Origin of the sequence: Chitinophaga sp. HK235 (assembly GCF_018255755.1) — a bacterium.
Taxonomy (GTDB): Bacteria; Bacteroidota; Bacteroidia; order Chitinophagales; family Chitinophagaceae; genus Chitinophaga.
In genome coordinates, this window is record NZ_CP073766.1 from 6,019,631 (window position 1) to 6,077,301 (window position 57,671).

A 57,671-nucleotide genomic window follows, 5' to 3' on the forward strand; every position below is an offset into this window, starting at 1 on the left:
TTCTCAAACAGATGCAGCTGCCGGTATGGCATCCGCTCCTGGAAAAGCAGGATGGCGAACCATCTCCCGTCATCGCAGGCCTGGAAGAATTCCGCGAACACCTGGGTGGACAGCTGACCATCTCCCTGCTGAAAGCCATCGGTAAAGGCGCAGAAGTACATCACATTGATCTGGACCTGCTGTACAAAGCAGCAGACATCTGCAAAAACTTACAGTAATGCAAACAGCATACGGACACCTGACTTATTGCACCAATATTCATCCCGGTGAAAAATGGGAAGACCATTTCGCCCAACTCAAAAAATATATTCCTCAAGTCAAACAACAGGTAGCTCCCGGCCAACCCTTTGGTATAGGGCTGCGACTGGCCAACACGGCCAGCCTGGAACTGGCAAAAGAGGAAAACCTGAATGCCTTTAAAGCCTGGCTGCAACAGGAAAACTGTTACGTATTCACCATGAACGGTTTCCCCTACGGCGGCTTTCACGATGTAGTGGTGAAAGATCAGGTACATGCACCCGACTGGACACAGGCCGACCGTGTAGCCTACACCATCAGGCTGTTTCGCCTGCTGGCAGCTCTTTTGCCGGAAGGAATGGAAGGCGGCATCTCCACCTCACCGCTCTCTTATAAATTCTGGTGCAACCGCTGCGAGGAAGAAAAAAATTCCTTCACCGAAAGTGCCACACTGAATATGTTGCTCGTGGTGGAACAGCTGGCCCGTATTCACCGTGGCGGTGGACCACTCATGCACCTCGATGTGGAGCCGGAGCCCGACGGACTACTGGAGAACACCCGCGAGTATATCAACTGGTATACAACATCGCTGCTGCCTGCTGGTATCTGTTTTATCAAAGATAAACTGGGCGTCGACGAAGAGGAGGCAGCTGATATCATCAGAAGGCATGTACAGCTCTGTTATGATGTATGCCATTTTGCGCTGGAATACGAAGAGCCGGAGCACGTGTTGAAACAGCTGCAGGCCAATGGCCTCCGTGTAGGGAAGATACAGATCAGTGCTGCCCTGAAAGCAGACCTGCCAACGGAAACGGACCAACGTAATACGGTCATCAATGCCTTCCGCCAGTTCAACGAACCGGTATATCTGCATCAGGTGATCGGAAGAAAAAAAGATGGCAGCCTGATACATTACCCGGATCTGCCGCAGGCGCTGGAAGACGCCGCCAACACAGCTGTTGCCGAGTGGCGTTCCCACTTTCATGTGCCTATCTTCATCGATCGTTTTGAAGTGTTGCAATCCACCCGCGAAGAGATTGTCAAAGTACTGGCATTACAGCGGCAACAACCATTTACTGCCCATCTGGAAGTAGAAACCTATACCTGGGATGTACTGCCGGCGGGACTTAAGGAAGAAATGGCGGTGTCTGTGTCAAGGGAACTGAACTGGGTTCGTAGCCAGTTATGAATTACAAATTCATCATCCGGAATTTGTAATTCGTAATTGAAATGTATAGTTTTATATCGGAAAATGAAACGTTGATCATATCTATGAGAAAGACAGTTGTATTGGATGTTGTTGGGCTATCCGCTGCTTTGCTGGAGCATATGCCATTTCTGAAAGGTTATGCGCAGCAGCGGCATATGGCAACCGTATCACCGATGTTGCCGGCAGTAACCACTGCGGTACAGAGCACCTACCTGACAGGCGAATGGCCAAGTGAACACGGTATTGTAGGTAACGGCTGGTACGACCGTACCGATTGTGAAATCAAATTCTGGAAACAATCCAACAAACTGGTGGAAGGCCAGAAAATCTGGGATAAAGCCCGGCACCTGGATCCTTCCTTTACCTGTGCTCAGATGTGCTGGTGGTACAATATGTACGCCAACGTGGACTACTCCCTGACACCCCGTCCCAATTACCTTTCAGACGGCCGCAAAATACCGGACTGCTATACTACGCCCGATACACTGCGGGACTATCTTACCAAAGAACTGGGACCATTCCCGCTATTTAACTATTGGGGCCCTACTGCCAATATCAAATCGTCGCAGTGGATTGCTGACGCTTCTATATTGACAGACAAACTATACGATCCTACTTTAACACTGATATACCTCCCGCATCTCGATTACTGCCTGCAGAAATTCGGGCAGGATCCTGCCGGTATTGCCAAAGAGCTGCAGGAAATTGACGCAGTATGCCAGCAGCTGATTACCTGGTATCAGCAGAAAGGCTGTGACCCGATCGTATTGTCGGAATACAGTATTACCAATGTCAGCAATCCGGTACATATCAACCGTATCCTGCGCCAGGAAGGCCTGCTGTCGATACGTGCGGAAAGAGGTCTCGAGCTGCTGGATCCCGGTGCGTCCAAAGTATTTGCGGTATCAGACCACCAGCTGGCACATATCTATTTCAACGATCCTTCCTGCTTCAGAAGAGTAAGGGAGCTGCTCGAAAAAGTACCCGGTGTACAAATGGTGCTCGACCGGGAAGGAAAAAGAGAACACCACCTGCACCATGAACGCAGCGGTGATCTCGTACTGGTAGCCGATGCCAACAGCTGGTTTACCTACTACTACTGGCTGGATGATAACAAAGCTCCCGATTTTGCCCGCATTGTGGATATCCACCGTAAGCCGGGATATGATCCGGTGGAAATGTTTATGAACCCTGCAGATCCGCTGATCAAGCTGAAAGCTGCAGCCAAACTGCTGAAGAAAAAACTGGGCTTCCGTTACCTCATGAATGTAATTCCGCTGGATGCTACGCTCATCAAGGGTTCGCACGGCCGTCTGGAAGAAAACCCTGCCAATCATGCGGTGGTAATCAGCAAAACGCCACTGGCGCAAAAACAGTTGCAGGCCATCGACGTATATGACGTGATATGGAACCAGCTGACTGGTAAATAAGCCGTCCCAAATGTATAAATATGCTCGCGCCCTGATCTGCCTGTTGTTACTCTCCGGAGGGCTGGCAGCGCAGGAATCGTTTTTTCCTGCCAGCATTTTTGCAGAATATTAAAATCCGGTTAATTCGTCGTTATTGAGCGGTTTCAGGCTGTTTTTTTCTCCGCTTAATTCGTTATTTTTATAAAGCAGTTTCAATCACTATTTACAGCAAACGCATATTCCACATATGTAGCATATTTCAATATGTTTGTTTGTGGTAGATTTCTTTGAGGTAACCCGTTCAGAGACGGTAATGTAAACGATGTTTAAACTTGCTGCTATGTTTGACAATACCCTTGATTTTTGCCGGTCTTTACCGGCTGTGACCACAGAAAAGAAGTGGGATAATGAACTGCGTTTTTTTGTGGGTGAGAAATTATTCTGCATGCTCTCTCTTGACCCGCCCCATCGCGTATCCTTCAAATGTACGCCCAGTCAGTACCATCAACTGATAGCCAAACCGGGTATTGTGCCGGCACCGCATCTGGCGCGTTATCATTGGGTACAGGTGAAGCAGGAAGATCTGATGCCTTCAGTTGAACTGGAGCATTTCCTGCACAATGCCTACGACCTGATCCTTGAAAGCCTGCCTCCCTATGAGCAGGAAGCGATTCAGAAACAGCGGAGGGTGGACGCCTAACTACTAAACCCACAGGGTATAGACAATATCGTACAATCCGAAAAGCACCAGTGTGAGTGCAAAGATTTTTTCCAGCAGCGGTGTTTTCATTTTTACTGCCGTTTTAGCACCGAGATAAGAAGCCGGAAAGGCTGTTAAAGACAACAGCAGGGCGATGTTCCAGTCAATATGCCCGAGGTACCAGTGTGTAATAGCACCTGGCACCGACAATATCGCTGAGAGTATAACTGCGCAGGCAAGTGCCTGTTTGATGGGCATCTTCAGGCGCCGGATAAAAAAGGTGCTGAAGAGGATACCGCCTGCATTGGCCAGCAAACCTGCTAAAAAGCCGATACACAAAGCAGCACCCATCACCTGGGAAGCCTGTATATCCTTACTGTTCAACGGTGTTTCCACAGAAGTACCTTTGTTGCGCAGATAGGAGTACAACAGAGAAGAGCCTAAAGACATAATAAACAAGGCCGTCAGTATCATCAATGTTTTTCCGGCCAGGAAGCTGCTCATCCAGGAACCCACGACGGTGGCGGGTACACCAAATAGAGCCCCCAGCAATACCACTCTTTTATTAAACAGCTTTTCTTTGGTATATACCGCTGTGGCAGAGAGCGTGCTGGAAATAGATGCCGGCAGAGGAGAAGCCAGCGCAAAAAAAGGATTGACGCCAGCAAAAATCTGCAGCGCAGGTGTACTGATAGCACTGCCGCCTTTGCCCAGCAGGCCCGATAAATAGCCGACAACTATACCTATCACCAGTATTGACAGGTAGTTGGATTGTTGTAAATATTCCATTCATTTTATCCCTCCGGGAAACGTGCAACTAATGGTTGGTGTGGTTGGTTTATCTCAATTACAGGTGGTCCAAAAATAGGGGCAGGAAATTAATAATGGTGATAACTATAAGTTATGGGAGATAACAATATATTATATTTATTGCTAGTCTATAAAGCTAATGAAGTGAATATTCGTTATTTTCATATCGCTAACGAATAGCAGTTAAATTGTCATATGATAAAGAAAGTGGATTTTCCCAATGCTGATTATACCTTACAATGGCTGTACCGGGACCATAACCAGCATATCTACGAAGATTACAATACCATAGGCGTTCCGAGTGAACAGGTTTTTGAGGATATCCACCGTATACTGGAAGTGTTGCACGGGGCGCAGTTATTGATTCCCACCAATCTGAACAAGTCAAAGAAGTTCGAGTTTTCGAGTATGGACATTGATCATATTGTGTCTGAGATCCGGCAGTGGGTGCGGTCGAGGGTGATCAAACAGAAGCTGGGCATATACGGTTATGGAATCGTAAAGTTGCCGAATGGTGAAGATGTGATTCAAAAAGACCTGGTACAGGTAGCAGAGCTGCGCCTGACAGATAGGAGTTTTAAGATATCTACTGCTAAAACCATCTGGGTGCCGGTAGTGCAGGATGAATCGGAGCATTACAACTGGCAGATAGGGTTGGCAGAATTGAATGCTCCCCGGCTGGAAAACTGTCTGGCAGCCGTATTTCATAAGTTGAAGCTGGAAGTGGTGCCTGGCCTGGAAGAGGAAGACCGGTCCAAACCGATCTGGCAGAAGGGTTTTAAGCTATACCCTTCCCGGGAAGCGATTGAAAGCGCCTATATTGAAGATCCGCCTCCGCCCAGTTTCGATATTGCAAAATACCTGCTTCCCAAAACGGAGGCGAATCACTAATTATATTTTAGGCGCCCAGCCTTTTTCATATTCTCTTTCCCACAGTTTCATGGCTTCCTTGTCGTTGAGGATGTGGCCATTGGCGGGATCGGTATGCAGTATGCGGCCGGTACGCTGAGCGATATTGCCGAGCAGGCACAGCAGTGTGCTGCGGTAACCGATATTGATTTCTGAATTAAGGGTTGCTTTTCCGCGGATGCTTTCCAGGAAGTTATTGATATGCACGGCATCATAAAATTCTCCTGCCGGGCTTACGGTGTTGGTCACGCTCTGGTCGGGGTTGGCGGCCTGCTTTACCTCTTTCACCACTTTGTTTTTATTGTCTACTATTTTATAGCTGTCGCCGCCGGAGTTGTAAAGGCTACCGTTTTCACCGAAGATGGCGAATCCGCGGCCACTGCCTTCCAGGTTAAAAGGATCACAGCTACGGCCTTCCCAGGTGATGGCTTTGTTGCCTTCAAATTCGAAGTTGAGGGTTTGTGTGTCTGGTGTTTCCCAGTCATCTTTAGGGTGGGCATAACGGCCACCGGCGGAAGTAACTTTGGTCGGGAATTCCAGGTCCATAAACCAGCGGAGGCAGTCCAGTTCATGGGTGGCGTTGTTGCAGGTTTCGGAGGTGCCCCAATGCCAGCGCCAGTGCCAGTTGTAGTGTACGATATTGTCCAGGTAGTCTCTGCGGGGTGCAGGACCTTGCCAGAGGTCCCAGTTGAGCGTGCCAGGCACAGGAATTTTTTTACCGATACCGATCGGCTGGCGATCGTTGACATACCAACCGCGCCCGTAATGCACTTTACCAATGATACCCTGTTCCTTCACTTCTTTGATGGCTTGCTGCAGGTTGGGCCAGGAACGGCGCTGGTTGCCCATTTGCACGAGTCGGTTGTATTTTTTAGCAGCTGCAACCAGCAGTTCACCTTCATGCGGATTATGGGCACATGGTTTTTCCACATACACATGTTTGCCGGCAGCGGTGGCCATAATAGCAGCGGGGGCATGCCAGTGGTCAGGTGCAGCCACGATGAGCGCATCAAAATCTTTCTGCTCCAGCAGTTTGCGGATATCCTTTATAACGGTCGGTTTCCGGTCCTGGGCGCCGGTAACGGCTTTCAGCCCTTTTTGAATGGCGCCGTCTTCTACATCACAGATATAACCTATTTCAGCGCCCGGCAGTTTGGCTGCCACCTGTGCCAGCCAGTTCCCACGGGAATTAACCCCCATGACGCCCAGCACCAGCTTGTTGCTGGGTGCGTTTTTCCCAAATACCGGGAAATTGAGAATAGTCAGCCCCGCTCCTATACCAGCCAGGGAACCGGTTTTTATAAAGTCTCTTCTTTTCATAACGGATCTCTCCAGTTGAATAAAATGTTTTTAGCAATCGGTTGCAGAGGGAAAAATAACAAGAAAATTTTATGGTTTGTGTAAAATTTTGATGAAGGGAGAATCAGGAAGCAAAATGTGGATAAAAATGCTTGCTGAAGAAAATACGGTTGATCATGCTGTATATAAATACTAAGGTGATGAAACTACCTGTTAACGGCCAACAGTAGGAAGCCCGGGAAGTTAATCCTGAATAATGCCGCAAACCGGGCAATAAAAAAAACCGGGCAGCGCTACGCTGCCCGGTTTCAATCAGTTTTTCAGCGGCCAGCCGCCATTAAAACATTTTATTTAGATCCGTAAAATCTCACCATTTTTTCTTCAAGCACAGACAAGGGTATACAACCATCTTTCAACAGCTCGTCGTGGAAAGCAGGCAGACTGAATTTATCACCGAGGGCTTTGGTGTATTTCTCCCGCAGCTCTCTGATTTTAAGCTCACCGATTTTATAGGACAGGGCTTGTCCGGGGATGGCCATGTAGCGTTCTATTTCGGCGGTGGCTTCGTGTTCAGATACTGGTTCGTTATCCATCATGTATTTGATAGCTTGCTCACGGGTCCAGCCTTTACGGTGCATACCTACGTCAACAACTAAACGAATAGCGCGGTGTATTTCGTCGGTAAGGCGTCCGAAGTACATATAAGGATCCGTGTACAGGCCCAGTTCTTTACCGAGGCTTTCGCAGTAGAGGGCGTAACCTTCGCCGAAAGCGCCCACCCAGGCGAAGCGGCGGAACTGAGGCAGGGAATCATTTTCCTGTTGCAGGGAGAACTGGAAATGGTGTCCTGGAATGGCTTCATGCAGGAAGAGGCATTCCATGCCCGAATAAGAGAAATCGGCCGCATTGAGGATAGGCACATAAAAAGTACCCGGACGGGAACCATCAGGGCTGCCAGGCTGATATTCTGCAGAGGCTGAAGCAGCGCGGTAGGCCTCTGTTTGTTTGATTTCAAATTTGGATTTGGGAAGATGACCATACATTTTTCTGACACCAGGCATGATTTTGTTTTCGATTGCTTTGAAAGAATCGAGTACAGCAGCGGGTGTTTTGAAGATGCGCAGCTTTTTGTCGTTGCGTACAAAAGTGAAAAATGCAGACAGGTCCCCTTTGAAGCCGGTGCTGTTTTTTATTGCTTCCATCTCTCCGCGGATGCGGGCCACTTCACTTTCGCCCAGCGCATAGATCTCTTCAGGTGTTTTGTTGGTGGAAGTCCAGGACCTTACAAGATAGTCGTAATATTTTTTACCATCAGGAATACCATCGATACCGCTCGTTTTGCGGGCTTTAGGAAGATATTCTTCCTGCATGAATTTGTACAGTCTGCTGTAAGCCGGCAGGATAAATTTTTCGATGGCTGCATTGTATTCGCTGGCAAGCTGTTGTTTGGCGGTTGCATCCAGTGAATCAGGCAGTGTTTTGAGTGGTGCAAAGAAAACGTTGGTGCTGTCTTTTTTAGACAGGTCTTTCAGTTGGGGAAGGGTTTTAATCACCAGCTTTTCCGGTAATACATAACCGGTAGCAATACCCTGGCGCATATTGGCGATAGCGGTATCTGCCCATGCAGAAAAACCTTCCATGCGGTGCATGAAGTTCTCATAATCCTTTTTGTTTTTGAAAGGCTGGGCGGAAGCACCGGAACCTAACTGGGCCAAGGTGATGGGCAGGCAGGTGAACTGCTGTACCGGCATCAGGTATTCATGATAAGTAAGCACTTCCCGGTTGAGCGACAGTTCGCGCTGCAACATGGCATAGGTGATACGATCATTATTGGATAAGCTGGAGGTGTCTATCTTTTTAAGAGCCTCCTGGTAGGCGGCATAAAAAGAGTCAGCCCGGTGACGGTAGGGCTGGCCGATATCTACCGGCAGCTGGTCATTATACTTGTTTTCACCGTTGAAAGTAGCCTGTACCGGCTGGAGTGCCATATTACCCTCATAGTAACGGGCCACAAGCTGATGGAGAGAATCCCGCGAGGCCTGTTGACCGCTGTGGCTGGTGCGCTGCTGGCAGGAGGCAGCCAACAGGCTTCCTATCAACACTAAAGAAGCGTATTTCATGTAATTCTGATTGTTTGATGATAGATTGGTAACAAATTACTCAAATCCTTATAACAAAAAAGCATTCCGAAGAATCGGAATGCTTATTTAGAACAGTGAACAATGAAAAAAAAGATAAAAAATATTTTATTTCAATACTTTAATTCGAATGTTTTTAAAGGAAACCTCATTACCATGATCCTGTAAAAGGATGTGTCCTACCGGCCAGAGACCAAAATTTTTCCAGTTTTTGTATTTGCTGATCGCCACCAGATCTTTGAAGGCTTGGGAGCCCCGCTCATATTCCAATACTTTAAAACCGTTCAGCCAGTGCTCCACGTGGTTATTTGGATACACAATAATACGACCTTTGTTCCAATCTCCAATAGGTAGAAGGGCACGTTTTTCCTGTTTTCTTGTCATGAGATCATAGAGAGAAGCAAGAGTTCGGTTACCATCGCGGCCCAGCTTGGCATCCGGGTGCTTTTCGTCGTCCAGTACCTGGTACTCCAGTCCGATGGCAGATTTACCACCCGTCTCATACGATTCATTCACGAAGTATTTTACGCCGCTATTGGCTCCTGATGAGAGTTTGAACATAAATTCCAGTTCAAAGGCACCATATTCCTTTTCCGTGACAATGTCACCACCACTGCCTTCTTCGTCACCATTGGAATGTGCAATGGTCAGTATGCCGTCTTTCATTTGCCAGCCGGTGGCCGGGAAATCTTTTCTATAAGCCCCTCTCCAGCCTTTGCTGGTTTTCCCATCCCACAGCAACTGAAAACCGTTCTTTTTCTGCTGGGTGGAGATGGTATTGTCAACATTGTTGACTACATAGATGTTGTCATAAGGAGAATACTGGGCAGCGGCTGGTTTGTCGATGATACGGATATTCTTCCAGTAGATATGTTTGTTTTCATCCGCGGCGTTTTTGCCGATACCATGTACCTGCAGGGCGATGAAACCTTTTGGTAACGCAGTGTCCACCAGGTGGGCGGTAGGTACGCCATTTACCCAGGTACGCATTTCATTGCCGCGGCATTCGATACGGTATTTATTCCAGCCCTCGTTTTTGAAGGCCTGTTGTCCGGCGGGGTTGAGTTCCAGCGGATACTGCCAACCTCTTCTGCCTTCTTCATAAATACCTCCGCTCCATTTGCGGTCAGAAGGGTCGATCTCCATCTGGTAGCCAAATACCCGGCCACTCTGATAATCCTCCCTGCTCTGGCTGCGGAACTGGATGCCGGAGTTAAAAGGCGCTCCCAGCTTAAATTCAAGCTCCAGGATAAAGTCACCGTACTCCTTGTCGGTGGCCAGGAAGGAATTAGGCGTACCCGTTACCGTAGTACCTACTATCTGACCGTCCTCAACGTTATAGACGGCCTTGCCTCCCAGCTGTTTCCAGCCTTTCAGGTCTTTACCATTAAACAGTGGCTGCCACTGGCTTTTCTGCGCGAATAGGCTGCCGTAGATACAAAGCAGGCTGCCGCATAATAAAATCGTTCTTTTCATAACTAAACCGGAAATGAAGGTGTCAAATTAAACAATGAAAATGATTTTTACAACCGATTGCAAAAAGAAATTATCCTCGCTCATCAGAAGCATCAGCAGCATCATAATACATCACCGTTACGGTATAAAGCTAATACGGCTTTCATGATAGTATTAATTTTCTTCATGGGCAGGTCTTTTTCGGGGTCGAGCAAGAGGATCTTCATCCGGGCCCTTTTTTCCGTCAGCAGATCGGGATGATCTATACTATGCCCTTCTACGATGCCCAGGTAAGGCTGTCCGTATTTTTTATGTACCCAGAGGTAACAACACATCTTTCCTTTATAGCAATAAAAGGGCATTCCGTATTTCCAGTCTTCTTTCAGGTTGGGGTCTGCTTTGAGCAGGTAAGCGCGCATAAATTCCAGACAGCTTTTCAGTGGTTCCGGTTGTTTCAGAAAATAGTTGTCAATAGGTCTTAACATACTACAGATTTTAATAGGTGCCCTGCTAAATTACAGCATTCGGCAAAAAGGTACGCTTGATTAGGAATACTGCTGAATGATCGCAGTATAATGTTCATCTCCTGAAAAGTAATACAAACAAACATCCCCTGCTGGAAAGGGTTTGAAGAGGATCATCGTTACCGGTCCGAACAAATATGCAACATGTTAAATGCAATCGTTTGCATATATCAGAATAATTATTATTTTGAGCGGGATAAGTTACCCAATTGCCACATTTTTGAAAAACTGATAACGTTATGAATAGGATTTCACGTTTATGCCTGGCAGCGTTATGCCTACTACTATGCCATCAGCTTGCCCAGGCGCAATCAACCACCCAACAGGTCGAAGGGAACGTACTGTCGACAGATAAATCCCCGCTGGTAGGGGTAACGGTAGCCGTCAAAGGCGGTACCTCCGGTACGCAGACCGATATGAACGGGCATTACAAACTACAGCTTGCCAATGCCTCCAATGTAGTACTGATCTTTTCCTTTATTGGTTACTCCCGGCGTGAAGAGCCTGTCAACGGGCGCCACGTCATCAGCATCACCCTGGAGGAGGACCGGAAAAAACTGGAAGAAATTGTTGTGGTTGGTTACGGCCAGCAAAAGAAAAAAGATGTCACCGGCTCTATTGCTTCCGTAGGCACCAAAGCCATTCAGGAAGTTCCGGTAACCAACGCCCAGCAAGCCTTGCAGGGCCGTACACCAGGGGTGGATGTTGTCAGCAACAGCGCCAAACCCGGTGATGAGCCCACCGTACGTATCCGCGGCACCCGCTCCCTCTCCGCCGGCAACGACCCACTCTACGTGGTGGACGGCATCCCCTACTCCGGCAGCCTCAACGACATCGGCCCCGGTACCATCCAGTCAATGGATATCCTGAAAGATGCCTCCGCCACCGCTATCTACGGCTCCAGAGGGGCCAACGGCGTAGTGTTGATCACCACCACCCGCGGTAAAGTGAGTAAACCAATCGTCTCTTATTCCGGCTCCTACGGTATCGTAAAAAACCTCGGACAAACAGACCTCATGAATGGGGAACAGTTTGCTGAAATGAGACGGGAAGCCAACCGCACCGTCGGTAAATACAAAGACAGCAACCGCGACTCTTCCGACAGAGTGATCTTTACCCCCACCGAATATGCCGGCATCCGGAAAGGAACCAATACCGACTGGCAGAAACTGATCCTCTCTACCGGCTACCAGACCAACCACGCCATCAGCGTGGCCGGCGGTACGGAAAAAACAAAATATGCCATCGGCCTCGGTTACTACAAAGATCAGGGCGTCCTCAAACTGCAAAGCTATGAACGCTATAATATCAACATCGCACTCGATCAGATGATCGGCTCCCGCGTGAAAGTAGGAGCGTCACTGTTAGGCTCCTACAGTAACCGCAGAGGCGAAACCTACAACGGTATCAACAACACCCTGCGTATGCTTCCTATTTCCGCGCCTTACGATGATAACGGTAAACTGATCATCTTCCCCAATGGCGACAGCAACCTCCCTAATCCATTGCTGGACTATGTAGACGGTAACCGTGTGGAAAACCGCAAACGTTTCCGCCTTTTTACCAGTTTGTATGGAGAAGTGGAAATCATCGACGGACTTAAATACAGATTGAACGTCGGCCCAGATATCTCACAATACAACTATGGCCTGTTTCAGGGACGCAACAACGTAAACCTGCTGGTAGGCGGGGGGGATGCCACCGCTACCAAAAGAAGTGGCGAAACGATTGCATATACAGTTGAAAATGTCCTCACCTACAACAAAACTTTTAACCGCAAACACAATATCGGCTTTACCGGCTTGTACAGCGTACAAAGACAAAGGGGCGACAGTTCCACCGCAGATGTACGCGGCGTACTGGTGGAATCACAGGAATATTACAACCTGGGCGAAGCCATGAACGTAACCGGCGTAGGCAGCAGCCTCGGCTCCTGGACTATCCTGTCCTACATGGGCCGCCTCAACTACGGCTACGATGACCGCTATCTGCTTACCCTCACCATGCGCGCAGATGGATCTTCCCGCTTTGCCCCCGGCAAAAAATGGGGTTACTTCCCCTCAGTAGCCGCAGCATGGAATATTTCCAATGAACAGTTTTTGAAAGGACACAGCAACATCAACAACCTGAAACTGCGTGTCAGCTACGGCCGTATAGGGAATACCGGTATCGACCCCTACGCCACTCAGGGACAGCTCTCCCGCATTCCCTATTCATTCGGAAGCAAAGGCGTGATCGGCTATACACCACAAATGTTGCGTAATCCTAACCTCACCTGGGAAACCACCACCTCCTTTGACGTCGGCCTGGACTTCGGCTTCTTCAATAATCGTTTAACCGGTACCGTAGACTACTACAAACAGAAAACCACCGACCTGCTCATGCCTTTCCTGTTGCCTTACAGCAACGGCTTCAACAGTGTATTGCAGAATGTGGGCGCTACCAGTAATACCGGTCTGGAAGTGGGTTTGTCCGGCATCGTGATAGACAACCCCAAAGGATTCAACTGGAGCATGGATGTCAACTTCTCCCTGAACAGGTCTAAAATCCTGGAACTCATGGATGGCAAACAAGCAGACATCGGCAATGGCTGGTTTGTAGGACAACCTACCTATGTGTACTACGACTATAATAAAATCGGCATCTGGCAAACCAGTGATAAAACTGACGGCCTGGGCTACAAACCGGTACCAGGGACCATCAAAGTGGAAGATACCAACGGTGACAAAAAGATAGATGCTAGCGATCGTAAAATACTGGGCACTCCGCAACCCGACTGGACAGCCGGTACCACACAACGTTTCAGCTACAAAAACTTTGAGTTGTCTGTAGTAGCCTTTGCCCGTATTGGCGGTATGATCAGAAGTGATTTCTATCAGAATACCAATACACTCTTCGGTCGGTTCAATAACCTGAACATCAACTACTGGACACCTACCAATCCCACCAACGATTTCCCCCGGCCCAATGCCAACCAGGAGCGGCCGGTCAACTACCAGTCCCTCGCTTATTTTGACGCCAGCTTCCTGAAAATAAGAAGCATTTCGCTGTCGTATGCCTTGCCCGAAGCTGCTGTAAAACGTATGCAGATGCAGGACCTTCGCTTTAATGTAAGCGTAAAACAACCACTCATACTAGCGCCATATCGCCAGCAATACAAAGGCGTAGACCCGGAAGATGTAAATGTGATAGGTATCGATGCACCCGCTACCTGGATGCTGCAATTTGGCGTGAATGCACGGTTTTAATTTTCTCAATCAAAAACATTCGTCATGAAAAATATATTGTGGGCAATAGCATTACTGGCAATCACTGGCACCGGATGCAACAAAATGCTGGATGAAGTTGTGGTAACCAATACCACCGATGATTTCTATAATACCCGGAATGGTTTCAAAACAGCTGTCAATGCCAGTTATGCCGGTATGCGCATCTTCTACAGCACAGAAAGAGGGATGACACTGACCGTAGTAGGAACAGATACCTATACCAACGGTTCTGATGGTAACTTCAAATTTGCCAATCAATACACTTCCCAGCTGGATGCACGCTATGATCACGTAAGAGAGTTATGGAACGGATTGTATCAGTCCATCAACAACAGTAACGTAGTGATAGACCGTGCCGATCAGGTAAAGGACCTGGACTCTGCCAGCAAAAGCCTGGGAGTGGGGGAAGCACTGTTCTGCAGGGCACATTATCACTTCATTTTATTGCAAACGTTTGGTAACATACCCTTACGGCTACACGAAAACAAGGAAATTAATACCGCTGCTACACGGGATACAGCCAGCAAAGTATATGATGCTATTATCAGTGACCTGAAGATGGCTGCACAGTATCTTCCGGCGGTACAGAACGAATGGGGCCGTGCCACCAGACCGGCAGCAGAACACCTGCTGGCAAGGGTATACCTCACCCGCGCTTCTTCCCCGCAGGCACAACCCGATGATTATGCCAATGCCGACAAATATGCAGAAGGTGTTATCAAAAACTACAGCTTTAAATTGCTGGATGATCCCGGAAAAGTATGGGCACAAGGCAATGAAAACAATGTAGAAACCATCTTTGCCGCACAATATACTACTGATCCGCTCTATGCTTCACCAGACAACAACGCCTGCCGTTTTTTCCTGATGCAGTACGATGTGCTCAATGGCATGCAGCGCGACCTGGCCAATGGTACGCCCTGGAAACGTTTCCGGCCCACTGCCTTCCTGCTGGATACCCTGTATAAAGACCGCGTGCATGATGTACGGTACGAGAAGTTTTTTACAACCGTATGGTTCGTTAACAAACCCACTACCACCCCCTGGGTGATGAAGCTGGGCGATACAGCAGTATACATGCCTGGCCGCCCGGTAACGGATGCGGAGATAAAAAGCAAAAATTACCTGCTGGTATCTTCCGATAAATATACCGAACGTTTATATCCGTCCCTGAATAAGTTTAATGATGCGTTGCGCCCTGATAACCAGGCTTCCGGCGTAAGGCCCTTCATTGCTTTCCGCCTGGCAGAAACCTATCTGATCGCTGCGGAAGCCCTGTACAAACTAGGCAATGCCCAGGGCGCTGCTGATATGGTAAACGCCGTGAGGATGAGGGCCGCCCGCCAGGGCAGCACGCCGGCAGAAACGCAGGTCAATCAGGAGGCGATGAAAATAAAAGCCACCGATGTGGATATCGATTTCCTCCTTGATGAAAGGGGACGTGAGTTGATTGGTGAACAACTGGCCTGGTTCGACCTTAAACGTACCGGCAAACTGATCGAAAGGGTGAAGAAACACAACCCGGATGCCGGTGCGGTAGAGGCTAAATATCTGCTGCGGCCTATCCCGCAGGACCAGATTGACCGTTCCTCCACACCATTCCCCCAAAACCCGGGATACTAAAACGAAAAAGTCGCTATAGCAATTATAGCCCAGGACTTTAGTCCTGGGTTTTTTTAGTATCTTAAAGACACAAAAAAATAATAACCATATATGGGACAGAAGAAGATTTTATTACTGACAGGAGATTATGCAGAAGATTATGAAACCATGGTACCTTTTCAGATGCTGCAGATGATCGGACATGAGGTCCATGCTGTATGTCCGGACAAAGCTGCTGGTGAAAAGATAAAAACAGCCATTCATGATTTTGAGGGCGACCAGACCTACAGTGAAAAGCCAGGGCATGGGTTTGTGCTCAATGCCACTTTTGCGGATGTGTCCGGGGCGGACTATGATGCGTTGGTGATTGCCGGAGGAAGGGCGCCGGAGTATCTTCGTCTGAATAAGAATGTGCTGGAGCTGACCCGGCATTTCTTTACTGAAAACAAGCCGGTAGCGGCTGTTTGTCATGGCATCCAGATTCTTACTGCAGCCGATGTGGTGCGGGGCAAAAAACTGACAGCCTATCCGGCGGTAGGGCCTGAAGTGACAGCTGCCGGTGGTACTTATGTCTCTGTAAATGTATATGAGGCGGTGGTTGACGGCAAGCTGGTAACAGCGCCGGCATGGCCTGCTCATCCGCAATGGATCGCTGCCTTTCTTCAGGTACTGGGCACTTCCATAACATTGTAATATTTATTATTCGTAATATATTGAATGACAATCTTTAAAAGAAAGATTGAATTATCTTTTTTGCGGATTTTCAAATTATACTGTCATTGCTTACCTTTGCAGCCAAATTCAGGAATTAAACCCCTGAATGGGTCACAAGTATTAGTCATTCGTAATTGATTAAAATATATGTCCGGACAGCTTAAGGAAGTTCGAAACCGAATCAAATCTATTCAATCTGGTCAGCAGATCACAAAAGCCATGAAAATGGTGAGTGCTGCGAAATTAAGACGTGCCCAGGATGCCATTTTGCTGATGCGTCCTTACGCCTTAAAGCTCCAGGAAATGTTGCAGAATATTGTTTCCAACAGTGAAGGCAATATCGACACACCTCTGGCAGCACAACGTGCGGTTGAAAAAGTACTGATCGTGGTAATCACTTCAGACAGAGGCTTGTGCGGTGCATTTAACTCCAATCTGATCAAAACTGCCAAACGTGTTATCCGCGAAAAATACCACGAGCAGTATGAGCAGGGCAAAGTAGAGATACTGCCTATCGGTAAAAAAGGATATGAGCACTTTGCACAGAACGGTTACAGAGTGAACGATAAGTTCTGGCACATGTTCAGCAACCTGACTTTTGATCATGTGAAAGAAGCTGCTGCTATAGCGCTGAATGGCTTTATCGACGGTACCTATGATGCAGTGGAAATCATTTACAGTGAATTCAAAAACGCTGCTACCCAGACATTTGTGTCTGAGCAGTTCCTGCCCATTGCTAAGGTGGAAAACAATGAAAACAACAAATTAAAGGCTGATTACATCTTCGAACCGCAGAAAGACGTGCTGATTGCAGAGTTAATGCCTAAAATTCTGAATACCCAGTTCTTCAAAGCTATTCTGGACACACATGCTTCTGAGCATGGTGCCCGTATGACCGCGATGGATAAAGCAACAGAAAACGCTCAGGAACTGTTGCGCTCCCTGAAGATCTCTTACAACCGCGCCCGTCAGGCTGCCATCACTACCGAGCTGACCGAGATCGTAAGTGGTGCTGCTGCGCTGGCTGGTTGATAAAAGATGATTCACACTACGTCAACACTGAATATTTAAATATTTTCAGATTAGGGTCAAAGACTGTATTTTCGGTCTTTGACCTTTTTTTGTAAGCCATACTTCTGTTATCGACATGGAAATATCACAGCTCATCCCGCATGTGGAAGCACTTATCTTTGCGGCCGACAGGCCTTTACCGCTGCTGGAAATAATGGATTTACTTAACAATGCACTGGCCTTTCTGGAAGACCGCGCTACGTTAGACCAGGTAGAAGCAGCTATGGAAGCCATAAAGGAAAAATACAGCTCCGAATTTTATGCCTTTGAAGTAAGAAACAGCGGTGGTGGATACCAGTTCATGACTAAAAAAGAATATTATCAGACCGTTGCCCAGCTGAACGGGGATAAATTCCTGAAACGCTTGTCCACCGCGGCCCTGGAAACACTTGCCATTATCGCCTACCGCCAGCCTGTCTCCAAAGGTGAAATTGAATATATCCGCGGTGTCAGCACCGACTATTCCATTCAGAAACTGCTGGAAAAAGAACTGATCGTGATCTCCGGCCGTAGTGAAGAACTGCCCGGAAAGCCATTGCTCTACGCCGTGTCCCGCTCATTTATGGACTATTTCGGTATCAACTCTGCCGCCGACCTGCCTAAACTCAGGGAGCTCTTCGATGAAGAAATGGTACAGCCCACCCTGATCAACGACGACACCGCCACTATCGGTCGCGGCGAAGTAACTAATGAAGGAAATGATGAAGTGCAGGTACATTCCATGATGGTGTCTGAAAGCGGAGAGCTGCTGGATCCCGACCATGAGCTGGATAACCTGGAGGAGTCCGGAGAAACACCAGAAATACTGCCTGCAGCCGAAGATCAAGATGCTGAACCAGATGACGAAATCATTCCTTTCGATACCTATCTTTCAACCGGAGAAGAAGATACCACCGCAGCCGCTCCCACCCCGGAAGATGCCATTACTCCGGAAGAGGAAAACGAAGACAAGGACCCCGATGGTATGATAGAAGAAGCCATGGGCCTTCCTACAGAAGATGATGAGCCTGCGGGAGAACATGAAGATGAGGATGATGAGGATGATGAGGATGATGAAACCAGCAAAGATACAGATCAAACAAAATAATGCTATAAAGCCTGCTATGATGCAGGCTTTTTTTATGCCCTGGAATTAATTCCCTTTCCGCGCTATTGCGTAAAAAAGTGGTGGAAAGAAACGCTTAAACCAGAGCAGTATCCGTTCTGCGCGGGCAATCAGCACTAGCTTTTTTCGTTTACGCATGGCCGTGAGTATACGCCGGGCACATTGTTCTACCGGGATACCATGTTCCTGGCCCGGGTCCATCTTTCCGAACGGAGACCCGTCAGCAGTGATGGCTGCATAGGTGATAGGAGTATGAATACGGCCGGGACATACCAGGGTAGTGTATAGTTGAGGTATAGGCTGCTCTGTCTGCAATGTCTCGAAATACCCTTGCAGGGCGTGTTTGGCGGCATTATAGCCGGAACGCCAGGGATAGCCCATCAGACCAGCCATGCTGCTGATAACGATGATCTGGCCACGTTGCTGTATTTTAAAATAGGGCAGTAAGGCTTTGGTAAGCATCACAGGCCCGAAGAAGTTGACTTCCATCAGTTGCCGGATGGCAGACACCTGCGTATCTATCAGTTTGGAACGTTGGGTGACACCTGCATTATTGATCAGCACATCAATTTTCCCGAACAGTTGCCAGGCATGTTGAGCGCCTGCATTAACCTGTTCTTCATTAGTGATGTCCATCACCAGTATTTCACAATGTGAGGTATATTGGAGGCATTCCTGTTTTACAGCCTCCAGTGTATCGTGGTGGCGGGCAGCCAGAATTAGCCAGGCTTTTTCCTGCGCCAATAAAAGCGCCAGTTGCCGGCCTATACCGGAACTGGCGCCTGTTATAAAGATTACCTGGTCTTTGTAATGCATTTTGGGATTTTTTGATTTAGAAATTTGAAATGTAAAGATAACCGTGTAAGTCTTCGCTGCACTTCAAATTTCAAAATCCTAAAATGTTGTTATCCTTTCAGCGGAACCAGTTTAATATTTTTCCATCTTACCTTGATGCCTCCACCGGAGTGAATCTGGAGGGCAATCTGACCGTCGGCTGCGCCGATTTTTTCGTCTTTCAGGGTGATCATCTCATAGCCATTGAGCCAGGTGGTTACCTGATCGCCGGATACCCGGATTTTCATGGTATTCCATTCACCCATTTTCAGGTATTGTTCTCTTTCCTTTTCAGGTTTGATCAGCCATCCGCGGCCATAGGATTCGTAGATACCGCCGGTGTGCATGTTGGGTGGCGCTACTTCTGCCTGCCAGCCGGAAATTTTGGTGCCTTCCAGGGAAGAGTGGAAAAACACGCCGCTGTTGCCGTCTGCTTCCTGTTTGAACTGTACGGTCAACTCAAAGTTTTTGTATTGTTTGTCGGTAGCCAGATAGCCGTATTCTTTATCCGGGCCGCTTTCACATATCAGTTCTCCTTTGTCTACATACCATTTTTCAGTACCGTGTATTTTCCAGCCATCCAGGTTTTTACCGTTGAACAATGATTGTGCTTTCTGAGCAAAAGCGCTGCTGGTACATAATACGAGGGCAGCCCCCCATACAAATTTTAAAAAAGACCGCTTCATATAGATTATTGGATTTTTGAATGAAATATAACGTGGTAATCCGTCGTTCGCATATAAAAAAAGTCCCCCGGTTTTGCCGGAGGACTCCAATATAATATCAAAATTCCAGATATCTAAATCAGAATGATTAGCGTGCAATGTTCACCGCGCGTTTTTCACGGATTACGGTTACCTTGATCTGACCGGGGTATTGCATTTCGGTCTGAATTTTATTGGCGATCTCGAAAGACAGGCGGTCTGCATCGTTGTCGGATACTTTATCACTCTCTACGATGATACGTAATTCCCTGCCGGCCTGGATAGCATAGGCTTTCTCTACACCTTCGTGAGACAAGGCCAGGTTTTCCAGGTCTTTGATACGTTGCAGGTAGCTCTGCATGATCTCGCGGCGGGCGCCGGGACGGGCACCACTGATGGCGTCGCAGGCCTGAACGATCGGGGAGATCACGTATTGCATTTCCATTTCATCGTGGTGGGCGCCGATGGCGTTTACCACTGCGGCATGTTCACCGTATTTTTCAGCCAGTTTGGCACCCAGAAGGGCGTGGCTCAGTTCAGTTTCTTCGTCAGGCACTTTACCAATATCGTGCAGGAGGCCGGCACGTTTGGCCAGTTTAGGGTTGAGGCCCAGCTCAGCAGCCATTACCGCACAGAGGTTAGCAGTTTCTTTGGAGTGCATGAGCAGGTTCTGACCGTAGGAAGAGCGGAAACGCATCTTACCTACCAGGCGTACCAGTTCTTTATGCAGGCCATGGATACCCAGCTCAATCACCGTTCTTTCTCCGATGTCCATCACCTGTTCTTCCAGTTGTTTCTTGGTTTTTTCCACTACTTCCTCGATACGGGCAGGGTGGATACGGCCATCCTGTACCAGGCGCTGGAGCGACAGACGTGCAATTTCACGGCGCAGCGGGTCGAAGGAAGACAGTACGATCGCTTCAGGGGTATCGTCTACGATGAGGTCTACACCGGTAGCGGCTTCGATGGCACGGATATTACGTCCTTCACGGCCGATGATCTGGCCTTTGATTTCATCACTTTCCAGGGTGAACACGGTGATGGTGTTCTCAATGGTCTGCTCTGCAGCAGTACGCTGGATAGACTGTATGATGATTTTTTTAGCTTCCTTGTTGGCTTTTAATTTGGCATCTTCGATGATTTCCTGGATATGGGACAGCGCCTGTGAACGGGCTTCCTCTTTCAGGCTTTCCACCAGCTGATGTTTAGCTTCTTCGGCAGTGAGGCCTGCCACTTTTTCCAGGCGGCGGATATGCTCTTCCTGGTGTTTTTCGAGCTCGCTACGCTTAACGGTAACCAGTTCCATCTGGCGGTTCAGCGTTTCTTTAATAGCATCGTTTTCGTTTATTTGTTTCTGAAGTTGCTCGTTTTTCTGATTGAGCGATTGCTCTTTCTGTTTAATACGGTTTTCAGATTCAGATATTTTCTGGTTGCGCTGCATGACTTCTTTTTCATGCTCACTTTTTAATTGCAGGTATTTTTCCTTCGCTTCGAGTAACCTGTCTTTTTTGAGGTTTTCAGCGCTCACTTGTGCATCTGAGATGATTTTTTTAGCCTGTTGTTCAGCGTCGTCTATTTTTTGCTGTGTGTTTTTGGCAAATATCACCTTACCTAGCACTATTCCTATGATCAATGCCACTACTGCAGCTATTGTCGTATAAAGTGTAACATCCATATGAATTATTTATACTTGATTTATGTTGCATCCTCATACCCATGTCACTGCTAAAACGCGACAGGGGCGAGAACTGACCCGCGAAAATACAAAAAAATAGCAGTAAAGCGTGTTTAATACGTGATAATTAGCGAATTAGCTAAGTCATTGTTTAGCAGCGGGTAATGCGCTTATCCCAGTGCCTGGTTGATGATTTCTTCCAGCTTTTCAAGTTTTTCCTGCAGAAAGGGAGCAGTAACAGCCTGCGCCTTACCTCCGCTGGTAACAGGGTGGGTGGCATACATGATGAGGGCCATAGCAACGTAGTCCTGCTGGTCTTTCCCAGCATAAGAGGTCTTAAAGTCAACAATTTTTTCATTCACTTCCTTCATAATACGACGTACCTCTTCCTCCTCTTCCGGCCGTATTTTGATCCGGTAAGAGCGGTCAGATACCACGATATTGATAGGAATGAGTTGTTCCATATGTTGAAATTATTTTTATCAGCCGTTTAACAAGGCTATACACCGGTCAATTTCCCTGATATAGTCATTGATTTTGCTCCGGATCTCCTTTTTAAAGGCTGCGTCATCTGTTGCTACGGTGGCACCTCCCTGGGCGGTAGCTGCAATCCTGGCGAGGTGCAGTTTATCTTCCAGTGCCTGTATGGCCAGCTGCTGCTGTTGCAGCGTTTGTTGCTGGTGGTTGATTTCTTCTTTCAGCGATGCATTCTCCGACTGCAGCTGGTGTAAACGTTTTACCAGCTGCTGTAGCTTTTCTTCTACCCGTTGAATGTATTGCTCTAATACCATTTTAAACAAATTATGTCATTCCTGATGTTGACATGCAGGCCTGCACGCCAACATCAGAAAAACGAAATCTATCGGCGTATTTCCGCTTGTAACTGCGTTTCGAAAGCCTTTACCAGCTTGTCCATTACCCCATCAATCTCCTTGTCTGTCAGGGTTTTCTGGGTGTCCAGGAAGGTAAAACTTACGGCGTACGATTTTTTATTGGCTCCCAGCTTCTCACTTTCGAAAACGTCGAAGAGGTTGATATCCTGGAGCAGAGAGGACTTCACAGTGCGTGCAGCGGCTTCCACAGCTGCAAATCTCACCTGTTTATCCAGTACCAGTGCCAGGTCCCTCCTTACGGCAGGGAAGCGGGGTATTTCCTTGTAAAAGTTATCACTTTTTTGCAACAGTCCGAGTATTTTATTCCAATTAAATGTTGCAAACCATACCGGCTGCCGGATATCGAACTGCTTCAGTTTCTGTGCTGTAACACCACCGAGGGTTACCACCACCTGGTTTTTTACCTTTATTTCCCAGGCTGGCTGCAGATCGGCAGCATTGCTTTCAACCCATTGCAACTGACTGTATCCCAGTTGTCTTAATACGTTGATTACAAAACCTTTCAGGTCGTAGAAGTCGGCCGGGCTGGATTTGTGCATCCATGTTTCCGGTGTTTTTTTACCAGTCAGGTACAGCACAAGGTGGTTGGTTTCCCCATAACCTTTTTCCAGTACCTGGTAGGTTTTACCGAACTCAAAGAAGAAGAGGTCTTCATTCTTGCGGTTCAGGTTGTGGGAGATGCTTTCCAGGCCGGTTTCCAGCATGGAAGGGCGCATCACATCGAGCTCCACGGTGAGGCTGTTCATCATTTTCACGGTATGTTCCAGCACTTCCGGCGTAAAGTATTTGCTGTTGGTGATGGAGTTGGTGAAAATTTCGTTGAAACCATTGCCCGCCAGGTAGTTGGCTACTTTTTCCCTTACACCTTCTTCATCCGGGTGGGACGACAAAGCCGGGGAAATAGTGACATGGCTTGGGATTTCGATATTGTCGAGACCGTCAATACGCATCACTTCTTCCACCAGGTCAGCCGGCAGGCTGATGTCGGGTTTGCTGAAAGGTACGGCTACCCGCAGTCCTTCTGCCGTTTCAGACAGCACATCAAAACCCAGGCTGCGCAGGATATTCTTCACTTTGTCGGGAGAATACTTGCTGCCGCTGAGTTTGTGGATATAAGCGTAGGTGGTTTCCACCTGTGTTTTCTGTTTGGGCATAGGGTATACGTCTACAATGCCGGAAGCCGCTTTGCCACCTGCCAGTTCGCAGATGAGAGCTGCCGCGCGTTGCAGGGCAAATACCACATTGGAGATATCCACGCCTTTTTCAAAGCGGGAAGCGGCATCGGTACGGAGGCCGTGCCGGAAAGAAGTCGTACGGATACCGCCGGGAGAGAAGAACGCACTTTCCAGGAAGATATCCCGGGTGGTATCAGAAACACCGGAATGCAGTCCGCCGAATACGCCGGCAATACACATGCCTTCGCCGGCACCGTTGCAGATCATCAGATCGGTGGCGTCGAGTTTTCTTTCTTTTTCGTCCAGGGTCACGAAGAGGGTATCCTGCGGGAGGTTTTTCACTACCACAGCATTACCTTTTACGGCAGTTGCGTCGAAAGCGTGCAGGGGCTGGCCGGTTTCGTGGAGAACGAAGTTGGTGATGTCTACTATATTATTGATAGGACGTACACCGATGGCCTGCAGATGGTTTTTGAGCCATTCCGGGGAAGGTGCTACGGTAACGCCGGTGATGCTGATACCGCTATAGCGGGGGCAGGCATCGGTATTGTCGATGGTCACGCTGATCGGGAGGGGAGCATCTGCCTGTGGCAGGGCTTTTATTTCCGGCAGCTGTACCAGGTATTTATGGGTGTGTTCCAGGTTATTGAGAAAAGCGCATACGTCTTTGGCTACGCCTACATGGCTCATCGCATCCATACGGTTGGGGGTGAGGCCTATTTCGTAGATCCAGTCCTGTGCAGGGCGGAAGACTTCGCTGGCGGGAGTGCCTGGTTCAAGGGAGGCGTCCAGTACCATGATACCGGCATGGCTGTTGCCCAGGCCGATTTCATCTTCAGCACAGATCATACCCTGACTTTCTTCGCCACGGATCTTTGCTTTTTTCATGGTGAGGGGCTCACCGCCCAGGGGGTAAATGGTGGTGCCGATAGGGGCTACCACTACTTTCTGTCCTACGGCCACATTGGGTGCACCGCAAACGATCCGCAGCGGCTCACCGTTGCCGGTGTTGACAGTGGTCAGTTTCAGTTTGTCCGCATTGGGGTGTTGCTCGGCTGTCAGTACTTCTCCGATCACCAAGCCGGCCAGGCTGCCTTTTACTGCCTCAAATTTTTCGAGGCTTTCTACTTCCAGGCCTATACGTGTCAAGATGGTGGATAACTCCTCCGGTGTAGGTTTTACCGGTAAATACTCACAAAGCCAGTTGTATGAAATCGTCATTGTCTGCTTGGTTTATAAAGAAGCGTAAAGTTAAAGAATTACGCATTACAAAGGGCGGATTTACAGGGAGATTTGGGTGATAGGGCCGTTCCGGTTGCCTGTTTGCCTGTTTTTGCAGGGAAAAGAATGTTTTTTCCGGCGTAAACCTGTTCCCCTGCGGGATCCTGAACAGTCAGTGGCTGATGTGGAAAACCTTTTTTGCACAATGTGTGTGAATAATCAGACCTTTGCTCGTGGTTTTTCCGGTTTTTTGTGGGTAACTATATTGTTGCTTGTGGATAACTGCCGGAATGACGGTGGATAACCTGTGCGTGAGGCTTAATAAATTTAGTCGTCAAATAAAAAGGGTTAATTAAAAAAATGCCTTTACCTTAGTTTGTGCGGCTCGAGAAAATTTACAATTCCTTAAAGCGGAAATTGCTGCAGCATAACAGAGAATAATGCAAAATAATTGTAAACACTACCGGAAAGGCCCATTGACAGTAACCTTTTATTAACTTTTATTAATACTCTAACCATAAATGGATCTCAATCTTAAGAAGGACCGCAATGTTCGTAGAAAACCGGCCATTGAAGTGTCGTCCTTGGTGTATGGCAAGATACCACCACAGGCTAAAGAATTGGAAGAAGCTGTTTTGGGAGCCATAATGCTGGAGAAAGGTGCTTTTGATATTGTTGTAGAAATATTAAAAGGAGAATGTTTTTATGTAGAAGCACACCAGCAGATCTTTTCCGCCATGACCCGACTGGCGTCCAAGTCTATGCCGGTAGATATTCTCACCGTTACAGAAGAGCTGAAGTCAATGGGTACGCTCGAAGCTGTCGGTGGCCCCTTTACCGTGATGAAACTCACCAATGCGGTAGTGTCTTCCGCCAACATCGAAGCACATGCCCGCATCATCCTGCAGAAATTCATCCAGCGGGAACTGATCCGCATCTCCGGCGAAATCCTCACAGAATCCTATGAGGACACTGCCGACGTATTCGACCTGCTCGACAGCGCCGAATCCAAACTCTTTGAAATCACCAATAACCACCTCCGTAAAAACTACGACTCTATCGACCGTGTACTGGTGAACACCATGAAACGAATCGAAGATCTTCGTAATAAAGGAGATGATATCACCGGTGTGCCTTCCGGTTTCCCTTCACTTGATAAGGTGACTTACGGCTGGCAGTCAACGGATCTTATCATCATCGCGGCCCGTCCGTCTGTGGGTAAAACCGCTTTCGCCCTTAACCTGGCCCGTAACGCTGCACTGCATCCCCGTTTCCCTAAAGGCGCAGCGGTATTCTCCCTGGAGATGTCCTCCGGCCAGATCGTACAACGTATTCTCTCGGCCGAGTCAGAAATAAAACTGGAAAAGATCTCCCGTGGTAAACTGGAAGAATATGAGATGAAGAAGCTGATGACCCACGGTATTGAACGTCTGGCCAAAGCGCCTATCTTTATCGATGATACACCGGCACTCAATATCTTTGAGTTGAGGGCCAAGTGCAGAAGGCTGGTACATAACCACGGCGTAGGCGTTATCATCATCGACTACCTCCAGCTGATGAGCGGTAGCGGTGATGGCAGAGGGTCCAACCGTGAACAGGAAATCAGTAAGATCTCCCGTGACCTGAAAGGGCTCGCAAAAGAGTTGCAGGTGCCCGTGATCGCCCTCTCCCAGTTGAGCCGTGACGTGGAAAAACGTAAAGACGGTAATAAAATGCCTCAGCTGAGTGACCTCCGTGAATCCGGAGCGATCGAACAGGATGCCGACATGGTAATGTTCCTGTACCGTCCTGAATACTACGAGATCAACGCCAATGAAATGGGTGAGTCCAACAAAGGTGAAACCCACGTTCGTATAGCCAAACACCGTAACGGTCAGCTGGACACCATCAAATTAAGAGCGGTACTGGAATTCCAGCGCTTTGAAGATGATGGCAGCCTGGAAAATCCTGGCGGCGGCAGCCCATTCGCAGGTATCTCCCGTCCACAGCAAGGCGGTGGCGGCAATGATGAAGCGAAACTGTATATACAGAAGGGTTCCAAGATGAACGACATGAACTTTGATGAAGGGTTTGAAGATGCTCCGTTTTAGCGCATAAAATATTTGCAATAAAAGGCCGGCATCACCTGATCGCCGGCCTTTTTTGTTTACATACCTGAAGTTTTTAACCTGACAATAATTTAATCGACGAATCAATGAAACAGCTCTATCTAAAATACCGGATTTATTACAAAGACAATTTTCATTTAGCCTATCCTGTTGTTATTTCCCAGCTGGGGCATACCCTTGTAGCCCTGTCAGACAGTATCATCATCGGTCATACTGGTAAAGTGCCGCTGGCAGCAGTATCATTGGGCAACAGCCTGTTCAGTATTTTTATGGTCACCGGCATCGGCATGTCGTATGGCCTTACACCACTTATCGCTCAGGAAAACGGGCGTGGTAACAAAAGCGCGATCGGCCATCTGTTAAGCCACAGTCTTATCATCAACATGGTGGTAGGCGTATTATTATCGGCCGTGATCTATTTCGGCAGCAGCCACCTGGAACTGCTCAGGCAAGAGGCCGACGTAGCCGAACAGGCCAGACCCTTCCTGCGTTACCTCGGCTTTTCCTTCATCCCCCTGATGCTGTTTCTTTCTTTCAAACAGTTTGCAGAAGGACTGGGCTTTACGCGCCAGGCCATGAATATCAGTATTATCGGTAACGTGATCAATATCCTGATCGGTATCACACTGGTATACGGCCTTTTCGGATTTCCCCGTATGGGCGTAGTAGGCGTAGGTATCGCCACTTTTACGGACAGGCTGATCATGGGCGTCACCATGGCTTTTTATGTGCTTCGCTCTCCTCGTTTTAAACCTTACCTGCAATCGTTTGGGTTTAAGCAGTTGCAGATGGCTTCCATCAAAAAAATCCTGGGCATTGGCACACCGGTGGCCCTGCAGTATATTTTTGAAATCAGCGCTTTCAGCGGAGCGGCGGTGATGGTAGGCTGGATCGGCGCAGCCGAACTGGCAGCCCACCAGATCGCTCTCAGCCTGGCTGCCATGACTTACATGATGGCCAGCGGTATTTCCGCGGCAGCTGGTATCAAGAGTGGCAACAACTTCGGTAAAAAAGACTATCATTCCCTTCGTCATTCGGCTATCGCCAGTTATCATATGGTGCTGGTACTGATGGGGACTACCGCACTGATGTTTATGTTATTTAAAAACTTGTTGCCAGCCATGTATATCAATGATCCGCAGGTGATACATATTGCAGCCGGTCTGCTCGTGATAGCCGCTTTCTTCCAGTTGTTCGACGGTACTCAGGTGGTCGGATTGGGAGTACTCCGTGGTCTCGGCGATGTACGGATGCCTACATTTATTACACTGCTGGCTTACTGGGGTATCGGTATCCCGCTGGGCTATGTGCTGGGCATCAAACTGGAGCTGGGCGTGGAAGGCATATGGTGGGCGCTGTTGTTAGGTCTGCTGGTGGCCTCTGTGCTGTTGTTTGTGCGGTTCCATATTAAAAGCCGCAAACTGCTGGCGGAAGCTTAATCAAAAAGTTATCTTTGCGCCCATGGACCTGCCTATCTTTTATGCGCCCGATATAGTGGAAGGCGCTACTGCTTATACGATGAATGAGGATACTTCCAAATACTGTATCCAGGTGCTGCGGCATGAAAACGGTGATACCGTGTTGCTGGCGGATGGCCGTGGTCATCGTTACAGCACAGTGATCACAGACGACAACCGCAAACGTTGCAGTGTAAAGATCACCCATACGGAAACACTGCCAGCCCCTGCTCCGGCACTTCGTATAGCCATTGCCTTTACTAAAAACACCTCACGGATAGAGTGGTTTCTGGAGAAAGCTACTGAGATAGGCATCCAGACCATCATCCCCCTGGTAAGCCAGCGGACGGAAAAGGAAAAAGTGAAGGCAGAAAGACTGCAAAACATACTGGTGTCGGCTATGCTGCAATCACAGCAGTTTTACCTGCCACAGTTACAGGAGCCGCAACCTTTTGATAAGGTAGTTAAAAATGCTGCTGATCCGCAGAAACTGATCGCACACTGTTTACCGGAACAAAAAAAGGAGTTGCAACACCATATGCAGCCAGGAAAAGACACCTTGCTGCTGATAGGGCCGGAAGGGGATTTTACACCGGAAGAGATCCAGCTGGCACTGGAACAGGGTTTTGAGCCAGTGTCTCTGGGAAAAAACAGACTGCGCACCGAAACAGCCGGCATCGTTGCCGTGACATTGATGAACGCCGCGCAAAATTTTTGATCCCAGGGCTGAAGCCCTGGGCTATATTGGTTTTAAATTAGCCCGGGGTGTTAAAATAGAAAATATCCTGGGACTGAAGCATTGGGCTATATTGGTTTTAAATTAGCCCGGGGTGTTAAAATAGAAAATATCCTGGGACTGAAGCATTGGGCTATATTGGTTTTTAAATTAGCCTGGGGTGTTAAGATAGAAAATATTCCGGGACTGAAGCCCTGGGCTATATTGGTTTTAAATTAGCCCGGGGTGTTAAAATAGAAAATATTCTGGGACTGAAGCATTGGGCTATATTGGTTTTAAATTAGCCCGGGGTGTTAAAATAGAAAATATTCTGGGGCTGAAGCATTGGGCTATATTGGTTTTAAATTAGCCTGGAGTATTAAAATAGAAAATCGCCAAGGACTTTAGCCTTGGAAATAATGATATACAAAAATGAGCAGGGCCCGGGATGTGTTTCCCGGGCCCTGCTCATTTTTATCCAGCCCTAAGCCTCTGGGCTATTATTGTATCGGGCTACCAGCTTAGCCCATCTATTAAAATCGAAAATAGCCCAGGGCTTCAGCCCTGGGATTATAATTTAGGCTCTTTTAGTTCCACGGGAGTGCCATGTTTTTTGCGTACTCTCATATTCAGCATTTCTACGCCGAAGGAGAAAGCCATTGCGAAATAAACATAGTTTTTCAGGTGGAGATCATGGGCTTTGTCCGCGTCCCAGCCTTCTACGATGAGGATAGCGCCTACCATTACAAGGAAGGATAGTGCCAGCATTTTGAGGGTGGGATGTTTGTGGATAAAGTCGCTGATACGGGGTGCAAACAGGAACATGACGATCATGGCGATTATAACGGCGATGATCATGATGGGCACTTGTTTGGCGAGACCAACGGCAGTGATGATACTATCGAAGGAGAAGACCGTATCGATGAGGATGATCTGACCTACCACGTTGATCATGGAGGTGGTAGACTTGCTACTGTTGATGGATTGGGCTGTTTCTTCCTCCCCTTCCAGTTTGTGGTGGATTTCGAGCGTGGTTTTGATCAGCAGAAACAGGCCGCCTCCCAGCATGATCAGGTCGCGCAGGCTGAAGCCGTGGCTGCCGATGTGGAACAGCGGGTTGACAGCCCTGACAATGTATCCGATACAGAGCAGGAGGATAATACGTACAGCGATGCCGGTAAACATCCAGATGCGTCGTGCAGCGGGGCGTTTTTCGGCGGGGAGCCGGTTCATGACGATGGATACGAAGATAACGTTGTCGATGCCCAGCACGACTTCCATGAGCACCAGCGTAAAGAGGCTGATGAGCGATTCAGCAGTCAGAAATTGTTCCATATAGGTTGTAATTGAGATGCGGTATTATTTACGCAGCCCTGCACAGATCTTCTTTACGATGGTAGGTCCTTCGTAAATGAAGCCGGTATATACCTGTACCAGTGAAGCGCCGGCATCCAGTTTTTCCTGTGCATCGGCGGCGGTGAAGATGCCACCGGCGGCGATGATAGGAATGTTGCCTTTACTACGGGTATGGATATATTTTATCACGGCCGTGGATTTTTCTTTTACAGGGAGACCACTTAGTCCGCCTGCACCAATTTCCGTAACCGTGGCTGCCGGTGTGGCGAGGCCTTCCCGGCTGATGGTGGTATTGGTAGCCACGATACCTGCGAGTTTGGTTTCCTGTACGATTTCGATGATATCGTCCAGTTGCTCGTTGGTCAGGTCGGGAGCTATCTTCAACAGAATAGGTTTGGGTTTGAGTTTCTGTGCGTTGAGCAGTTGCAGATGATGAAGCAGCTGCTTGAGGGGTTCCTTCTCCTGCAGGGCCCGCAGGTTGGGTGTATTGGGAGAGCTGACATTTACGACAAAATAGTCTGCCACGTCATAAAGGGCGTGAAAACACTTTTCGTAGTCGCTGACAGCTTCTTCGTTGGGAGTATTTTTGTTTTTACCGATGTTGCCGCCAACGATAATATTAGATTTTTTACGTTGCAGTCTCTTAGCTGCGGCGGGGGCTCCTTCATTGTTGAAGCCCATCCGGTTGATCAGGGCCTTATCTGCCGGGAGGCGGAAAAGGCGCGGCTGGTCGTTGCCTGGCTGAGCCAGCGGGGTAACAGTCCCGATTTCAACAAACCCGAATCCGAGACAGGACAGTTCATCAATGTATTTGGCGTCTTTATCGAAACCTGCAGCCAGCCCTACCGGGTTGGAAAAATGCAGGCCGAATAATTCCCGTTCCAGTCCGCTGGTTTTAACATCACAGCAGGCTCTCAGTACATTTTTGCCAAACGGGAGCGCATAAATTGTTTTCATCCCACGCATTACAAGGTGGTGGATCTTTTCCGGCTGAATGCGGAATAACAGTTTTTTAATCAGTTGGTACATTGCGCGACAAAGATAACTATGATTTAAATGATTTTTAACTGTGATGTATATGATTTCAATGATTCTCTCTATGTGCGAAGAGGTAACGGTGATTTACCTGATTTTTCTGATTCTCCTGATGAGGAAAGAGGGGTGTTTGAGAATATTTTTATGTTTTGGAAGGAAAAAATATAAAAACATTCATTCGTCATTTATCTGAATAAGTATAACAAAAAATTAGCATAAAACGGTCTTTGGACGTCAGGAGAATCAGGAAAATCAGATAAATCATAGTTATATTTGTGCCTCATCATGTTGGAACTCCATTCATTCGAATTATTGTTCCGGGAAAATCATGCTCAATGCATAGCCTTTGCCACTCACTACATGGGAGATCCCCACGGGGCGGAGGAAGTAGTTCAGCAAGTGTTTCTGCGGCTATGGGAAAAGCGGGATAGTATAACTATTACCGGCCCGGTAAAGGCATACCTGTTTTCGGCTATCCGGAATACGGCCATCAGTCAGTGGCGTAAGGAAAATGTCAGGTCTGACCGGGAAACCTATTACAGTAATATCAGGGATACGGCCACTGAGGCCACAGACCAGGCCAGGGAACTGGAACGACTGTATCAGCAGGCGCTGGAGCGACTGCCGGAACGGTGTAGGGAAGTTTTCGTCCTGAGCCGGCAACAGCAGATGAAATATGCTGAGATTGCAGCCACCCTCGACATTTCGGTAAAAACTGTTGAGAATCATATGGGGAAGGCACTTCGTATCCTGCATGAGGAACTGAAAGAATACCTGCCCCTGTTGCTTATAATTTTATTTTCAAAAAAATAGAGGACGCATAGGGGAAGTACATTTTCCCATGCGTCTATTTATTTAGACCCCCTGCCGGTGGCAGGAACAACAAAAACTTACAACTACGCATGACATCAACCTTTTCTGATGAGGCACTGTATACCTTGCTCTGCAAGTATCTGCTGGGAGAAGCGGACAAGGAGGAGCATGCCTGGGTAGAATCCTGGTTACAGGAAGATGCAGGCAATCCCGAATTGCTGGCGTCACTTCATAAAGTGCTGCGCACCGCCACTGAACAGGCGGTGGACGTAAAAGTAGATACGGACCGCTCCTGGCAGCAGCTGTATGAAAAAATGGACGTGGCTCCCAAAGAAACACAGCCCGGGCCGGTCATGACAGCCGTGCCGGGTGGCAGAAAAGGAGGTCTTTATACCTGGCTCAAAGTAGCCGCAGTATTGCTGATAGTCCTGGGAGCAGGATGGTGGTTTATAGCAGGTAAAAAGCCAGCTGCCATTTATGCGGGGCCAATGATGGCCCACCTGGAGGATGGCAGTAGTGTACAGTTGGAGGAAGCCGCCAGGCTGGAACTGGCCAGAGGCTTCAATACCAGCAACAGAAAAGTGAGCCTGCAGGGTGTGGCTACCTTTGATGTAGCCGGCAATGCAGCACAACCCTTTATTGTGATGCTCGGACGTACAGAAGTGAAAGTGCTGGGTACCCGTTTTACGGTACGTTATGAACCCGACAAACAGGCCCTCTCCGTTCATGTTGCCAGTGGTAAGGTGATGGTGATCGATCATGAGAAAGCCGACAGCGTAGTGCTTACACCAGGCATGTTGCTGCAGCACGACAGTGTTCGTCCGGTTTTCCGTATCGCCGCACATGTGGAGGACATACAGAAAAAGTCACTTGCTTTCAGGGATACACCGCTGGAAGAAGTATTACATACGATTACAGAAGTGTATGATGTGAAAGTGGAGCTGGAAGATACTTCCCTGCTGAAGCTGACGGTCAGCACCACCTTTAATGGTGAAAGCATTGATGAGGTTATCAGTGCGCTGGCCATGACGCTTAATGCATCATGGGAGAAGACAGGTGACAGACAGTATAAATTGAAATAGACATTACCTATAACATTATGGCGAACTTGCGGGGAGATCATACCGCTGATCTCCCCGCAAGTTCGCTATTCATCGTTTGTTGCAGGTACTGTGGTAGTATATATCCCAATAACAAGTCATTCATTAAATTATGTCGTTAGCCGGAAAACTGGTGACGGGTACCATATGTATAATATTATGTTTCCCGTTAAAAGTTTCAGGGTGGGATTGGCAAACAAGAGTCACAGTGGTAGTAAGGGACCAGCCCCTAAGGGTGGTGTGTGAAATACTGGAGAAAGAATACGGCATCCATTTTTCATATAGCAGGGAACTTGTAGACTTATCCCGTAAAATTACCGTCACAGCTCATCAACAGCGGCTCAGAAGCCTGCTGGAGCAGTTGTTTGCGCCCGATGATATCCGGTTTACCCGGGTAGGAGACCAGCTGGTACTACAACAGGAAAGGCGTATCAACCGTACCATCAGCGGATATGTACAGGATGCAGTAAGTGGCGAAAAACTACCCGGAGCCACTATCTATGCCCCTTCCCTTAAACAGGGAACTACTACTAATCAGTATGGATTCTTCAGTTTAACGACTGTTAAAGATACCAACAGCCTGGTAGTGTCCTATGTAGGATACGAGTCTGCACTGTTGCCGGTAGAAGGCCAGGCCAACAGGATATTGCTGGTACCGCTGCAGCCCCTGCCCAGCCTGCAGGAAGTGGTGATCAGTGGTACAGATAAAACAAAACTGCAGGACCAGACGCAGATGAGCAAGGTAAACCTGCCACTGGCAGCTGTAAAGTCAATGCCTAAACTGTTAGGAGAAGCTGATGTGATGCGCACCCTGCAGTCTATGCCCGGCGTTGGCGGTGGTATGGACGGCGCTGGAGGTCTCCATGTACGTGGCGGCAGCCCGGACCAGAACCTTATCCTCATGGATGGCACCCCTGTATTTAACTTCTCCCATTTTTTCGGGGTATACTCCCTGCTCAATGCCGATGTGGTAAAATCAGCCGACCTCTATAAAGGCGCTTTCCCGGCCCGCTTTGGCGGACGCCTCTCCTCTGTGGTGGACATCTCCCTCAAAGACGGGGACATGCGGCATTATCATGGTGATGTGGCCATCGGAATGATATCGGCCAAGTTTAACCTGGAAGGACCTATTGTAAAAGACAAAACATCTTTCATCGTTTCTGCCCGCCGCTCTTACCCCGACCTCGTATATAACATGGCACTCAAAACAGACACCGACTTCGGAAAAGATGGTGCTTTTTTTGCCTACTTTTATGATGTCAACGCCAAAATCAACCATATCTTTTCAGCCAAAGACCGTATTTACCTGAGCTTATATAAAGGAGAAGATAATCTGCTGATCCGCACAGTACCGGATACAATGAATATGGACAATGCCGGCCGTCTTACAGAAAGCAGCCATTTTCAGCTGAAGTGGGGTAATACCATTGGCGGATTGCGATGGAATCATATCTACAATACCCGACTTTTTTCCAACATCAGCCTTAATTATTCCCAGTACGCCTTCCGGACAGAATTCGGATTTAAATACACCATGCCGGTGGTGGGGACAACCTCCGATCAGTATGGTAAATACAGCTCCCGTATGGAAAACGCCGGCATCAAAGTAGATTTTGACTACCGGCCTATGCCTAACCACTCTATCCGTTTTGGTGGTGCACTGACAGGACATTATTTCAAACCGGGCATCAGTGAATTCTCCGACAAGGGAAGTACTATAAAACCACTGGATTCTACGGGTACCGGTTTCCGGACCAGAGGGGCTGAAATGCTGCTGTATGCGGAAGATGACTGGCGGCTGCTGCCCGATCTGTTTGCCAATGTGGGTTTTCACGCTTCCGGTTTTCTGGTGGAAGGCCGCTTTTATCATTCCATACAACCAAGGCTGGGACTGCGCTATATGCTGCCACGCAACTGGGCGGTGAAAGCCTCCTATACCCATATGAACCAGTATATTCACCTGTTGTCTACAGCCGGTACTTCCCTGCCTACAGACATATGGGTACCTTCCACCCAACGGGTGGCACCCATGTATTCACGGCAGGTGGCTGCAGGTGTTGCCAAAACCAGCACCAACCTCGCTTTTGAGTTTTCGCTGGAAGGGTATTACAAGTCGATGTACAATATGATTGAGTATGCGACCAATGATATGCTGATCAATGAAGACGTGAAACGCTGGGATGAGAGTGTGGTGATTGGTAAAGGCTGGAGCTACGGCGGAGAGGTAATGGTGAAAAAACAGAAAGGTTCTACCACTGGCTGGATAGGGTATACATTGTCCTGGAGTAATCGTCAGTTTCCTGGTGTCAACAATGGAAAAATATTCCCCTATAAATACGACCATCGTCATGATGTGGAAGTTGTGTTGTCGCAACGTATCGGCAAAAGCTGGGAACTATCTGCTTCCTGGCATTATACGACCGGGGCGCCACTCACCCTGCCAGTGTCCAGTTACCATGGTGTAGGCACCGCCTCTCCCTGGGACCCCGGGAACACCGATGTGTCGGTAGACAGATACGACGGCCGCTATAACTACCGGGCTGCTGATATACACCGCCTGGATGTGGGTATCACCTACTCCAAACAGAAAAAATATTGGCGTAAAAGCTGGAACTTCAGCATTTACAATGTATACAACCAGAAGAACCCGTTCATTTATTATATGAAGCGGGATGAAATAGAAAAACAACGCTACCTGTCGAAGATAACGGTATTGCCTATACTACCTAGTATTACTTATTCTATCAAGTTTTAAAATGAATAGTATGAGAATGTTTTTTGCTGGTGGAATATTATTATTGGCAGGGCTGCTGACCAGCTGTGAACAGCGGGTGAATATTCAGTTGCCTTATGATGGCGATAAAATTGTGGTGAATAGTTTACTGCAGCCGGATAGTGTGGCTTATATCCGCGTTACCCGTAGTGTGCCGGCTAATGTTTACGATGATAGCGGGTTTCAGGAGATCAGCAATGCCCAGGTAGTGTTGCAGCAGGATGGTGTAGACCTGACACCTTTACAATCGCAGGTGATCAAAGGGCGAACCTATTTTGTATCAAAAGAAAAGATGACTACCGGTAAGGTATATACGATAAAAGCTGCTGCCAGTGGTATGATACCCGTGAGTGGAGAAGATACCCTGCCTCCTCCGCCTGTTGTCTATGATCCTGCTACACAGCGTGGCAGCACCAAGGTGCAGTTTATACTGGAAGACCGTGCCGGTGTACCGGATTACTACCAGATACGCCTTTTTACCTATGGACCTGATATGACGCCGGATACTATTCGCTCATTCCGTTTGGACCCTGTTTTAAGTAATAATCTTATCGATGCCATCGCCAATAGCTACTATCCCACGCTGATGATGAGCGACACACGCTTCGATGGCAAAACAGCCACCTTCGTGCTTGAAACGGACCTGCCCATCAATGCTTCGCAGGTAATGGTAGAGGTCAGTGCGCTGACTAAAAACGCCTACCTTTATTTCCGCTCTATATCAATGCAGCAAAGGACCACCGGAGGACTGATCACTGAGCCAGTTACGGTATTTACGAATGTGCGTAATGGCTATGGTATAGTCGCTGGTATCAATTCAAAGCGGCTGGTGTTCAAAGCGGAATAATATGCTGTTTTTTCTTTCTTAATATAAAATTTCCCGATTCGATAAACCTCTTACAGTTTTGTGACGTAGCTTTGAGAAACAAATTAACTGGCCGCAGTTTGTACCCACTATCCTCTGCATCAAACTACTGATGTTGGTAGTGTATTCATTACACTTATTGATACGATAAAAATACTTTGATGGACTTTTTTATCTGAGTCCCATCAGGAGAGTATATGTATATACTCTCCCAGCATAACCTGCGGGATAATGGCGGAAAAATTGTTCCTGCGGGCCGGTGGTTGCCCTATCCCGGGTAGGGCGACCATCATTTCTTATGCATGCTCCCCATTTTATTCTTCTTCTGAAATACTAACCTTGACGTATACACGACGCTTAATGCCGGCAGAAGGAAGACACTTTTTAGGATACCGGTTGCTAAAAAAATGTTAAGGAAACTTTCCTTTTTGCGTAAATCGTTTTCCTGATCCGATAATAGTACTTGTATACCACGGTTTACTTTTGCTGTATAAAAATATGCTTCGATACATAGAAAGAGAAAGTATCTGTTGTTTGTAACACCATTATTAGTAAAGAGTGATGAAACAAAAGTCCTGACAGCGGCCGTACAACCGGCCGCTGGAGGCACTAACCGCGATAGCTTATGTGTAATTATCAGACTTTATATCATGGTCAGAATGGATATGTGATCCGTTGCCCTCACTGTAAAGGTATACAGCTTGCTTTTGGTACCAGTGTTGTTAACCTTGCTCCGGAAGAGTTTTCTTGTTTTGCAGATATGGTTGTCCGCTTGTCAGACGGTAAGGAAGCCTGTTATCCGGAGAATGAAAAAAGTATTTGTTTGCCTTTGCCGGCAGATCATGTGATGATGTTGCTGACGCCGGCAGAGACAGGCAGGCTGGCATCCATGGTGATGGAAGTACGGGCTTTGCTCGAAGCTTATCAGATTCTGGAAGCTGCCTCCCCTTATTCCTCCGACGCCTACGGGGAATAGTTTTTTGTTGACCCCTTTCCCCTTCAGTAATTTGGCGCTTTTAGATCGTATAGGCATTTGTTGTTAACATGGCTTGTGCTATGTAGTTATTTCCCATTTTTTTGCCCCTTTTCAGGGGAGAAATAACGCTCCCTTTTGAACTTTATTTACTTCAGGCGTGTTCTAATAGCTACGCAGGAGAAGGAAGCAGCGCTGTTATGTATCAACGTATTTAAATTTTTTTTATTGGTACAGTGATGCCTGTATGATTTTTTATTTCGTATATACTTCAACGTTATATCCTGTTCCTTTGCTCTCTTAAGCAGCGTATATCAACTTCTAAAATACTGAAGACGGGCCTTTTCAGGCATTTTACCTATGGGCAGAAAACTACTACTCACCACCTTACTGGTATCAGGGATGCTGTCGGTGCTGGAAGCACAGACGCTGGATAGTCTGCGCCGGCGTATCGACAGTCTGGAAGCCAAGGTATCGAAGATAGAGAACCGGATCATCAGGCCACAGCCGGAGCGTCGCACGGAAACCAGAAGTAATCTGGAAGCCGGTGGTTATGGCGGTTTTGTAGTGGCAGATGTACATAAAACACAGCTTACGATTGGTGGGTTTGTACAGGGAGATTTTATTTATGATTTTAAAGAGATGGGCAACAAAGAAGCATTTGCTCCCTCTTCCATCCCGATCAACAACGAAGATGAGGGCCAATTAACCTTTGCTGCACGGCAGACCCGGTTTACCATTTTATCCGCTTCTGATACACGACTGGGTGAGCTGAAGACCTTGCTGGAAGTAGATCTTTTTAACAGCAATGGTGCTGCCATACCCCGGCTGCGCCATGCCTGGGGTCAGTTGGGTAAATGGGGCGGTGGCCAAACCTGGTCTACCTTTATGGATATCGACGTGTTTCCCAACATACTGGACTATCAGGGACCTAATGCCATGGCTTTTGGCCGGCAGATACAGGTTCGTTATACCGGGCCACTGACTAAAAAATCCACCCTTGCCTTCAGCATGGAAAGTCCGGGCAGCGATACGAAATTACCTGCTGATTCAGGGCTTACGTCCCGGCAATTGTTCCCGGATGTGGTAGCACAGTACCGCTACAATTTCACCGATGCCACCCATATACAACTGGCGGGCCTTTTCCATCCCATTACCTATGATAATTATCTCGACAGAGATCATACCAATATAGGCTGGGGCCTGAACCTCACCGGCACGATAGAAACTTCAGTAAGGGGCAAAGATATTTTCGTATATGGGACTACTTATGGCCATGGTATTGCCCGCTATATCATCGATCTGAACGGCCTGGGATTGGATGCCATCGCCAAAACCAGAACCATTGTACAGAACATACCCGTATGGACTGTAATGGGCTTTTATGACTTCTGGTGGAGCGACAAGTTTAGCTCTACGATCGGGTATGCCTATCTGAGGATGGAAACAAAGGCCTATCAACCTCCTACAGATCTGCAGTCTACCCAGTATGGCGTGGTTAACCTGTTGTTTTACCCTTCCTACTTTGTAAAAGCTGGTATAGAGTTTCTCTATGGAAAAAAGAAAAATATAGATGGTTCCGCCGGAGAGAACAGCCGGATTCAGTGTTCCATGATGTATAAATTCTGAACCTGTTAAAATACACCGTATGATAAATCGAATACTGTTTTTCCTAATGGGCATTTCCCTGTTATGGCCTCACTGCAGCTACGCGCAAAAAAATGAATTGCTAACGGAAAAGCGTATACGTGAAGTAATGCAGCAGGCTTATGACAGATTCAAAAATACCAGCGGCGGCGCCAATGCCAGCTATATTCCCTATCTGGCGGATATTGACCCTAAGTTATATGGTATCGCTGTTTGTACTGCTGATGGAAAAGTGCTGGAGCTGGGTGACACCAAATTTGAGTTCGGGATAGAATCGATCTCCAAAGTATTTGTACTGGCACTGGCCATGCAGCAGCGAGGACCCCAGGCGATAGAAGACAGTATCGGCGTAAACGCTACCGGCATGCCTTTCAATTCGGTACTGGCGGTAGAACTGGATCCGCAGCGGGCGGTCAACCCACTGGTAAATGCCGGTGCCATGGCCACCAACAGCTTTGTGAAAGCCCCCGGCAGCGCTGCTAAATGGACTATGATTGACGACCTGATAGCCAGATTCGCGGCCCGCAGGTTATCAGTCATACAACAGCTATATGCTTCTGAAACAGCCACCAATCTGCATAACAGAGCCATCGCCTGGCTGCTCTACTCCTATGGCCGCTTTTATGGAGACATCAGCGAGGCCGTAGACCTCTACACCCGCGCCTGCTCCTATGGCTCCAGTACCCGCGACCTGGCCATTATGGCCGGAACCCTGGCCAACAAAGGCCTTAACCCGGTGACAAAGGAAAAAGTAATCGAGGCAGGGCTGTGTCCCCGGATACTGGCCACCATGATGACGGAAGGACTATACGATAATACCGGCTCCTGGGTATACCATACCGGCCTGCCCGCCAAAAGCGGCGTAGGCGGCGGTATTATCGCAGTGGCACCCGGTAAACTCGCTATCGCCGTATTCTCTCCGCCCCTCGACAAATCAGGCAATAGCATCAAAGCCCAGAAAACACTGGAGTTTATGATAGACGAGCTTAAGCTGAATCTGCTGGATGCGCGCTGAGTTCCCAGGGCTAAAGCCCTGGGCTATATTAGATGGGGTTGCGACGGTGCTTTTGGTGAAATAAGTGGATGCTTTTGGTTAAATGGAGTTAAGTTCTGGGCTATATTAGATGGGGTTGGGACGGTGCTTTTGGTGAAATAAGTGGATGCTTTTGGTTAAATGGAGTTAAGTTCTGGGCTATATTAGATGGGGTTGCGACGGTGCTTTTGGTGAAATAAGTGGATGCTTTTGGTTAAATGGAGTTAAGTTCTGGGCTATATTAGATGGGGTTGGGACGGTGCTTTTGGTGAAATAAGTGGATGCTTTTGGTTAAATGGAGTTAAGTTCTGGGCTATATTAGATTGGGTTGGGATGGTGCTTTTGGTGAAATAAGTGGATGCTTTTGATTAAATGGAGTTAAGTTCTGGGCTATATTAGATTGGGTTGGGACGTTGCTCTTGGTTAAATAGGCGATTGCTTTTGGTTAAATAATCTAAAGCGCTGGCTAAATGGAGCTAAAGCCCTAAGCTAAAAATACTTCAATCATAGCCCAGGGCTTCAGCCCTGGGAATGGTATATTTCTTGTAGCCTTTTAAGCGCCTGAACAAGTTTTTATCATCACATGTTGTATACTTTATGGAAGTAAAAGATTACTACAAGATATTGGGGGTAGAAAAGGCAGCAACGGCGGAACAAATCAAAAAGGCTTACAGGAAACTGGCTGTAAAGTACCATCCGGACAAAAATCCGGGAGACAAGGCCGCAGAAGAGAAATTTAAGGAGTTGAACGAAGCCTACGAAGTACTCAGTGATGCCGGGAAGCGTAAGAAATACGATCAGTTTGGGGAAAACTATCAGTATTACGAACAACACGGCGGCCGCCCGGAAGATTTTGACTGGTCACAGTTTGGTGGTGGCAAGCAGGGTAGCTACACCTACTCTGGTAATGTGGAAGACATGTTTGGCGGTGGGGAAGGGTTCTCTGATTTCTTTGAACAGTTGTTTGGCAGCCGCTTTGCAGGCAGCCACCGCAGGCAGCAGGGACCGGCCCGTGGCCGGGATGTGCAGGCCACTATGGAAGTATCACTGGAAGATGCCTATAGCGGTGCCACCAGACAGGTAGAAGTAAACGGCAGCCGGCTGAATATCAAAATGAAACCAGGTCTTTATGAGGGGCAGGTAATCCGGCTGAAAGGAAAAGGCTCTCCGGGCCGCCAGAGCGGACAACAGGGGGATCTGCTGATCTCTATCCACATCAGCCCTCATCCTCAATATGAACTGAAAGGCCAGGATATTCATACAGATGTGCCTTTACCGCTGTATACGGCCATCCTGGGTGGTAAACTGACGGTTCCCACTCCGGCAACGACCCTGAGCATGAATATCCCCGCAGGCACAGACAGCGGCAAGGTGTTCCGCCTCAAAGGCAAAGGCATGCCGGCTTACGACCACAAAGGAATACCAGGCGACCTATATATCAAGACTGTTATACATATTCCGAAGAACCTTTCTGCCAAAGAAAAGGAACTGTTTCAGCAACTTTCACAACTAAATGAGAACGGTCATGCTTAAACTTTTTGACTACCTGGAAGAAGTGATTGCCACCGAGAGAATATCGCAGTTAAAGAACCCGCCCCTGCTGTATACCGCCAGCGAAATCATGCATGAACTGGGTTATGAAGACCCACATATGCTCCAGGAACCCCTCGACAGAGCTATGCATGCCTGTGCCTCCCTGCAGATACCGGTCAACTACAACTTCCGCAAAATATATTGCTTTAAAGACGGCGGCGAGATGGAAACAGACTGGCAACTGTCTGAGCTGGCCACCTACCTCTTTATGATCAACTGTAATCCGCTCAACCCGCTGGTAGCTAAAGCACAACTTATATTCATGATGAAAGACAGGGTATGAGAAATGTCAACCGGACCGGTATTCTGATCGTGATCATCATGGGTACCACCATGGCGGGAATAGACTCCAGTATTGTTAATATATCCCTTCCCGTTATGAGCAGGCAGTTCAACTGTACACTCAGTGAAATAGAATGGGTGATCACCGTATACATGCTGAGTTTTTCTATATTGATGCCACTGACCAGCTGGCTGAAAAGCAGGATTGGTTTTTTTAATCTCTATATTGGCGCTGTTGCCCTTTTTACCTTTGGGTCTTTGTTGTGCGCCTTGTCCACCACGTTGCCTTCCCTGCTGGTAGGCCGTGTGATACAGGCGCTTGGTGGTGGGGCCATGGCGCCTACCTCTATGGCCATCATCTCGTATGTGTTTCCGGCCCGCGTAAGGGGCACCATCCTGGGTTGGTGGGGCCTTGGCAACATGGTTGGACCAGCCATCGGTCCTACATTGGGAGGTGTTCTTACCCAGCAGTTCGGCTGGCCTTCTATCTTCTATATCAATCTCCCTATAGGTATTATCACAATAATCCTCTCCTTCAAATACCTGAATGTTCTGCGAAGTCAGGCTAAACTGAAGCTGCCTTTCGATATCTGGGGCTTTACCTTCCTGACTGTTTTCCTGGTATGCCTGCAATATGGAGTGGCCAGGGCAGAAGTGAAGGGCATCGGTTCTCCTGAAATACTGGCCACGCTGGGCGTGGCGGTGGTGGCACTGTTGCTTTTTATTCTGATAGACCGGGGCAAACAGATACCGCTCATTGACCTGCACCTGTTTACCAACTACGCTTTTGTGAGTTGTATACTGGTCACTATTTCCCGGGCGGCGGCCTTGTTTGGTGGATTGTTTCTGATGCCTTTCCTGCTGCAGGAGCAGATGGGTTTTTCAGAAGGAGTGTCAGGGCTGCTGATACTGCCTAACTCTGTTTTTATGGCAGCCATGATGCCTTTTGCCGGTAAGTGGTCCGATAAACATGGTTCCCGTGAGATCTCCATGCTGGGCATTATGTTGCTGGCTGTTTCCATGTATCTTTTTTCCCTGCTCGACAGGGGCAGTAATATCTGGTATGTGATGATCGCTATGACGGTGAGAGGTTTTGGTATGGGCCTGTTGCTGGCACCACTGAATGCAGCTACGCTTAGTGCTGTGAGGCCCAGTGAGGTGACTATGGCTTCCTCCATCAGTACACTCATGCAACAGGTGGGTGGTGCTATCGGAATTGCAGTGCTTGCCATTGTTACACAAACCACTTTCAACAATTACGTGCTGGCCGGGAGGCCTTCCCTGAGCGCGCATCATCTGGCGCTGCGTGAAGGTTTCCTGATCTCCCTCTTCATCCTGCTGGTGACGCTGGTGCCCGCATGGTTTATGCCCCGCAGGAATATTGTGCTGAAAGATACCGACACCCATATTGATACCTGATGTATATTGGCGCATAATTTTGGTTAATAACGCGGACCTATTCCCGAACATATGGCTATAAACGGCAAGACACATATTTTGATGGTGGATGATGATGAGGATGATTTTTTTCTGGTAAATGCACTGCTGCAGGATATTTCACCCGATCAATACATGCTGCAATGGGTATCATCTTACCGGGAAGCACTGGCTGTCATTGAATCCAGGGCCCACGACCTGTATCTGGTGGATTATCGTCTGGGTAGCCATACCGGTATAGATGTGTTGCACCATTTCCGCAATCTGGGCTATAAGGCCCCCGTGATCCTGTTTACCGGCAAAGGCGATTATCATATCGATAAAGAAGCTATGCAGGCCGGTGCAGCCGACTATCTCGTGAAAAGCGAGATCACTGCAGTAGGACTGGAGCGTGCTATCCGCTACACGTTGGACAAATTCACACATCTCAACGTCATAGAAAAAAGTGAAAAACGTTACTTCAGTATCTTCGAAAAATCCAATGACGCTATCCTGCTGGCAGACAGCGAACATAAGATAGTGGCTGCCAACCCGGCGGCTATGCGCCTGCTCCGCTATGAGGAAGTAACCCTGTATAATCACTATCTCAGTAACCTGTTTGCCAATGAAGATCAGATAAAGGCTTTTATAGCGCAGTTGTGCAGCGATAAAGGAGTCGTGCAGCAGGAATATGTGTTCCGTACCCATCAGGGCCAACTGCTGGATGTTATTGTCAACGCTTCCCTGCTCGATGAAAAAAAGCAGCTGTACCTCTGTATCATACAAGATGTTACGGAAAGGAAACGAAAGGAACAGGAGAAGCAGCAGCATGAAAAGTTTGCCATCACCGGCCGTATTGCCAGGCTGGTAGCCCATGAAGTGCGTAATCCGCTTACCAACATATTACTGGCCGTATCTGAACTGAAAACAGCTGAACTGACTGATACGCCCGATGCTCATCTGTACCTCGATATTATGGAGCGCAATTGTCACCGTATCAATCAGCTGGTGACAGAGTTACTGGAGTCAACCCGTATGTCGGAGCTAAATATGCTGCCGCAGGGACTGAACGTGCTGATAGAGAAAACAATGCAGCTGGCTGCAGACAGGTTGCAGCTGAATAATATCCAGGTCATCAAACGGCTGGAGGAGCCCGACAGGCAGATTATGGCCGATGAAGACAAACTGATCATCGCGCTGCTGAATATTATTATCAATGGGATAGAAGCCATGAAGGCGGGAGATGGAACCCTGACCATCGATTCCTGGTACGAAGCCGACCGGGTTTTTGTTCGTATAACCGACACCGGTAGCGGTATTCCGCCGGAAAATCTGGCCAAACTGTTTGAACCTTTCTTTACCAGTAAAACAAAAGGTACGGGCCTGGGGCTGACAGCTACCCAGAATATTATACTCAACCACAAGGGGACAGTGAATGTAGAAAGTAAGCTGGGTGCAGGTACCAGCTTTCTGATCAGTTTTCCGGTGGTAACGTAATCCTGTAAAGGCGCAAAGCAGCAAGGATGACATCATGTTCATCTTTGCTGCTTTGTGTCTTTGTGGAAAAGCATCAGGCTTCTTTGAAGCCTGTTTGTGTGAAGACGATCTTTCTTTGTTTGTACAGATTTCCAATCGTCATTTTGAAGGTCTTTTTGCTCATCCCGAAGAACTCCTGTATTTCTTCAGGAGTGGATTTATCATGGTAAGGCAGATAGCCATTGTTTTCGTGGAGGAGGCGAAGGATCTTTTCCCCTTCATCTTCCACCCGTTTATAGCCGGGCTGGCCCAGTATCACATCGATTTTATCATCTTTTATCTGGCGGATGAAGCCCTTGAGTTTGTCGCCTATTTCCACGCTGCGGAAGAGCTCATTGTGATGGAGGATACCGGTATGCTGGTTGTTGATGATCACCACATAACCGATGTCTGTGCGTCGGTATATGATGAGGTCTACCTGGTCCATTTCCTTCACGCTGATGTTTTCGTTGCTGAGGAGGCGGTCAAATTTCTCGGTGGCAGCCACGCGGCCGGTCATCTCGTCGATGTATATTTTGACGAGGTATTCCTGTCCGGGTACCATACGGGTCAGTTGCTGGGATTGGGGCACGAACAGGTCTTTCATGAGGCCCCAGTCGAGGAAGGCCCCCTGCCGGGTGGCGCTGACGGCTTTAAGGGTCACAATATCGCCGGCGATGCCATAAGGTTTCTGGGTAGTGGCGATCAGTCTGTTTTCGGAATCGTGATACAGGAACACTTCCAGTTCGTCACCTATTTTGGTGCCTTCAGGCACAAACCGTGTGGGTAGTAGTATTTCCTGGTCTACCCCTTCCAGATACACGCCAAAATCAGCTTCTTTTTTAACCCTCAACAGGTTGTACTCACCCACCTTTATCATAAAAAACAATTAAGTATACGGCTGCAAGTTACTTATAGATTGCGGATTGTGGGAATCATATTCTGCTTACTTTTGTAACATTGGCCGTTAGGGCTGTTTTTATTGCCTGTAATTGCTGATCTAAACCAACCAGACCATCTTATGACGATTTTATTATTTACATTGATCCTGCTTGCCGGGGCCTTTCTGGCAGGGCTATTGGGGTCACTCACCGGGTTAGGAGGCGGTGTGGTAATCATTCCGCTGCTGACCCTGGTCTTCCACGTTGACATCCGTTATGCCATTGGGACGGCGCTGATTGCCTCCATTGCCACCTCTTCCGGCTCTGCCTCTGCTTACGTAAAGGAAGGGATTACCAACATCAGACTGGGCATGTTCCTGGAAATAGCTACTACTACCGGGGCGGTGATAGGGGCGCTGATAGCGGTCTTTATCCCCACTAATGTGGTGGCTATCATTTTTGGCTGTGTGCTGATTTTTTCCGCGTTTATGTCAATGCGTAAGAAAACGCAGGCTGTTTCCGATGAAGACGTGAGCAAGCTGGCCCGTCAGCTGAAGCTGAACGGTTCCTATCCTTCCGGGGGCGGCGTTGTATCTTACAAGGTAAGACATGTGCCGGGCGGATATTTTATGATGATGTTTGCCGGCGTTATGTCGGGCCTGCTGGGTATTGGTTCCGGCGCCTTAAAGGTGCTGGCGATGGACAACGTCATGCGTATTCCCTTTAAAGTGTCTACTACCACCAGCAACTTTATGATCGGGGTTACCGCTGCGGCCAGTGCCGTAGTATACCTGCAACGGGGATATGTAAGCCCGGGGCTGTGTATGCCGGTGGTACTGGGTGTACTGGCGGGTGCTTTCGGTGGGTCCAGGCTGCTGGTAAAAGCCAATACTAAATGGTTACGTATAGTCTTTAGCGTTGTAATCACCTTCCTGGCGTTTCAGATGATTTATAATGGTTTAACCGGTAAACTGTAGGACATGAAGCTTTTTTCAAAACATTTCTGGGCAGATAAGGATATTCAGCAACTGATCGGTAAACAGCTGCGTGTCGGAGTGATCACATCCAGTATTATAGTATTGTTGGGTGGTATCGTGTATCTGTACCGGCACGGACATGAAAGTCCCGACTATGGAACCTTTACCGGTGTACGGGAAGGTCTGGACAACCTGCCTGGCATCCTGAAGGGTATCATGGCTGGCCAGGGACGGGACGTGATACAGCTGGGCATTGTTTTATTGATCGCAACGCCTATTTTTCGTATAGTCTTTTCCGTTGTAGCATTTTTGCTGGAGAAGGATTACCTGTATGTGGTCATCACCCTGATCGTACTGTCGGTGATTACTTTCAGTATGGTAGGAGGATTGGAACGATTGTAACTACTCGTACGATATTATAAAAAGGGCAGCCCGGGCTGCCCTTTTTTATTGCAGATATGTTTTACCAGCCGGGATTTTGCGGATAGGGAGTACCAGTGGTAGTGGCATCGATCTGATCCTGTGGGATAGGTCTGAGCCAGTGTTTGGGCGATTTAAAGTTGCCTCTGGAATTGTCGTCGTTGTGTTTCAGCAGTCTGTCCTGCAGGGTATGTGTCCTTACAAGATCCAGCCATCTTACGTTTTCGCCGGCCAGCTCACGGGAGCGTTCATCGAGGATGAAGTCGGGGTTGAGGTTGGCGACGGTGATATCCATTTTTGTTTTATCACCGGTAGGGAAGGCGGCTCTTTCCCGTACAGCATTCACATAGGTTACGGCTTCAGCAGGGTGGCCGCTCTGCATCAGTGCTTCTGCTGCCACCAGATAGGTTTCTGCCAGGCGGTAAGCGATGAGGGGCCGGATAGATGGCGCATTCATATCAGATCGTTTGGTATCAACGTATTTGGATAATGCCGGTGACATTTTGATAGAATATTTACTGGACGGGATCAGTGTATAAGGTGCGGCAGCGATCTGTGCATCCGTAAACTTCCCTTGTGGCATGTAGATACAGGTGTCTCCCAGCTTCATTTTAGGCTTGCCGGGAGCAGCGCCAGCCGGAGCGCCCGGTGGCAGCGGGTTAGGCCATACCGGAATGCTGCCGGGATTGTTACAGAACCATACCGTCTGAAAACTTTTATCGAAGCGGGTATCATTTTTCCGTTCTGCAAAAACAGTATCAATCAGCCATTTGGTGGGCACTGCACGGATGTAGGGACGGCCGTCACGAATATTGCGGGCCATACCGTCTATCTTTTCATACTGTGGTACAAACAGGTGTACAAGCATATTGTCGGGGGTACTGTTGTTTTGGGTAGGAGAACCGTTGTACGACAGACTGGAGGTATGTTGTACGGTCCACAGTACTTCTGCATTGTTTTCATTGCCTTCGGCGAAGACGCTGCCAAAATCGGGCAACAGCGACAAACCCAGTGTAGGAGCGGTTGTCAGCAGGTCTGTTGCAGTGGTGGCAGCATCCTGGTAGTCTGTGGCTTTGGCAGCTTTGCTGCCAGCCCGGGTGAGGTATACTTTAGCCAGTACATGTTTGGCCGCAGCTGCATTGGCTCTTCCGGGATCTATTCCTTTAGGGCCGGGTGCCAGATCAGGCATGGCCTCTTTCAGGTCGGTGATGATGGCGTCGTATACTTTAGCCAACGGATCTCTGTTGGCCGAAGTGACAGGCCCGGAAATAAAGGTAGTGGTAAGTGTTACATCTCCCCAAAGCTGTACCAGTACAAAATAATAGTTGGCCCGGAGGAATTTGGCTTCTGCAACGGCCTTCCTGCGTACGGCATCGGTAAGACCCGGAGCGGTGGGCGCAAACTGAATCACAGCATTGCAGGTATTGATGTAGGTGTAGATGTTGTTCCATTGGGCTTTAAACTTACCATCACTGGGCAACAGTCCAGGATCATAGGTCATAAAGTTCTGGTTGCCGTCGTTACCTCTTTTAAACTCATCGGTACCAGGCGTGGTCATGGAGAAATAATCTTCACAACCCCAGACGGTGCGGGTGCCTGCATAAGAAGCATCCAGTGCGGCATTTACGCCCTGCGCTGTTTTATAGAAATCCGGTACCAGTACGGACCGTGGTGTTTCATTCAGCATCTTGCTGCAACTTCCCAGAAAAGAAACGCTGGTAAAAAAGCTTATAGCGAGCAATATTTTTTTCATAACTCAGGGTTTTGAAGATTATAAAGTAAGGTTTACCCCGAAGAGCATAGACCAGGTGGCAGGCGTATCTGCGTTGATGTTGCCGGCGGATTCAGGATCTACACCATGGAACTTGTTGCGGTATTCAGAGAAGAAAATAAGTGGGTCCTGTGCAGAAACATATACGCGCAGGGAACGTGCTTTCAGCTTCTGGATAAAGGAGGAAGGGAGATTGTATCCCAGGCTCAGTGTTCTGATCTTCAGGTAGCTGCCATCGATATATCCCAGTGTGGAGTTGTATTGTGTTTGTGTTCTGGACTGGTTGGGTTTTGGGAAATAGGTTTCTCCGTTGGTAGGTGTCCAGTAGTTGACATTGAGGTTGTTGTAGTTACCCTGGAAGGTGTTGGCAAAACCGCCGCCATACAGTTTGCTGTTGAGCGTGCTGCCTATGCGCGCATACATCACGATGGTAAAATCAAAACCTTTGTAGCTGAAGCGGTTGGTCATACCGCCTTCCCATTTGGGTTGAGGAGTACCTACGATGGTTTTGTCTGCATCACTGAAGGTGCTGTCGTTGTTGATATCTTTCACGCGGATAGTCCCAATCACGGAAGAGTTGCCGGTTACTTTCTGACCATAGGCTATTGCAGTCGTGGAATCGGCTTTGATATTCTGCCAGATGCCGATGCGTTGGTAGTCGTAGTAGGAGCCGATAGGATGACCTACAAACCAGTTGTTGGAGATATCCTGTTGTATTCCATTGTACAGTTCTGTGATTTTACCTCTGTTGATGAAGAAGTTAAGATCTGATGTCCAGGTGAAATCACCGGCGCCTTTGCCTTGTACATTGACAGTGGCCAGGTGTATTTCAAGACCTTTATTTTGTGTTTTGCCTATGTTGACGAGTACATCACCCGGGATACCTGAGGTGCCGGGCAAATGCAGTGGCAGCAACAGATTGCTGGTGTTGGCGGAATATACTTCCACACTACCGGTGATACGGTTGTTGAGCAAACCGAAGTCAATACCGAGGTTGGCGGTGGTAGTGTATTCCCATTGCAGTGCGGAGTTGGGGGCTGTATTGATGAATACGCCGGTCACGTTGGAGGAACCGTAGTTGTAGTTTATTCCTTTGAGGGCACCTAATGTCTGATAGGGATTGATAGCCGTGTTGCCGGTGCGTCCATAGCTGGCACGGAGTTTCAGGTTGCTGAACAATCTGGCGCTGTGCATGAATTTTTCATTGCTGATATTCCAGCCAACAGCAGCAGAAGGGAATCCCTTGAATTTGTTGCCAGGTGCGAGTCTTGAGCTACCATCGCTGCGGGCGGTGAGGGTGAGGAGGAAACGTTGGTCGAAGTTGTAGTTGATCCTGCCCATGTAGGAGATGATGTCCCATTTGCTTTCGGAGCCGCTGCCGGCGAGGTTGAGGCCATAGGTAGCGTTGAAGTACTGCAGGTCGTCAGACAGGAGGGTGGTGTTGTTATAGTTGTTGGTCTGGCTGCCGGATTCCTGCAGGCTGTACAGGCCGGTGAAATTGATGCGGTGTTTGCCGAATTGGTGATCATACACCAGGAGGTTTTCCAGGGTGTAGTTGATTTCGTTGTTGTATTTGTTTTCGCTGGTGTTGAGGCTACCGAGGTTGTTGGTAGTTTTGCTGCCGGCGAAGTTGCCGTAGTTATCACTTTTGATTTCTGCTCCGCCATTGAAGCGATATTTCAGGCCGGGTAAGATGTTGATATCGAGATAGGCGGTGGTAAAAGTTCCGGAGCGTTTTCTTTTTTCCACGGTGGCGCCTGGGAGGAAATCGGCCAGTGGGTTCCAGATCTGTTTCTGGCTGCCGGCGAGGAAGTCGTTGATCAATGCGCCGGTGCTGTCGTAGGCAGGGGCCATAGGACTGGCTCTGAGGGCTTGTCCCATGGGGTTCACGCTTTCGCCGGTGGTAGTAGAAAAGTTGTTGAGCGAGCTGACACCGATTTTGAAAATCTTATTGATTTCATGATCGATGCTGGCTTTTACGGTGAAGCGTTCGAAGGACTGGCCGGGATATACACCCGTTTCTTTATAATATCCGGCAGAGGCACTGAACTGTGTTTTATCGTTACCACCGGAGATGCCTATCTGGTGGTTGGTCATGATGCCGGTTTTGTAAACGAGGTCTTGCCAGTTGGTGCTATTGCCTTTGGCCAGTTGTCTTCTTTCTTCTGCATCAAAGGCATCTATCAGTATCTGCGGATCTTCAGGGCCGCTGTATTTTAAAGGCGGGTCCTGGGTACCATTCCAGTAGGCCCATTTTTTCAGGCCGGCATATTGTCCGGCGTTCATGAGGTCGTAGTTGCCGGAGGGTTTTACGAAGCCGCCGTATCCGCTGTAGGTGACAATGGCTTTGCCGCTGCGTCCGCGTTTGGTGGTGACGAGGATCACGCCGTTGGCGCCTCTGGAACCGTAGATAGCGGTGGAAGAGGCGTCTTTAAGGACATCTACAGAGGTGATATCATCCGGATTGAGGTCGTTGATATCGCCGTTGTAGGGGATACCGTCTACTACAAACAGCGGGGAGTTACCTGCTTTGAGCGATCTGCTGCCGCGGATGAGGATGGAGGGTTTGGCACCTGGTTTACTGTTACCACCGCTTTTCTGAATATCGATGCCGGCGCCTTGTCCTTTCAGGATAGATGTGAGGTTGGAGGCGGGCACATCGCGGATGGCCTGTGCATTGATGGTGGTGATGGAACCGGTTACGTCGGCACGTTTCTGTGTGCCATAACCTACCACCACTACTTCATTCAGTTCTCCCTTGTCTACTGCCAGAGAGATGCTCACATTATTCATGTTGGTGTTGTCCACCTTCAGTTCACGGGAGATGAAGCCAGTATATGAAATTTTAATGAAAACGTTTGCAGGTACATCCAGCTGAAAAGTACCATCTACTTTGGTGGTGATACCTTTGTTAGTACCTTTTACTGTGATGGTGGCTCCTGGCAGCGGTTCACCCGACTGAGAGGTGACACGGCCCTTAACGCTGACGGTTTTGTCCTGTGAGTATAACGGTGTCGTATATACGTAGATAGACAATAACCAACAAATCATGATTTGAAGCAGGCGCAGGGATGCGGCCTGCCGTCCTGAAGGAATTTTCATAACGTTAGTTTTAGGTTGATAAAATGGAATATTGTTTGTTATTCGGTGATATCCTTTCCGTTGAGTCTTAATGCCATTTGAGTTTCAAACAGGGAAGCCGGTGCTACGGCTTGTCCGGGGACACCGGCGGAGCGGCTGCCACACGGCCATCCAGGGTTATGTTTTGTGCAGCGCCTTCCAGTTGCAGAAATTTATCAGGTGGTGCCGGATGTTTTATCTGTTGCAGCTGAATGCTGCCGGCGTCTGAAATGCGTACCAGCGGCTCTTTACCGGTATTGCCGGGAAGGGTCCATCTGTTGAATTGTATCTGTTGAATATCGCTGGCAATTACTGCGGGCCGGGCATCAGGTTTATCGCTGGTATAGGAAACGTTATTAAAGCGGATATTCCTGGCATGACGGATATACAGAGCATAAGCGGGAATCTGTTTGCCAAACATTTTTATCTCCGGATAATCGTTTTCCCTTTCTTCCAGTTTTACCTGTGCATCGGCGGCAGTACCTTCTCCCGGTACATTGATACGGATATTTTCAAGGGTGATACCATCGATATAGTGGCCGGGAATACCGCTGATGAGCATACCTGTCCAGGTGCCGTGTTGTACGGTCACATTTTTTATTTTGATGTTGCCAATGCTACCTACAGCCTGTCTGGCATCGCCTTCCCGGAAGGTTTTCAGCCGGGCACCGAGGCGGATGATAATGGGCATGTTGACCTTATCCATCTTTACATCACTGATCTCGATGTTCTGCAGTTTGGCACCATCAACAGAAAACAGTTTGATGCCGCCTTCTCTGGCGAAGGCTACATCTATGTTGCTGACACGGATGTTTTCGAAGTTGCCGGCCGATTCGGTACCGAATTTAATAGCGCCTTCGCCGGTATTGATTTTAATATTGCTGATGGTCACATCGCGGCAGGGATAGGGACTGGTAGTTTTAAAGCAGATGGCGTCGTCGCCGCTGTCGATATCACAATCGCGGATGTTAACTTTTTCACAGCAGTCGATATCGATGCCGTCATTGTTGCCCAGACCGCGGCTGCGGATGACTACTCTTTCTGCGAGTACATTGGTACAATGGAAGAAGTGCATGGTCCAGGCGGTAGGACCCTGCAGATGAATATCAGTCACCTTTACCTGACGGCAGCGGACAAACCGTACCAGGAAAGGGCGTCTGTCGTGTCCGCCGGAGGCTCTTACCAGTTTGCCCTGGCCGTCAATTGTGCCTTTGCCGGTGATGCCGGTATTACTGGCATCTACTGCGCCGATGAGGGCATATCCCATCTGCTGGCCAAGGCCGTCTTTAAAGCCATCAACGATCTGATAGTCTTTGATATCGGGGCTTCCCAGGAGCGTACTGTTTTCTTCTACCAGCAGTACTACATTGTTTTTAAGTAAGAGAGTGCCGGTCAGCCAGGTGCCGGCGGGCACGCGTACCTGGCCGCCACCCTGTGCGGAACAGGCATCGATGGCCTGCTGAATGGCAGCGGTGTTGAGTGTTTTACCATCACCGACAGCACCAAAACGGGTGATGTCGATAATCGTTTTTTTATCGGTTGCACCAGCCAGCATAGCCAGCAGCAACCAGCATATAATCTGGAGTGAGCGGAAGTTTTTCATAACCTGTGGAAATAAAGAGACAGGTGACAACGAAGTCTCATCTGTTGTCACCTGGTTTTTTATAAAGTGCCTGCTGTTTCAACTTTGATCACAGTAGCGATGGCATCAGGAGCTTGTGCAGGCACATTGATCACTACACCTTCATCGGTGGTAGTAGTGCTGAGTTTTTTGCCGCCAGCCAGCAGTTGGGCACTGTTGATTTTATTTTTCAGACCGGGGACCACCAGTTTACCATCGGCGGGCCAGTTAAATACATGGAGATAAAGAGTGGTATTGCTGCCATTTGTTTTCTTAGTGCAGCGGCCCCAGGGCAGCGCACCCAGCGGGCTTCCGTTGGTGGCGTAGATGGCTTCACCGTTTACTTTCATCCACTGACCGATGCCTTTAAGACCATCGATGCTGCCTTGTGGAAACTGCCCCAGTGCATCAGGTCCAATGTTCAGGAGGTAGTTGCCGTTTTTGGAGGCTATGTCTACGAGGTTTCTGATCAGTGTTTCAGTGCTTTTCCATTTGTTGTCGTAGTTTTTGTAGCCCCAGGTACCGTTCATGGTCATGCAGGTTTCCCAGTCGCGGCCATCGAGTTCAGACTGTGTAGGGATCTTTTGTTCTGGTGTTTTATAATCGCCAGGGAAGTTGGGCCTTTTGAGGCGGTCGTTTGTGATGATATTGGGTTGCAGAGAGAGTACAGCCTGCAGTTTTTTAGCAAATTCATCGGTCATGTTGGTAGGAGTGTCCCACCATAATACCGCTACATCACCGTAGTTGGAGAGCAGTTCCTTCACTTGGGGAACGGCTACTTCGTCGATGTATTCGCCCATGGTGGCGCTGGTTTGAGCCGGGTCCCAGTGGCCGGTATTGTCTTTCGTATAGGCGTCTATTTTAGCTGAGTCGGGGTTGGCCCATCCTTCGGAGGTTGCTTTGCGGGCGGCCGCACCACCGGGGTTGTTCCAGTCCTGTGCCTGGGAATAGTAGAAGCCCAGTTTAAGGCCGTATTTTTTACAGGCTGCCGCCAGTGGTTTCAGTACGTCTTTTCCATAAGGAGTGGCGTCGGCGATGTTCCATTTGCTGGCGCCGGATTTGAACATGGCGAAGCCGTCGTGGTGTTTGGCGGTGATAACGATGTATTTCATGCCGGCATCTTTGGCGGCTTTTACCCAGGCGTCGGCATCATATTTTACCGGGTTGAAGGATTTGGCCACCTGCTGATAATCGGCTACTGATATTTTACCGCGGTTCATGATCCATTCGCCACCGCGACCTATCTGGTGTCCCTGCCAGTTTCCTGCCAGCTGAGCATATACGCCCCAGTGGATGAACATGCCAAAACGGGCTTCCCGCCACCATTTCATGTGCTGATCCTGTGAAGTGGGTGTTTGTGCAAAAATGGATTGCGTGGCGCAGCTGAGCGCAAACAGAAAGAGTACTAGTTTTTTCATTACGTGTTATTAAACGGTGATAAATGCTGATTATTCTGATTTTCCTGATTCCGGATGAAATTATGAACCGTGATAAATGCTGATTTTTTTGATGCTCCTGATGATGAGTGCTGGCCGAAGTTTATGTATGGCATGCAAATGATCACAGGTGGGAAAAATCGTTTTTGTCAGGCTTACAGGGCTTTTTGTTCGGTTTTTTATTCTATTTTACTGCAATCGTTTGCATAATCTATACAAAAAATAAGCGCGGAGCGCTTGTCTGACATTGATGAATTTGATTTGGTTGATGCTGCTGATCTCATATTTTAATAAGTCTTCAGGAGCATAAAATTGTTGTACTAAAGATCGGGAATAATTCCCCCGTGGATTGTTGCGATTTTAACTTTTTGTCATGCTTTTTTCGCATTATCAGCCGGACTCGGAAAGAATTATACAATTCCGGAATCAGGTGTTATCTTAGCTGTTATCCTCATCTATCTAAAGCAGGAATAATGGTGAACATGAAATCAATCCTTGGGCTGGCCCTGGCTATTGGTATTGCCTTCCACGCCCATGCGCAAAAGCGGGCCGCTACGGCAGGTCCGAACATTGTACTGATCTATGCAGATGACCTCGGTTATGGCGACATCAGTTGTAATGGCGCCACCAAAATACGCACACCAAATATCGACCGTCTGGCATCACAGGGAGTCCGGTTTACCAACGGACATGCCTCTTCGGCTACCTGCACACCTTCCCGGTATTCCATCCTTACGGGCCAATACGCCTGGCGTAAGAAAGGCACTGGCATCGCCCCTGGGGATGCTTCCCTGATCATCGATACAGCCGTTACCACCCTGCCTTCGCTGTTGCGCAAAGCAGGTTATGCTACGGGCGCTGTAGGGAAATGGCACCTGGGCATCGGTGACAGCAAAGGGCCGGACTGGAATGGTGAACTGAAGCCGGGCCCGCTGGAAATAGGTTTCGACTACTGCTGGATCATGCCGGCTACGGCGGACCGTGTACCTTGTGTATATGTGGAAAACCACCGGGTAGCCAACCTGGACCCTGCTGATCCGATTAAAGTCAGCTATACAGCACCTATCGGTAACGAACCTACGGGGAAAAAGAATCCGGAGCTGTTGGTCATGCACTCATCCCAGGGCCACAACAATGCTATCGTTAACGGTATTGGCCGTATTGGCTTTATGCAGGGCGGTACCGCTGCATTGTGGAAAGATGACAGCATTGCCGCCGTACTAACGGAGAAGGCACAACGTTTTATTGTTGATCATAAAACTGCTCCTTTTTTTCTATACTTCGCTACGCATGATATTCATGTGCCCCGCGTTCCTGGCAAAGCCTTCGCCGGCAAAAGCGGCATGGGCGTGCGCGGAGACGCTATCCTGCAGCTCGACTGGACAGTTGGCCGCATTATGCATACACTCGACAGCCTGCACCTGAGCGATAATACCATCTTTATTTTTACGAGCGATAACGGTCCCGTTGTAGATGATGGTTATGCAGACCAGGCCAGGGAACTGCTCGGCGGGCATACACCTTCCGGCATTTACCGCGGTGGTAAATACAGCAACTTTGATGCAGGTACCCGTGTGCCGCTGATCATCCGCTGGCCCGGAAAAAGCCGCCAGGGCGTGTCCAATGCGCTGGTAAGCCAGGTCGATTTGCTGGGTTCCTTTGCTGCTCTTACCGGTCAGCAGTTGCAGCATGAAGATGGGCCCGACAGCTTTGATATGATGGCTGCATTCACCGGTAAAGACCTCAAAGGCCGTGAAAGCGTTATCGAACATGCCGGCATGCTCAGCATCATCAAAGGCAACTGGAAATA

Annotated in this window: 45 protein-coding genes (2 of these 45 running past the window's edge); 27 read left to right on the forward strand and 18 right to left on the reverse strand. The window is 48.4% G+C overall.

Going from position 1 to position 57,671, the window contains the following annotated elements:
• From KD145_RS22840 to KD145_RS22855, 4 genes are all read left to right on the forward strand, one after another.
• A protein-coding gene (locus KD145_RS22840; RefSeq protein ID WP_212001934.1) for a 3-dehydroquinate synthase crosses the window boundary here: on the forward strand, positions 1–218 show its 3' end. It extends 937 nt beyond the left edge of the window; only the last 218 of its 1,155 coding nucleotides appear in the window; its start codon lies off the left edge, out of view; its stop codon occupies positions 216–218.
• Positions 218–1,426 carry a metabolite traffic protein EboE gene (eboE, locus tag KD145_RS22845; protein ID WP_212001935.1) on the forward strand — a complete coding sequence of 403 codons (1,209 nt, stop codon included), beginning with the start codon at positions 218–220 and terminating at the stop codon, positions 1,424–1,426. The genes KD145_RS22840 and eboE overlap by 1 nt, the downstream gene beginning before the upstream one ends.
• 83 nt (positions 1,427–1,509) lie before the next feature.
• Positions 1,510–2,877, forward strand: a complete 1,368-nt coding sequence (locus tag KD145_RS22850) for an alkaline phosphatase family protein (RefSeq protein ID WP_212001936.1) — start codon at positions 1,510–1,512, stop codon at positions 2,875–2,877.
• Between the two features lie 319 nt (positions 2,878–3,196).
• Positions 3,197–3,556 (forward strand): MmcQ/YjbR family DNA-binding protein, encoded by a 360-nt coding sequence (locus tag KD145_RS22855; RefSeq protein ID WP_113615432.1) that lies wholly within the window; start codon positions 3,197–3,199, stop codon positions 3,554–3,556.
• A 3-nt stretch (positions 3,557–3,559) separates the two neighbouring features.
• Here KD145_RS22855 and KD145_RS22860 read toward each other — a convergent pair whose 3' ends face one another.
• Positions 3,560–4,345 carry a sulfite exporter TauE/SafE family protein gene (locus KD145_RS22860; protein ID WP_212001938.1) on the reverse strand — a complete coding sequence of 262 codons (786 nt, stop codon included), beginning with the start codon at positions 4,343–4,345 and terminating at the stop codon, positions 3,560–3,562.
• Between the two features lie 216 nt (positions 4,346–4,561).
• Here KD145_RS22860 and KD145_RS22865 point away from each other — a divergent pair, with 216 nt between their 5' ends.
• Positions 4,562–5,257 carry a hypothetical protein gene (locus KD145_RS22865; RefSeq protein WP_212001940.1) on the forward strand — a complete coding sequence of 232 codons (696 nt, stop codon included), beginning with the start codon at positions 4,562–4,564 and terminating at the stop codon, positions 5,255–5,257.
• On the opposite strand, the gene KD145_RS22870 is transcribed toward KD145_RS22865, so the two are convergent.
• The 4 genes from KD145_RS22870 to KD145_RS22885 all read right to left on the reverse strand — a co-directional run bounded on the left by KD145_RS22870 (position 5,258) and on the right by KD145_RS22885 (position 10,652).
• Positions 5,258–6,595, reverse strand: coding sequence for a Gfo/Idh/MocA family protein (locus tag KD145_RS22870; protein WP_212001943.1), 1,338 nt, complete (start codon positions 6,593–6,595; stop codon positions 5,258–5,260).
• 326 nt (positions 6,596–6,921) lie between these two features.
• Positions 6,922–8,694 (reverse strand): DUF885 family protein, encoded by a 1,773-nt coding sequence (locus KD145_RS22875; protein WP_212001944.1) that lies wholly within the window; start codon positions 8,692–8,694, stop codon positions 6,922–6,924.
• Between the two features lie 126 nt (positions 8,695–8,820).
• Entirely contained in the window at positions 8,821–10,188 is a 1,368-nt protein-coding gene (locus KD145_RS22880; protein ID WP_212001945.1) for a DUF1080 domain-containing protein, read from the reverse strand.
• Positions 10,189–10,289: 101 nt separating this feature from the next.
• A complete protein-coding gene (locus KD145_RS22885) occupies positions 10,290–10,652 on the reverse strand; it encodes a DUF1801 domain-containing protein (RefSeq protein WP_212001948.1) in 363 nt (120 codons plus the stop codon).
• A gap of 278 nt (positions 10,653–10,930) precedes the next feature.
• Here KD145_RS22885 and KD145_RS22890 point away from each other — a divergent pair, with 278 nt between their 5' ends.
• The 5 genes from KD145_RS22890 to scpB all read left to right on the forward strand — a co-directional run bounded on the left by KD145_RS22890 (position 10,931) and on the right by scpB (position 18,434).
• A complete protein-coding gene (locus tag KD145_RS22890; RefSeq protein WP_212001950.1) occupies positions 10,931–13,939 on the forward strand; it encodes a TonB-dependent receptor in 3,009 nt (1,002 codons plus the stop codon).
• Positions 13,940–13,963: 24 nt separating this feature from the next.
• Complete coding sequence (locus KD145_RS22895) at positions 13,964–15,583, forward strand: RagB/SusD family nutrient uptake outer membrane protein (RefSeq protein WP_212001951.1); 1,620 nt, start codon at positions 13,964–13,966, stop codon at positions 15,581–15,583.
• Positions 15,584–15,673: 90 nt separating this feature from the next.
• Positions 15,674–16,255 carry a DJ-1/PfpI family protein gene (locus tag KD145_RS22900; protein ID WP_212001953.1) on the forward strand — a complete coding sequence of 194 codons (582 nt, stop codon included), beginning with the start codon at positions 15,674–15,676 and terminating at the stop codon, positions 16,253–16,255.
• Positions 16,256–16,423: 168 nt separating this feature from the next.
• Positions 16,424–17,308 carry an ATP synthase F1 subunit gamma gene (gene atpG, locus KD145_RS22905; protein ID WP_212001955.1) on the forward strand — a complete coding sequence of 295 codons (885 nt, stop codon included), beginning with the start codon at positions 16,424–16,426 and terminating at the stop codon, positions 17,306–17,308.
• Between the two features lie 115 nt (positions 17,309–17,423).
• Positions 17,424–18,434 (forward strand): SMC-Scp complex subunit ScpB, encoded by a 1,011-nt coding sequence (gene scpB, locus KD145_RS22910; protein ID WP_212001956.1) that lies wholly within the window; start codon positions 17,424–17,426, stop codon positions 18,432–18,434.
• A gap of 45 nt (positions 18,435–18,479) precedes the next feature.
• On the opposite strand, the gene KD145_RS22915 is transcribed toward scpB, so the two are convergent.
• The 6 genes from KD145_RS22915 to pheT all read right to left on the reverse strand — a co-directional run bounded on the left by KD145_RS22915 (position 18,480) and on the right by pheT (position 24,954).
• The gene (locus KD145_RS22915; RefSeq protein ID WP_212001957.1) at positions 18,480–19,268 is read right to left on the reverse strand and encodes an SDR family oxidoreductase; all 789 of its coding nucleotides are present in this window, start codon (positions 19,266–19,268) and stop codon (positions 18,480–18,482) included.
• Positions 19,269–19,357: 89 nt separating this feature from the next.
• Entirely contained in the window at positions 19,358–19,972 is a 615-nt protein-coding gene (locus KD145_RS22920; RefSeq protein ID WP_212001958.1) for a DUF1080 domain-containing protein, read from the reverse strand.
• 127 nt (positions 19,973–20,099) lie between these two features.
• Positions 20,100–21,665 (reverse strand): ribonuclease Y, encoded by a 1,566-nt coding sequence (rny, locus tag KD145_RS22925; RefSeq protein ID WP_212001959.1) that lies wholly within the window; start codon positions 21,663–21,665, stop codon positions 20,100–20,102.
• A 170-nt stretch (positions 21,666–21,835) separates the two neighbouring features.
• Entirely contained in the window at positions 21,836–22,129 is a 294-nt protein-coding gene (locus tag KD145_RS22930; protein ID WP_113615418.1) for a cell division protein ZapA, read from the reverse strand.
• A gap of 18 nt (positions 22,130–22,147) precedes the next feature.
• Positions 22,148–22,456 (reverse strand): hypothetical protein, encoded by a 309-nt coding sequence (locus tag KD145_RS22935; RefSeq protein WP_212001961.1) that lies wholly within the window; start codon positions 22,454–22,456, stop codon positions 22,148–22,150.
• A gap of 68 nt (positions 22,457–22,524) precedes the next feature.
• On the reverse strand, positions 22,525–24,954 hold the full coding sequence (gene pheT / locus KD145_RS22940; RefSeq protein WP_212001963.1) for a phenylalanine--tRNA ligase subunit beta: 2,430 nt from the start codon (positions 24,952–24,954) through the stop codon (positions 22,525–22,527).
• 521 nt (positions 24,955–25,475) lie between these two features.
• Here pheT and dnaB point away from each other — a divergent pair.
• From dnaB to KD145_RS22955, 3 genes are all read left to right on the forward strand, one after another.
• Entirely contained in the window at positions 25,476–27,044 is a 1,569-nt protein-coding gene (gene dnaB / locus KD145_RS22945) for a replicative DNA helicase (RefSeq protein WP_113615415.1), read from the forward strand.
• Positions 27,045–27,148: 104 nt separating this feature from the next.
• On the forward strand, positions 27,149–28,501 hold the full coding sequence (locus tag KD145_RS22950; protein ID WP_212001965.1) for an MATE family efflux transporter: 1,353 nt from the start codon (positions 27,149–27,151) through the stop codon (positions 28,499–28,501).
• Positions 28,502–28,523: 22 nt separating this feature from the next.
• A complete protein-coding gene (locus KD145_RS22955; RefSeq protein WP_212001967.1) occupies positions 28,524–29,237 on the forward strand; it encodes a 16S rRNA (uracil(1498)-N(3))-methyltransferase in 714 nt (237 codons plus the stop codon).
• 567 nt (positions 29,238–29,804) lie between these two features.
• On the opposite strand, the gene KD145_RS22960 is transcribed toward KD145_RS22955, so the two are convergent.
• Both KD145_RS22960 and KD145_RS22965 read right to left on the reverse strand, forming a co-directional pair.
• On the reverse strand, positions 29,805–30,569 hold the full coding sequence (locus KD145_RS22960; protein ID WP_113615411.1) for a TerC family protein: 765 nt from the start codon (positions 30,567–30,569) through the stop codon (positions 29,805–29,807).
• 24 nt (positions 30,570–30,593) lie between these two features.
• Positions 30,594–31,619: a quinone-dependent dihydroorotate dehydrogenase gene (locus KD145_RS22965; protein ID WP_212001968.1), complete on the reverse strand. Its 1,026-nt coding sequence runs from the start codon at positions 31,617–31,619 to the stop codon at positions 30,594–30,596.
• A 291-nt stretch (positions 31,620–31,910) separates the two neighbouring features.
• Here KD145_RS22965 and KD145_RS22970 point away from each other — a divergent pair, with 291 nt between their 5' ends.
• The 11 genes from KD145_RS22970 (at position 31,911) to KD145_RS23020 (ending at position 45,617) form a co-directional block, all read left to right on the forward strand.
• Entirely contained in the window at positions 31,911–32,438 is a 528-nt protein-coding gene (locus KD145_RS22970) for an RNA polymerase sigma-70 factor (RefSeq protein WP_212001970.1), read from the forward strand.
• 89 nt (positions 32,439–32,527) lie between these two features.
• Entirely contained in the window at positions 32,528–33,520 is a 993-nt protein-coding gene (locus KD145_RS22975) for a FecR domain-containing protein (protein WP_212001971.1), read from the forward strand.
• 226 nt (positions 33,521–33,746) lie between these two features.
• Positions 33,747–36,293 carry a TonB-dependent receptor gene (locus KD145_RS22980; protein ID WP_212001972.1) on the forward strand — a complete coding sequence of 849 codons (2,547 nt, stop codon included), beginning with the start codon at positions 33,747–33,749 and terminating at the stop codon, positions 36,291–36,293.
• Positions 36,294–36,303: 10 nt separating this feature from the next.
• The gene (locus KD145_RS22985; protein WP_212001973.1) at positions 36,304–37,158 is read left to right on the forward strand and encodes a DUF4249 domain-containing protein; all 855 of its coding nucleotides are present in this window, start codon (positions 36,304–36,306) and stop codon (positions 37,156–37,158) included.
• Between the two features lie 643 nt (positions 37,159–37,801).
• Positions 37,802–38,152, forward strand: coding sequence for a DUF6686 family protein (locus KD145_RS22990; protein ID WP_212001974.1), 351 nt, complete (start codon positions 37,802–37,804; stop codon positions 38,150–38,152).
• 357 nt (positions 38,153–38,509) lie between these two features.
• A complete protein-coding gene (locus KD145_RS22995) occupies positions 38,510–39,778 on the forward strand; it encodes a DcaP family trimeric outer membrane transporter (protein WP_212001975.1) in 1,269 nt (422 codons plus the stop codon).
• 19 nt (positions 39,779–39,797) lie between these two features.
• Positions 39,798–40,811 carry a glutaminase A gene (gene glsA / locus KD145_RS23000; protein WP_212001976.1) on the forward strand — a complete coding sequence of 338 codons (1,014 nt, stop codon included), beginning with the start codon at positions 39,798–39,800 and terminating at the stop codon, positions 40,809–40,811.
• A 615-nt stretch (positions 40,812–41,426) separates the two neighbouring features.
• Positions 41,427–42,362, forward strand: coding sequence for a DnaJ C-terminal domain-containing protein (locus KD145_RS23005; protein ID WP_212001977.1), 936 nt, complete (start codon positions 41,427–41,429; stop codon positions 42,360–42,362).
• Positions 42,355–42,705, forward strand: a complete 351-nt coding sequence (locus KD145_RS23010; protein ID WP_212001979.1) for a hypothetical protein — start codon at positions 42,355–42,357, stop codon at positions 42,703–42,705. Before KD145_RS23005 ends, KD145_RS23010 begins: the two co-directional genes overlap by 8 nt.
• Positions 42,702–44,123 (forward strand): MDR family MFS transporter, encoded by a 1,422-nt coding sequence (locus tag KD145_RS23015; RefSeq protein WP_212001981.1) that lies wholly within the window; start codon positions 42,702–42,704, stop codon positions 44,121–44,123. Before KD145_RS23010 ends, KD145_RS23015 begins: the two co-directional genes overlap by 4 nt.
• Before the next feature lie 51 nt (positions 44,124–44,174).
• Entirely contained in the window at positions 44,175–45,617 is a 1,443-nt protein-coding gene (locus KD145_RS23020; protein ID WP_212001983.1) for a hybrid sensor histidine kinase/response regulator, read from the forward strand.
• A gap of 73 nt (positions 45,618–45,690) precedes the next feature.
• On the opposite strand, the gene KD145_RS23025 is transcribed toward KD145_RS23020, so the two are convergent.
• Entirely contained in the window at positions 45,691–46,515 is an 825-nt protein-coding gene (locus tag KD145_RS23025) for a S1 RNA-binding domain-containing protein (RefSeq protein ID WP_212001984.1), read from the reverse strand.
• Between the two features lie 141 nt (positions 46,516–46,656).
• On the opposite strand from KD145_RS23025, the gene KD145_RS23030 reads away from it, so the two are divergent.
• Positions 46,657–47,493 carry a sulfite exporter TauE/SafE family protein gene (locus KD145_RS23030; protein ID WP_212001986.1) on the forward strand — a complete coding sequence of 279 codons (837 nt, stop codon included), beginning with the start codon at positions 46,657–46,659 and terminating at the stop codon, positions 47,491–47,493.
• Positions 47,494–47,496: 3 nt separating this feature from the next.
• On the forward strand, positions 47,497–47,895 hold the full coding sequence (locus KD145_RS23035) for a DUF1634 domain-containing protein (protein ID WP_212001987.1): 399 nt from the start codon (positions 47,497–47,499) through the stop codon (positions 47,893–47,895).
• Positions 47,896–47,956: 61 nt separating this feature from the next.
• On the opposite strand, the gene KD145_RS23040 is transcribed toward KD145_RS23035, so the two are convergent.
• The 4 genes from KD145_RS23040 to KD145_RS23055 form a co-directional block, all read right to left on the reverse strand.
• On the reverse strand, positions 47,957–49,666 hold the full coding sequence (locus KD145_RS23040; protein ID WP_212001988.1) for a RagB/SusD family nutrient uptake outer membrane protein: 1,710 nt from the start codon (positions 49,664–49,666) through the stop codon (positions 47,957–47,959).
• 18 nt (positions 49,667–49,684) lie between these two features.
• Positions 49,685–52,786: a TonB-dependent receptor gene (locus KD145_RS23045; RefSeq protein ID WP_212001989.1), complete on the reverse strand. Its 3,102-nt coding sequence runs from the start codon at positions 52,784–52,786 to the stop codon at positions 49,685–49,687.
• A gap of 103 nt (positions 52,787–52,889) precedes the next feature.
• On the reverse strand, positions 52,890–54,407 hold the full coding sequence (locus KD145_RS23050) for a glycoside hydrolase family 28 protein (protein ID WP_212001990.1): 1,518 nt from the start codon (positions 54,405–54,407) through the stop codon (positions 52,890–52,892).
• A 59-nt stretch (positions 54,408–54,466) separates the two neighbouring features.
• On the reverse strand, positions 54,467–55,843 hold the full coding sequence (locus KD145_RS23055) for an alpha-L-fucosidase (protein ID WP_212001991.1): 1,377 nt from the start codon (positions 55,841–55,843) through the stop codon (positions 54,467–54,469).
• Positions 55,844–56,343: 500 nt separating this feature from the next.
• Between KD145_RS23055 and KD145_RS23060 the strand changes: the two genes are divergently transcribed.
• Positions 56,344–57,671: the 5' portion of a sulfatase-like hydrolase/transferase gene (locus KD145_RS23060; protein ID WP_212001992.1), read on the forward strand. The gene runs 193 nt beyond the window's last position; only the first 1,328 of its 1,521 coding nucleotides appear in the window; it begins with the start codon at positions 56,344–56,346; the stop codon falls past the right edge of the window.

Bases quoted from the DNA above. Each gene is read 5' to 3' on its own strand.
- eboE (WP_212001935.1), top strand. From the start codon at position 218: ATGCAAACAGCATACGGACACCTGACTTATTGCACCAATATTCATCCC.
- KD145_RS22850 (WP_212001936.1), top strand. From the start codon at position 1,510: ATGAGAAAGACAGTTGTATTGGATGTTGTTGGGCTATCCGCTGCTTTG.
- KD145_RS22855 (WP_113615432.1), top strand. From the start codon at position 3,197: ATGTTTGACAATACCCTTGATTTTTGCCGGTCTTTACCGGCTGTGACC.
- KD145_RS22860 (WP_212001938.1), bottom strand. From the start codon at position 4,345: ATGGAATATTTACAACAATCCAACTACCTGTCAATACTGGTGATAGGT.
- KD145_RS22865 (WP_212001940.1), top strand. From the start codon at position 4,562: ATGATAAAGAAAGTGGATTTTCCCAATGCTGATTATACCTTACAATGG.
- KD145_RS22870 (WP_212001943.1), bottom strand. From the start codon at position 6,595: ATGAAAAGAAGAGACTTTATAAAAACCGGTTCCCTGGCTGGTATAGGA.
- KD145_RS22875 (WP_212001944.1), bottom strand. From the start codon at position 8,694: ATGAAATACGCTTCTTTAGTGTTGATAGGAAGCCTGTTGGCTGCCTCC.
- KD145_RS22880 (WP_212001945.1), bottom strand. From the start codon at position 10,188: ATGAAAAGAACGATTTTATTATGCGGCAGCCTGCTTTGTATCTACGGC.
- KD145_RS22885 (WP_212001948.1), bottom strand. From the start codon at position 10,652: ATGTTAAGACCTATTGACAACTATTTTCTGAAACAACCGGAACCACTG.
- KD145_RS22890 (WP_212001950.1), top strand. From the start codon at position 10,931: ATGAATAGGATTTCACGTTTATGCCTGGCAGCGTTATGCCTACTACTA.
- KD145_RS22895 (WP_212001951.1), top strand. From the start codon at position 13,964: ATGAAAAATATATTGTGGGCAATAGCATTACTGGCAATCACTGGCACC.
- KD145_RS22900 (WP_212001953.1), top strand. From the start codon at position 15,674: ATGGGACAGAAGAAGATTTTATTACTGACAGGAGATTATGCAGAAGAT.
- atpG (WP_212001955.1), top strand. From the start codon at position 16,424: ATGTCCGGACAGCTTAAGGAAGTTCGAAACCGAATCAAATCTATTCAA.
- scpB (WP_212001956.1), top strand. From the start codon at position 17,424: ATGGAAATATCACAGCTCATCCCGCATGTGGAAGCACTTATCTTTGCG.
- KD145_RS22915 (WP_212001957.1), bottom strand. From the start codon at position 19,268: ATGCATTACAAAGACCAGGTAATCTTTATAACAGGCGCCAGTTCCGGT.
- KD145_RS22920 (WP_212001958.1), bottom strand. From the start codon at position 19,972: ATGAAGCGGTCTTTTTTAAAATTTGTATGGGGGGCTGCCCTCGTATTA.
- rny (WP_212001959.1), bottom strand. From the start codon at position 21,665: ATGGATGTTACACTTTATACGACAATAGCTGCAGTAGTGGCATTGATC.
- KD145_RS22930 (WP_113615418.1), bottom strand. From the start codon at position 22,129: ATGGAACAACTCATTCCTATCAATATCGTGGTATCTGACCGCTCTTAC.
- KD145_RS22935 (WP_212001961.1), bottom strand. From the start codon at position 22,456: ATGGTATTAGAGCAATACATTCAACGGGTAGAAGAAAAGCTACAGCAG.
- pheT (WP_212001963.1), bottom strand. From the start codon at position 24,954: ATGACGATTTCATACAACTGGCTTTGTGAGTATTTACCGGTAAAACCT.
- dnaB (WP_113615415.1), top strand. From the start codon at position 25,476: ATGGATCTCAATCTTAAGAAGGACCGCAATGTTCGTAGAAAACCGGCC.
- KD145_RS22950 (WP_212001965.1), top strand. From the start codon at position 27,149: ATGAAACAGCTCTATCTAAAATACCGGATTTATTACAAAGACAATTTT.
- KD145_RS22955 (WP_212001967.1), top strand. From the start codon at position 28,524: ATGGACCTGCCTATCTTTTATGCGCCCGATATAGTGGAAGGCGCTACT.
- KD145_RS22960 (WP_113615411.1), bottom strand. From the start codon at position 30,569: ATGGAACAATTTCTGACTGCTGAATCGCTCATCAGCCTCTTTACGCTG.
- KD145_RS22965 (WP_212001968.1), bottom strand. From the start codon at position 31,619: ATGTACCAACTGATTAAAAAACTGTTATTCCGCATTCAGCCGGAAAAG.
- KD145_RS22970 (WP_212001970.1), top strand. From the start codon at position 31,911: ATGTTGGAACTCCATTCATTCGAATTATTGTTCCGGGAAAATCATGCT.
- KD145_RS22975 (WP_212001971.1), top strand. From the start codon at position 32,528: ATGACATCAACCTTTTCTGATGAGGCACTGTATACCTTGCTCTGCAAG.
- KD145_RS22985 (WP_212001973.1), top strand. From the start codon at position 36,304: ATGAGAATGTTTTTTGCTGGTGGAATATTATTATTGGCAGGGCTGCTG.
- KD145_RS22990 (WP_212001974.1), top strand. From the start codon at position 37,802: ATGTGTAATTATCAGACTTTATATCATGGTCAGAATGGATATGTGATC.
- KD145_RS22995 (WP_212001975.1), top strand. From the start codon at position 38,510: ATGGGCAGAAAACTACTACTCACCACCTTACTGGTATCAGGGATGCTG.
- glsA (WP_212001976.1), top strand. From the start codon at position 39,798: ATGATAAATCGAATACTGTTTTTCCTAATGGGCATTTCCCTGTTATGG.
- KD145_RS23005 (WP_212001977.1), top strand. From the start codon at position 41,427: ATGGAAGTAAAAGATTACTACAAGATATTGGGGGTAGAAAAGGCAGCA.
- KD145_RS23010 (WP_212001979.1), top strand. From the start codon at position 42,355: ATGCTTAAACTTTTTGACTACCTGGAAGAAGTGATTGCCACCGAGAGA.
- KD145_RS23015 (WP_212001981.1), top strand. From the start codon at position 42,702: ATGAGAAATGTCAACCGGACCGGTATTCTGATCGTGATCATCATGGGT.
- KD145_RS23020 (WP_212001983.1), top strand. From the start codon at position 44,175: ATGGCTATAAACGGCAAGACACATATTTTGATGGTGGATGATGATGAG.
- KD145_RS23025 (WP_212001984.1), bottom strand. From the start codon at position 46,515: ATGATAAAGGTGGGTGAGTACAACCTGTTGAGGGTTAAAAAAGAAGCT.
- KD145_RS23030 (WP_212001986.1), top strand. From the start codon at position 46,657: ATGACGATTTTATTATTTACATTGATCCTGCTTGCCGGGGCCTTTCTG.
- KD145_RS23035 (WP_212001987.1), top strand. From the start codon at position 47,497: ATGAAGCTTTTTTCAAAACATTTCTGGGCAGATAAGGATATTCAGCAA.
- KD145_RS23040 (WP_212001988.1), bottom strand. From the start codon at position 49,666: ATGAAAAAAATATTGCTCGCTATAAGCTTTTTTACCAGCGTTTCTTTT.
- KD145_RS23045 (WP_212001989.1), bottom strand. From the start codon at position 52,786: ATGAAAATTCCTTCAGGACGGCAGGCCGCATCCCTGCGCCTGCTTCAA.
- KD145_RS23050 (WP_212001990.1), bottom strand. From the start codon at position 54,407: ATGAAAAACTTCCGCTCACTCCAGATTATATGCTGGTTGCTGCTGGCT.
- KD145_RS23055 (WP_212001991.1), bottom strand. From the start codon at position 55,843: ATGAAAAAACTAGTACTCTTTCTGTTTGCGCTCAGCTGCGCCACGCAA.